Annotated in this window: 52 protein-coding genes (2 of these 52 cut by a window edge); 28 read left to right on the top strand and 24 right to left on the bottom strand. The window is 64.8% G+C overall.

All coding sequences use genetic code 11. The annotated features are described in order from the left end of the window. Both ABIA90_RS39775 and ABIA90_RS39770 read right to left on the bottom strand, forming a co-directional pair. Positions 1-1,082 carry the 5' portion of a glycosyltransferase gene (locus ABIA90_RS39775; RefSeq protein ID WP_354121621.1) on the bottom strand. 847 nt of this gene lie to the left of the window's left edge, so the window shows 1,082 of its 1,929 coding nt (coding positions 1-1,082); its start codon is at positions 1,080-1,082; the stop codon falls past the left edge of the window. Positions 1,083-1,089: 7 nt separating this feature from the next. Beyond that, on the bottom strand, positions 1,090-1,251 hold the full coding sequence (locus ABIA90_RS39770; protein ID WP_014495568.1) for a hypothetical protein: 162 nt from the start codon (positions 1,249-1,251) through the stop codon (positions 1,090-1,092). A gap of 126 nt (positions 1,252-1,377) precedes the next feature. On the opposite strand from ABIA90_RS39770, the gene ABIA90_RS39765 reads away from it, so the two are divergent. After that, positions 1,378-2,265 (top strand): DUF6502 family protein, encoded by an 888-nt coding sequence (locus ABIA90_RS39765; protein ID WP_354121622.1) that lies wholly within the window; start codon positions 1,378-1,380, stop codon positions 2,263-2,265. Then, on the top strand, positions 2,262-3,482 hold the full coding sequence (locus tag ABIA90_RS39760; RefSeq protein WP_354121623.1) for a DUF5666 domain-containing protein: 1,221 nt from the start codon (positions 2,262-2,264) through the stop codon (positions 3,480-3,482). The genes ABIA90_RS39765 and ABIA90_RS39760 overlap by 4 nt, the downstream gene beginning before the upstream one ends. 35 nt (positions 3,483-3,517) lie before the next feature. Here ABIA90_RS39760 and ABIA90_RS39755 read toward each other — a convergent pair whose 3' ends face one another. Further along, on the bottom strand, positions 3,518-4,885 hold the full coding sequence (locus ABIA90_RS39755; RefSeq protein ID WP_201266171.1) for a M23 family metallopeptidase: 1,368 nt from the start codon (positions 4,883-4,885) through the stop codon (positions 3,518-3,520). Between the two features lie 110 nt (positions 4,886-4,995). Next, complete coding sequence (locus tag ABIA90_RS39750) at positions 4,996-5,685, bottom strand: peroxiredoxin (protein WP_247310769.1); 690 nt, start codon at positions 5,683-5,685, stop codon at positions 4,996-4,998. Between the two features lie 202 nt (positions 5,686-5,887). Between ABIA90_RS39750 and ABIA90_RS39745 the strand changes: the two genes are divergently transcribed. Then, positions 5,888-9,688, top strand: coding sequence for a YhdP family protein (locus tag ABIA90_RS39745; protein ID WP_354121691.1), 3,801 nt, complete (start codon positions 5,888-5,890; stop codon positions 9,686-9,688). Positions 9,689-9,847: 159 nt separating this feature from the next. Here the strand turns inward: ABIA90_RS39745 and ABIA90_RS39740 are convergent, their stop codons facing one another. Beyond that, positions 9,848-11,542: a methyl-accepting chemotaxis protein gene (locus ABIA90_RS39740; RefSeq protein WP_354121624.1), complete on the bottom strand. Its 1,695-nt coding sequence runs from the start codon at positions 11,540-11,542 to the stop codon at positions 9,848-9,850. Between the two features lie 270 nt (positions 11,543-11,812). Continuing rightward, positions 11,813-13,504 (bottom strand): methyl-accepting chemotaxis protein, encoded by a 1,692-nt coding sequence (locus ABIA90_RS39735; RefSeq protein ID WP_085401071.1) that lies wholly within the window; start codon positions 13,502-13,504, stop codon positions 11,813-11,815. Positions 13,505-13,665: 161 nt separating this feature from the next. On the opposite strand from ABIA90_RS39735, the gene ABIA90_RS39730 reads away from it, so the two are divergent. Continuing rightward, a complete protein-coding gene (locus ABIA90_RS39730) occupies positions 13,666-13,809 on the top strand; it encodes a hypothetical protein (protein ID WP_354121625.1) in 144 nt (47 codons plus the stop codon). A gap of 55 nt (positions 13,810-13,864) precedes the next feature. On the opposite strand, the gene ABIA90_RS39725 is transcribed toward ABIA90_RS39730, so the two are convergent. The 3 genes from ABIA90_RS39725 to tyrS all read right to left on the bottom strand — a co-directional run bounded on the left by ABIA90_RS39725 (position 13,865) and on the right by tyrS (position 17,097). After that, entirely contained in the window at positions 13,865-14,308 is a 444-nt protein-coding gene (locus tag ABIA90_RS39725; RefSeq protein WP_135213500.1) for a DoxX family protein, read from the bottom strand. A 219-nt stretch (positions 14,309-14,527) separates the two neighbouring features. After that, the gene (locus tag ABIA90_RS39720) at positions 14,528-15,787 is read right to left on the bottom strand and encodes an MFS transporter (RefSeq protein WP_354121626.1); all 1,260 of its coding nucleotides are present in this window, start codon (positions 15,785-15,787) and stop codon (positions 14,528-14,530) included. 56 nt (positions 15,788-15,843) lie between these two features. Next, complete coding sequence (tyrS, locus tag ABIA90_RS39715; protein WP_354121627.1) at positions 15,844-17,097, bottom strand: tyrosine--tRNA ligase; 1,254 nt, start codon at positions 17,095-17,097, stop codon at positions 15,844-15,846. A gap of 164 nt (positions 17,098-17,261) precedes the next feature. Between tyrS and ABIA90_RS39710 the strand changes: the two genes are divergently transcribed. From ABIA90_RS39710 to ABIA90_RS39700, 3 genes are all read left to right on the top strand, one after another. Beyond that, positions 17,262-18,365, top strand: coding sequence for an anhydro-N-acetylmuramic acid kinase (locus ABIA90_RS39710; RefSeq protein WP_354121628.1), 1,104 nt, complete (start codon positions 17,262-17,264; stop codon positions 18,363-18,365). Positions 18,366-18,477: 112 nt separating this feature from the next. Beyond that, complete coding sequence (locus ABIA90_RS39705; protein ID WP_354121629.1) at positions 18,478-19,155, top strand: glutathione S-transferase family protein; 678 nt, start codon at positions 18,478-18,480, stop codon at positions 19,153-19,155. A 10-nt stretch (positions 19,156-19,165) separates the two neighbouring features. Beyond that, on the top strand, positions 19,166-19,489 hold the full coding sequence (locus ABIA90_RS39700; protein ID WP_028148768.1) for a DMT family transporter: 324 nt from the start codon (positions 19,166-19,168) through the stop codon (positions 19,487-19,489). Here the strand turns inward: ABIA90_RS39700 and ABIA90_RS39695 are convergent. After that, on the bottom strand, positions 19,486-19,998 hold the full coding sequence (locus ABIA90_RS39695; RefSeq protein ID WP_354121630.1) for a DUF1697 domain-containing protein: 513 nt from the start codon (positions 19,996-19,998) through the stop codon (positions 19,486-19,488). The genes ABIA90_RS39700 and ABIA90_RS39695 overlap by 4 nt on opposite strands. An 8-nt stretch (positions 19,999-20,006) precedes the next feature. Further along, a complete protein-coding gene (locus ABIA90_RS39690; protein WP_014495555.1) occupies positions 20,007-20,654 on the bottom strand; it encodes an alpha/beta hydrolase in 648 nt (215 codons plus the stop codon). Positions 20,655-21,000: 346 nt separating this feature from the next. On the opposite strand from ABIA90_RS39690, the gene ABIA90_RS39685 reads away from it, so the two are divergent. The 8 genes from ABIA90_RS39685 (at position 21,001) to ABIA90_RS39650 (ending at position 28,548) form a co-directional block, all read left to right on the top strand. Further along, on the top strand, positions 21,001-22,140 hold the full coding sequence (locus tag ABIA90_RS39685) for a cysteine desulfurase family protein (protein ID WP_354121631.1): 1,140 nt from the start codon (positions 21,001-21,003) through the stop codon (positions 22,138-22,140). 115 nt (positions 22,141-22,255) lie between these two features. Further along, a complete protein-coding gene (sufB, locus tag ABIA90_RS39680) occupies positions 22,256-23,752 on the top strand; it encodes a Fe-S cluster assembly protein SufB (protein WP_063983522.1) in 1,497 nt (498 codons plus the stop codon). 62 nt (positions 23,753-23,814) lie between these two features. Next, positions 23,815-24,567 carry a Fe-S cluster assembly ATPase SufC gene (sufC, locus tag ABIA90_RS39675; protein ID WP_028161255.1) on the top strand — a complete coding sequence of 251 codons (753 nt, stop codon included), beginning with the start codon at positions 23,815-23,817 and terminating at the stop codon, positions 24,565-24,567. 11 nt (positions 24,568-24,578) lie between these two features. Then, positions 24,579-25,883, top strand: coding sequence for a Fe-S cluster assembly protein SufD (gene sufD, locus ABIA90_RS39670; RefSeq protein WP_354121632.1), 1,305 nt, complete (start codon positions 24,579-24,581; stop codon positions 25,881-25,883). Further along, a complete protein-coding gene (locus ABIA90_RS39665; protein ID WP_354121633.1) occupies positions 25,880-27,127 on the top strand; it encodes a cysteine desulfurase in 1,248 nt (415 codons plus the stop codon). The genes sufD and ABIA90_RS39665 overlap by 4 nt, the downstream gene beginning before the upstream one ends. Next, positions 27,124-27,495, top strand: coding sequence for an SUF system Fe-S cluster assembly protein (locus ABIA90_RS39660; protein WP_014495549.1), 372 nt, complete (start codon positions 27,124-27,126; stop codon positions 27,493-27,495). The genes ABIA90_RS39665 and ABIA90_RS39660 overlap by 4 nt, the downstream gene beginning before the upstream one ends. A gap of 49 nt (positions 27,496-27,544) precedes the next feature. Further along, the gene (locus ABIA90_RS39655) at positions 27,545-27,943 is read left to right on the top strand and encodes a HesB/IscA family protein (RefSeq protein WP_080586712.1); all 399 of its coding nucleotides are present in this window, start codon (positions 27,545-27,547) and stop codon (positions 27,941-27,943) included. A 161-nt stretch (positions 27,944-28,104) separates the two neighbouring features. Further along, positions 28,105-28,548: a TfoX/Sxy family protein gene (locus ABIA90_RS39650; RefSeq protein WP_354121634.1), complete on the top strand. Its 444-nt coding sequence runs from the start codon at positions 28,105-28,107 to the stop codon at positions 28,546-28,548. A 67-nt stretch (positions 28,549-28,615) separates the two neighbouring features. Here the strand turns inward: ABIA90_RS39650 and fabA are convergent, their stop codons facing one another. From fabA to ABIA90_RS39630, 4 genes are all read right to left on the bottom strand, one after another. Next, complete coding sequence (gene fabA, locus ABIA90_RS39645; protein WP_354121635.1) at positions 28,616-29,146, bottom strand: bifunctional 3-hydroxydecanoyl-ACP dehydratase/trans-2-decenoyl-ACP isomerase; 531 nt, start codon at positions 29,144-29,146, stop codon at positions 28,616-28,618. Between the two features lie 104 nt (positions 29,147-29,250). Beyond that, positions 29,251-30,318 carry a GGDEF domain-containing protein gene (locus tag ABIA90_RS39640; protein ID WP_063983518.1) on the bottom strand — a complete coding sequence of 356 codons (1,068 nt, stop codon included), beginning with the start codon at positions 30,316-30,318 and terminating at the stop codon, positions 29,251-29,253. 165 nt (positions 30,319-30,483) lie between these two features. Next, a complete protein-coding gene (locus ABIA90_RS39635; RefSeq protein ID WP_063983517.1) occupies positions 30,484-32,022 on the bottom strand; it encodes a DEAD/DEAH box helicase in 1,539 nt (512 codons plus the stop codon). 300 nt (positions 32,023-32,322) lie between these two features. Continuing rightward, complete coding sequence (locus ABIA90_RS39630; protein WP_354121636.1) at positions 32,323-33,333, bottom strand: helix-turn-helix domain-containing protein; 1,011 nt, start codon at positions 33,331-33,333, stop codon at positions 32,323-32,325. A 203-nt stretch (positions 33,334-33,536) separates the two neighbouring features. Here ABIA90_RS39630 and ABIA90_RS39625 point away from each other — a divergent pair, with 203 nt between their 5' ends. Further along, positions 33,537-35,057 carry a caspase family protein gene (locus ABIA90_RS39625; protein WP_354121637.1) on the top strand — a complete coding sequence of 507 codons (1,521 nt, stop codon included), beginning with the start codon at positions 33,537-33,539 and terminating at the stop codon, positions 35,055-35,057. A 48-nt stretch (positions 35,058-35,105) separates the two neighbouring features. On the opposite strand, the gene ABIA90_RS39620 is transcribed toward ABIA90_RS39625, so the two are convergent. Further along, a complete protein-coding gene (locus ABIA90_RS39620) occupies positions 35,106-35,390 on the bottom strand; it encodes a hypothetical protein (RefSeq protein ID WP_028148780.1) in 285 nt (94 codons plus the stop codon). Positions 35,391-35,511: 121 nt separating this feature from the next. On the opposite strand from ABIA90_RS39620, the gene ABIA90_RS39615 reads away from it, so the two are divergent. After that, positions 35,512-36,771, top strand: a complete 1,260-nt coding sequence (locus ABIA90_RS39615) for an FAD-dependent oxidoreductase (RefSeq protein ID WP_354121638.1) — start codon at positions 35,512-35,514, stop codon at positions 36,769-36,771. A 179-nt stretch (positions 36,772-36,950) separates the two neighbouring features. Next, the gene (locus ABIA90_RS39610; protein WP_071914298.1) at positions 36,951-37,718 is read left to right on the top strand and encodes an outer membrane protein; all 768 of its coding nucleotides are present in this window, start codon (positions 36,951-36,953) and stop codon (positions 37,716-37,718) included. Positions 37,719-38,084: 366 nt separating this feature from the next. Here ABIA90_RS39610 and ABIA90_RS39605 read toward each other — a convergent pair whose 3' ends face one another. Together ABIA90_RS39605 and ABIA90_RS39600 are read right to left on the bottom strand one after the other, a co-directional pair. Further along, positions 38,085-38,855: an SDR family NAD(P)-dependent oxidoreductase gene (locus tag ABIA90_RS39605; RefSeq protein WP_063983511.1), complete on the bottom strand. Its 771-nt coding sequence runs from the start codon at positions 38,853-38,855 to the stop codon at positions 38,085-38,087. 21 nt (positions 38,856-38,876) lie between these two features. Next, the gene (locus tag ABIA90_RS39600) at positions 38,877-39,062 is read right to left on the bottom strand and encodes a hypothetical protein (RefSeq protein ID WP_007609848.1); all 186 of its coding nucleotides are present in this window, start codon (positions 39,060-39,062) and stop codon (positions 38,877-38,879) included. A gap of 139 nt (positions 39,063-39,201) precedes the next feature. Here ABIA90_RS39600 and ABIA90_RS39595 point away from each other — a divergent pair, with 139 nt between their 5' ends. Further along, complete coding sequence (locus ABIA90_RS39595) at positions 39,202-39,852, top strand: hypothetical protein (protein ID WP_354121639.1); 651 nt, start codon at positions 39,202-39,204, stop codon at positions 39,850-39,852. An 89-nt stretch (positions 39,853-39,941) separates the two neighbouring features. Here the strand turns inward: ABIA90_RS39595 and ABIA90_RS39590 are convergent, their stop codons facing one another. From ABIA90_RS39590 to parE, 3 genes are all read right to left on the bottom strand, one after another. Next, complete coding sequence (locus ABIA90_RS39590) at positions 39,942-40,766, bottom strand: outer membrane protein (RefSeq protein ID WP_063983510.1); 825 nt, start codon at positions 40,764-40,766, stop codon at positions 39,942-39,944. A 278-nt stretch (positions 40,767-41,044) separates the two neighbouring features. After that, positions 41,045-41,827 carry an outer membrane protein gene (locus ABIA90_RS39585; protein WP_167767882.1) on the bottom strand — a complete coding sequence of 261 codons (783 nt, stop codon included), beginning with the start codon at positions 41,825-41,827 and terminating at the stop codon, positions 41,045-41,047. Positions 41,828-42,253: 426 nt separating this feature from the next. Continuing rightward, positions 42,254-44,299, bottom strand: a complete 2,046-nt coding sequence (gene parE, locus ABIA90_RS39580) for a DNA topoisomerase IV subunit B (protein ID WP_071914292.1) — start codon at positions 44,297-44,299, stop codon at positions 42,254-42,256. A gap of 271 nt (positions 44,300-44,570) precedes the next feature. Between parE and ABIA90_RS39575 the strand changes: the two genes are divergently transcribed. Next, complete coding sequence (locus ABIA90_RS39575) at positions 44,571-45,101, top strand: DedA family protein (protein WP_041958275.1); 531 nt, start codon at positions 44,571-44,573, stop codon at positions 45,099-45,101. A 40-nt stretch (positions 45,102-45,141) separates the two neighbouring features. Here the strand turns inward: ABIA90_RS39575 and ABIA90_RS39570 are convergent, their stop codons facing one another. Further along, entirely contained in the window at positions 45,142-46,143 is a 1,002-nt protein-coding gene (locus tag ABIA90_RS39570; RefSeq protein ID WP_354121640.1) for an MBL fold metallo-hydrolase, read from the bottom strand. Between the two features lie 369 nt (positions 46,144-46,512). On the opposite strand from ABIA90_RS39570, the gene ABIA90_RS39565 reads away from it, so the two are divergent. The 4 genes from ABIA90_RS39565 (at position 46,513) to ABIA90_RS39550 (ending at position 49,909) form a co-directional block, all read left to right on the top strand. Continuing rightward, entirely contained in the window at positions 46,513-47,181 is a 669-nt protein-coding gene (locus ABIA90_RS39565) for an FMN-binding negative transcriptional regulator (RefSeq protein ID WP_208086635.1), read from the top strand. Beyond that, on the top strand, positions 47,178-48,164 hold the full coding sequence (gene argC, locus ABIA90_RS39560; protein WP_354121641.1) for an N-acetyl-gamma-glutamyl-phosphate reductase: 987 nt from the start codon (positions 47,178-47,180) through the stop codon (positions 48,162-48,164). Before ABIA90_RS39565 ends, argC (ABIA90_RS39560) begins: the two co-directional genes overlap by 4 nt. 96 nt (positions 48,165-48,260) lie before the next feature. Beyond that, entirely contained in the window at positions 48,261-49,307 is a 1,047-nt protein-coding gene (gene argC / locus ABIA90_RS39555) for an N-acetyl-gamma-glutamyl-phosphate reductase (protein ID WP_063983503.1), read from the top strand. 14 nt (positions 49,308-49,321) lie between these two features. Then, positions 49,322-49,909 (top strand): class I SAM-dependent methyltransferase, encoded by a 588-nt coding sequence (locus ABIA90_RS39550; RefSeq protein WP_354121642.1) that lies wholly within the window; start codon positions 49,322-49,324, stop codon positions 49,907-49,909. A 19-nt stretch (positions 49,910-49,928) separates the two neighbouring features. Here ABIA90_RS39550 and ABIA90_RS39545 read toward each other — a convergent pair whose 3' ends face one another. After that, positions 49,929-50,327, bottom strand: coding sequence for an MAPEG family protein (locus tag ABIA90_RS39545; protein WP_063983501.1), 399 nt, complete (start codon positions 50,325-50,327; stop codon positions 49,929-49,931). Positions 50,328-50,409: 82 nt separating this feature from the next. Continuing rightward, positions 50,410-52,218 carry a PHA/PHB synthase family protein gene (locus ABIA90_RS39540; RefSeq protein WP_354121643.1) on the bottom strand — a complete coding sequence of 603 codons (1,809 nt, stop codon included), beginning with the start codon at positions 52,216-52,218 and terminating at the stop codon, positions 50,410-50,412. Positions 52,219-52,471: 253 nt separating this feature from the next. On the opposite strand from ABIA90_RS39540, the gene ABIA90_RS39535 reads away from it, so the two are divergent. From ABIA90_RS39535 to glpX, 4 genes are all read left to right on the top strand, one after another. Further along, positions 52,472-52,747, top strand: coding sequence for a hypothetical protein (locus ABIA90_RS39535; protein WP_354121644.1), 276 nt, complete (start codon positions 52,472-52,474; stop codon positions 52,745-52,747). 209 nt (positions 52,748-52,956) lie between these two features. Next, on the top strand, positions 52,957-54,177 hold the full coding sequence (locus tag ABIA90_RS39530; RefSeq protein ID WP_282519440.1) for an LL-diaminopimelate aminotransferase: 1,221 nt from the start codon (positions 52,957-52,959) through the stop codon (positions 54,175-54,177). 30 nt (positions 54,178-54,207) lie between these two features. After that, positions 54,208-55,524 (top strand): homoserine dehydrogenase, encoded by a 1,317-nt coding sequence (locus ABIA90_RS39525; RefSeq protein ID WP_135213524.1) that lies wholly within the window; start codon positions 54,208-54,210, stop codon positions 55,522-55,524. A gap of 139 nt (positions 55,525-55,663) precedes the next feature. Further along, positions 55,664-56,464, top strand: partial view of a class II fructose-bisphosphatase gene (gene glpX, locus ABIA90_RS39520; protein WP_063983497.1) — the 5' portion only. Its footprint extends 201 nt past the window's final position; the window shows 801 of its 1,002 coding nt (coding positions 1-801); it begins with the start codon at positions 55,664-55,666; the stop codon falls past the right edge of the window.

Raw genomic sequence — 56,464 nt, 5'->3', positions numbered from 1 at the left:
GTGGAATAGCGGGTCAGGGCGCGCGTCCGGGCTGACAGTCCCATGCGGCGGCGGCGCTCGGGATCGCTGATTAGCGTGTCGATGGCATCGCCGAGCTTTTCGGCATCGCCCGGCGGCACCGTGATCGCCTCCATGCCGTGGCGGGCGACGCGCGGCACCGCGGTGTCGAGCGCCGTGTTCACGACAGGGCGGCCGGCGGCCATGGCCTCGAGCTGGACCAGGCCAAAGGTCTCGGCATTGGTCACCGACGGCATGACGAAGACGTCGGCCAGGCACATCAGCTTGATGCGCTCGCTGTCGTTCACCGAACCAAGCAGGCGGACGCGGTCACCGAGGCCGAGCTCGCGGATCAGCTGCTCGAGCCGCGGGCGCTCAGTGCCTTCGCCGATGATCCAGACCTCGAACTTGCGGTTGACCGCCGCGCGGATCAGGACGTCAAAGCCCTTGTAGGGCACGAGCCGGCCGCAGGCGAGCACGAGCCGGCCGCGATCGTTCACGTGGTGCGGCTCGATCTTCGACCAGTCGTAACCCGCGGTGTCGATGCCGAACGGCACGACGTGGCATTTGTCGACGAATTCCCGCAGCAACGGCGTGTTCTCGATCAGCGCGTGGTCCGAGACGATGATCGCTTTCGCCCGGCGCAGTGTCCGCCGCATCAACGGTTCGATGAACCAGCGCAGGCCGGCATGGGTGACGATGTCGGCATGCCAGTGCACCACCAGCGGCCGATTGGCACCGAAGCCGAAGGCGAAAACGAGGTCGGCGAGCGGGAAGGGGGCATGGAGCGCGAGCAAATCGTGCTCGGCGATCTTGCGCCAGAGCCGCCAGGGATAGGTAGGAGCGGCGGGAAGCGACAGGACATTGCCGAAGGAGCGGACGCGCTCGACCGGCACGTCGTTGACGACGATCTCGCGCCGTTCGGCCGATTGCGAGCAGACCAGCACGGCGGAGGCGAAGCTGTCCTTCAGGCTGGCGCAGATGTCGCGGATCACGGTCAGCGTGCCGCCGAACAGGTCAGGATAATAGATCTTGAAGATGTGCAGCACCGACGGACGGTGCGGAGTTTCGCTGGTGTGATGCATGATGGTGTCAGCCTGCGAGAAGGGCCGCGACGAACGGTGCGGCCAGCACCGAGATGAAGATCACGCCGCGCAACAGCGCCGGCAGCATAGGCTCGATTGCGCCGTGCCCCCAGTCAGGAGCCGGCACAGCACGCAGTGAGTTGGAATTGCGGACCAAGCGGTCAGCCATGGGTGTGAGTCCCTTTACGTCGCGCCCTCAGTGGCGTCTCGTGTACGTGGGAAAATTTACCACGTCAATCGGAAGGGAGAAAAAAGTGGGATTGTGTCCCACGTGGGGCGCGGGTACAATTCGGACATGAATGCCAAGTCCGGGTCCAAAGCAGCGGCTCCGCAGCCGACTGCCGCGAAGCTGCACGCGCCGCTGGCGCGGCTGCTGCGCCCGCTCGTGCGGCTCTGCATTCGCAGCGGCATGACTTTTCCGGCATTGGCGCAATTGCTTCGCGAACTGTTCGTCAACGTCGCCGAGCACGATTTTGCGCTGGAGGGGAAGGAGCAGACCGACAGCCGTGTCAGCCTGCTCACCGGGATCCATCGCAAAGAGGTGGCGCGGCTGCGCGGTGCCGGCGCGCCGGTGCACGAGGCGCCGGCCGCGTTGTCGCTGACGAGCGCCGTGATCGCGCGCTGGCTTGCTGCGCCCGAATTCACCGATACGAAGGGTGAGCCGCTGGCGTTGCCGCGCACGGCCGAGGGCGATGCGCCGTCGTTCGAGCAGCTGGTCGCCTCGGTCACCAAGGACGTGCGGCCGCGCGCGGTGCTCGACGAATGGGTCGACCGCAAGCTCGTCACCATCAACGATTCCGACGAGATCGAGCTGGTCGAGGCGGCCTTCGTCCCGAGCGGCGAGGACGACAGCAAGTGGCACTATCTCGGCCGCAATCTGCACGACCATATCGCGGCCGCCGCGCAGAACGTGTCAGGCGCGGCGCCGCGCTTCCTCGAGCGCGCGGTGCACTACAACAACATTTCGCCCAAGCTGGCGCGGCGCCTCGAGGCACGCTCGCGCGAGCTCGCGATGGACGCGCTGAAGACCGCCAACCGCGAGGCCAACCGCGCGCTCGGCAAGGACAAGGGCGGTGACGCCCGCTGGAATTTTGGCATCTACATCTACAGCGAAGATGCAGATGGCGAGGCAGAGGCCAAGGAAGGCGGCAAGGAAAGCGGCAAGGAGGGTGGTTCTTCATGAGCCTGCCGCCGCTGATCTCCCGCCGTCTGCTGCTGACAGGATTTTGGCTCGCCGGTACGGCGATGGCCCACGCGCAGGTCAAGCGCGGCACCGATCAGGGCATCGGCGGCACCGGAATCAGGCGCGGTGACGACCACGGCATCGGCGGCACCGGCATCGTCGGCGTGATCCAGCGGTTTGGCAGCATCTACGTCAACGGCGAGCGCGTCACTTATGCGAGCGACGTGCCGGTCCGGATCGACGGCGAGGCCGCGAGCCCCAAGGCTCTGCGCATCGGCCAGCTTGCGCGCGTGGTCGCGACCCGTCAGGCCAACGGCACGCTCGTGACGCGCAGCATCACGATCGCGAGCGAGGTCGCAGGTCCGATCGAAGCCGTGAAGGGCAACGAGCTGACGGTGCTCGGCCAGAAGATCGTCACAAGCGACAAGGAGAGCAAGCTTCGTGCGGGCACGCAGGTGGCCGTCTACGGCCTGCGCCGGACCGACGGCGTGATCGTCGCAAGCCTGATCGAGCCGCGGCGCGAGGCGACCGAGCGTGTCACCGGTCTCGTCGAGCGCGGGCCTGACGGCTTGCATATTGGCGGGCTGAGGCTGAGTGGGGTCGATCCGCTGCTGGTTGGCCAGCGCGCCCAGATCGAGGGCCGTTCGAGCCAGGGCACGATGCAGGCCGCGCGCACGCGCATCGACGACTTCTCGGATCTCGTCGGCGCAAGCCGCCTCTCGATCGAGGCCTATGTGCAGCGCTTGGGATCGAACCTCCAGCTCGGCTCCGGCTTCGTGGCTCGTGACGGTTCGCGCTTCGGCCCGGCCGCCGGCGAAGCCCGCATGGTGGTCAACGGCGTGTTCGATCGCTCGCGCGGCTTCCAGGTGGAGTCGGCTCAGGCCATAGGCCAGGGGCCGGGAGCCCCTCCATCCGGTGGCGGCAATCCCAATCGGTCGCCCGGCGGCTCGATCCTGCATCCGAACCGCAGCGCCACCACTCCGAGCGGCGGCCAGCCCGGCGCGCCCGGTGGTGGACCTGCGCCGGGATCTGGCCCTGGACCTGGCCCAGGACCTGGCCCAAGTGCGAATCCCGGCTCCGCGCCGACGGGCCCGAGCGGCCCGTCAGGCCCCGGCGGATTTGGTTCGCCCGGCGGCGGGCCCATGGGACCCGGCGGTGGAATGGGCGGTGGCGGCTTCGGAGGTCCCGGAGGCGGGATGGGCGGCGGCCGGCGGTAGGTGCGGCCACGCTGAAAGCGCGTGGCACGGGCTTACTAGCCCGCGCTGAGCCGCACGCCGGCGCGCAAAAACTTCTGCGGATCGACCGCTTCGCCGTCGATGCGGGTTTCGTAATGCAGGTGCGGGCCGGTGGAACGGCCGGTCGAGCCGACGAGGCCGATGACCTGGCCGAGCTTCACGATCTCGCCGACCTTGACGTTGATCTCGGAGAGATGGCCGTAGCGGGTCGACAGCCCGTTGCCGTGATCGACTTCGACCATGCGGCCGTAACCGCCGGACCAGCCGGCCGAGACCACCTTGCCGTTGGCGGTGACGCGGGCGGGATCGCCGGTCGCGGCACGGAAATCGAGACCGGTATGCATCGCGGGCCGGCCCAGGAACGGATCGCTGCGCACGCCAAAACCGGAGGTGAATTCGACCTCGCCGATGACGGGCTTGCGGTAGGGCACCAGCGCCAGCGTGCGATTGAGCCGATCCATCTCGGCGCGGGTGACATTGATGCGGTTGAGCTGCTTCTCGAACGGCCCGGCATTGGCCGTCAGCTTGACGGGTACGAAAGGACCGCCCATCGCGGAGCGCGGCACGGCGGCTTCGAGGCTGGCGAGATTGAGGCCGAGGTCGCTGACGACACCGCGCATCCGGCGCATGCGTGAATCCATGCCTTCCTCGACGGCGCTGAGCGTCGCCATCTGGCGACGCTCGACCTGGTCAAGCGAGGTCGTGAGCCGGACCAGGACGTTGTCGAACCCCTGGTTCTTGGCGAATTGGCTGGTCGGCGGTGCCGCGACGGTCGGCGCACGCGACTCAAGCCGCGCTTCGCGATCGGGCGGTGCCACGAAGATCACGGTGTCGCTGATCGGCGACGGCTTCGGCGTGCCCTGCGTCGCGCCCTGGCTCGAATCGCCGCGCTGCGGCGCCGTGCGGGGGATTGATCCAGTCACGTCGGGCATGGCCCCGAGCGCCGTGGCGCGGGACTCCAGCGCCGTCTGGCGCTTCATGATCTGGTCGAGCTTCTGGTCGAACTGTTCCTGGTCGAGCAGCTGCCGGCTGGTGGTGCGGTCGACCTTGGCACGGAGCTCGGCGATGCGATCCTCGTAGGCGTACTGCATCTCGGCCTGACGTGCGATCAGCCGGGTCAGGACGTCGTCGCGGAAGGCGAAATAGGTCGCGGTCGCGGCCGACCAGAGTCCGAGCAGCACGACGGTGCCGACCACGATCCAGAACACCACAGGTCCGAGGCGGACCTGCTTGCCGTGGTGCACGATGGTGTAGGCGTCGTCGGTCGAGGGAAGGGGGATCGCGGCTGCAGCCACGGCGGCGGCAGGACGGCGATGGAGGGGCCGTCCGTGGTCGTGCGCGTGATGTTGGGGGTACTGCGAATATTGGGCAGAACTTTTCGACATCGGCACTCCCGCGCCGGTCGGATGAGTCCGTACGGCCTAATTGCCGCAGCAATCTGGGCCAGTCATGGTTAATTTTCCGGAAATGGAACCACTCGAATTTAACGGATTGGTTAAAGGCCTCTTGCCGCTTCCAGCACCTCGTCGGCGTGGCCGTCGACGCGGACATTGCGCCAGACCCTGGCCACCTTGCCGTCGGCACCAAGCAGTATCGTGGTGCGAAGAACTCCGAGGAAGCTCTTGCCATACATGGATTTTTCGCCCCAGGCGCCGTACGCCTCCAGCATCTCGTGTTTCTCATCCGAGATGAGGGGCATGCCGAGGCTGTGCTTGTCGCGGAACTTCTCCTGGGCCCTTAACGGATCGGCGGAGATGCCGAGCAGGGCCGTGCCGGCAGCGCTGAAAGCGTCCGCCAGCCGCGTGAAATCGATCGCCTCCCGGGTGCAGCCGGGCGTGTCGGCGCGGGGGTAGAAGAACAGGACGAGCTTCCGACCGGCATAGTCGGCGAGCGAGACCACATCGCCGCCGTCGCGGGGCAGCCGGAAGGCGGGCGCCTTCTGGCCTTCGGTCAGGGCCGGCTTCGCCTTCGCGGGCGCGGAGGCCGATTTGGAGGAATTTAACTGTTTCGATGCGGCCTTATGTGATCCTGCTTTTGCTACGGTCCTGGTTGATTTGCTCGCCTGCGTCCGCTGTGTTTTCGCGGACTTTGTTTGAGTCGTTGCCCGCTTGGTCGGGGTCTTCTTTTTAGCCGTTGCGATGCCGGAGGGCGTTTTGGACGATTTCTTTCGGGATTTCTTGGACATACGCCTTCCTTTCGTCGCTTTCGGCGGGTCAACCAAAGCGGTATTGCAGCTCTCGTCCGGTGTGCCGGAATCGCCCTCGTCTGGGCAAGTCTGGCGACGCCGGGGTATGGTTACAAGGAATTCCACGCACCACCCCACTGCTCGTTGAACGCGCGCCCGGGGCGAAATGACGAACAGCAGGAACATTCGAGGTATGGCGGCAATGCCGGCGCGGGGAGCTTCGCTTCCCGCGGACGGCTGCGGTCCCGGCGGTGCTCAATCCTACGATGGGCGCCTGTATCGAGAGGCAATGGCAAGGAATACGTCGCCCCAGGATTACAATCGGGATTTCGATCGGCGCGGCGGTCAACAGCAGCCGCAGGAATGGGACGACGCCGACTGGGATCCGGATCAGGAAGCAGCGGCGGGCTATCGGGCGCGCCGGCTGTTGTCGCGTTCCAATTCAGGCTTCCATCGTTTCGGTGACGGCTTTGCGTCAATGCGCCGCTGGCTGGCGGCTGATCGCTGGCTGAAGCGGCTGGCCATCGTGGTCGGGGCCCTCGCCGTTATTTTCGTCGGCTGCTTCGGCGCGCTGTGGTGGCGGCTTGGTGCGGGTCCCATCAATCTCGACATCGCGACGCCCTGGCTCGCTGCTGCCATCGAGGACAATATCGGCCACGGCAACACCGTGGAGGTCGGCGGCACCCAGATCGAGCGGGCCGGGCGGATCCGCATCGCCGTGCGCATCCGCGACATCGTCGTCCGCGACCACGACCACGCCATCGTCGCCACCGCGCCGAAGGCCGAGGTGAAGCTGTCGGGGGCAGGTCTCCTGATGGGGCACCTGCGCGCGGAAAGCCTCAACCTCGTCGATGCCGAGCTCGCGATCCGCATCGCGCCCGACGGCACCGTCACCGTATCCGCCGGCGACACCGCCAAGCCGCTGGCAACCGGCGTCGCATCCAAGAAGGAAGCGGGCCTGCCGCCGACATTCCCGCGCAACGGTGTCCCGCCGCCGCCATTCGCCACCGGACCTGCAAGCCCCGACGCATCGCAGGCCGCTCCCCAGGCCGCTGCCCCGAGCGGCATTCTTCAGGGCCTCGACTGGCTCGACAGTCTGAGTATGACCGGCCTCGACGGCCAGAACCTCAACGAGATCGGTCTGAAGAACGGCAATCTGATCGTCGACGATCAGCAGCGCGGCAGCAAATGGAGCTTTGAGAACATCACGCTCAGCCTGCGCCGGCCGAGCCATGGCGGCGTCGCGCTCAGCCTAGGCGAGGAGGGCGCGCGCCCGTGGTCGCTGCGCGCCACGATCGGCCCTGCCGAGAATGGTGTGCGTTCGGTCGACATCCGCGCCGATAAGCTTTCCACCGCCAACATCCTGCTGGCGCTCCGGGTGAAGGACTTCACCTACACCGCCGACCTGCCGCTGACCGGCGAGCTCAAGGGCGAGCTCGGCCGCGACGGCGTGCCGACCTTCTTGCGCGGCAAGATCGCGGTCGGCGCGGGCAATATCATCGACACCGACACGCCTGACTATCCGATGGCGATCGACTCGGCCGAGATCAACGTCGAGTGGGATTCGAACCGGCGGGTATTGGTCGCTCCGTTCAAGATTCTCTCGGGCGCGAACCGCCTGACGCTTCTGGCCCATCTCGAGCCGCCCAACGGCACCATCAACGACTGGCAGCTTGGCTTCAGCGGCGGCTCGATCCTGCTGGGCGGCATCGACAACGAGCCCCCGCTGGTCTTCAACCGCATCGCGATCGGCTTCCGCTTCGATACCGACCACAAGCGCATGCTGCTGACGCAAGCCGATATCAGCAATGGCGAGATCGGCGTCGCCGGCACCGGTGCCATCGACTATTCGGGCGAGCCGCGGTTGACGCTGGGCTTTGCGGGAACGCCGATGTCGGCCTCCGCGCTCAAGCGGATGTGGCCGACGCTCGTCGTTCCCGAGTTGCGCGAATGGGTGATCGAGCGGATCGAGCGCGGCACGCTCCAGCGCATCGAGATCGGCGTCAATTCGCCGACGAAGAACCTCCCGCGCAAGGGCCCGCCCATTCCCGACGATGGCCTGTCGGTCAACATCGTCGCGAGTGGCGTCGCGGTCCGCCCCGTGGATGGCATGCCGGTGGTGCACGATGCCGATTTGAAGGCGCGTGTGACCGGGCGCACCGCGACCGTGAATATCGGGCAGGGCATTGCCGATACGCCGGCGGGCCGCAAGGTCACGATCTCCGACTTCGTCTTCGAGGTGCCGGATATGGCGCCCAAGCCGTCGCCATCGCGGACCAGGTTCCGCGCCGACGGCCCCGTGGCGGCAGCCGCCGAAATCCTTTCCAATGATCGGCTCAGCGATCTGTCGGCGACGTTCGTCGATCCCAACACCAGCAAGGGAACGTTCTCGGCGAACATCCAGCTCGGCTTGCCGGTCAAGGGCGCGCTGACCAAGGGCGACACCAGCTACGCCGTCAGCGCCGACCTCAACGGCTTTGCCGCCGACAAGCTGGTGATGAACCAGAAGCTGGAGGCCAACAACCTCAAGATATCAGCCAACAACCAGGGCTATCAGGTCAAGGGCGACGTCAAGATCAACGGGCAGGCGGCCTCGCTGGACTACCGCAAGCCGACCGAGGGCGACGCTGACGTCAAATTGCAGGCCACGCTCGACGATGCGAGCCGCGCGCGTCTCGGATTCGACCTCAGCCCTGCCGTGAGCGGATCGCTGCCGATCAAGCTGTCGGGCAAGATCGCCGGAGGTCCCGACCAGACGACGAAGCTCGGTGTCGAGGCGGACCTGACCTCGGTCAAGCTCGACAACATCCTGCCCGGCTGGGTCAAGCTGCCGGGCAAGTCGGCCAAGGCCAGCTTCAAGGTGGTGCCGACGGCGCAATCAACGCGTCTGGAGGACATCGTCGTCGAAGGCGGCGGCGCCTCGATCAAGGGCTCGCTCGAGGTCGATCCGAACGGCGACCTCATGAACGCGAACTTCCCGACCTACGCTCCGTCCGACGGCGACAAGGCCTCGTTGAAGGTGGAGCGTGGCCAGGACGGGGTGGTGCGGGGCACGATGCGCGGGGATGTGTTCGACGGCCGCGGTTTCCTGAAGTCGGCGATCTCGGGCAATTCCAAGGACGACGCCAAGAACAAGATGAAGAACGTCGATTTCGACATCGACGTGAAGCTCGGTGCCGTCGCGGGCTTCAACGGCGAGGCGATGCGCAGCGTCGACGGCAAGATGTCGCGGCGCAACGGCACCGTCAAAGCCTTCACGCTGAACGGCAAGATCGGCCGCGACACGCCGGTGGCAGCCGATTTGCGCGGCGGCCGCGCCCAGGGCAATCGCGAGGTGATCTACCTCCAGACCAACGATGCCGGCGCGTTGCTGCGCTTCACCGACACCTACACCAAGGCGATCGGCGGCCAGATGGTGGTGGCGATGGAGCCGCCGACGTCGGAGCCGAACACCACGCGCGAGGGCCTCATCAACGTCCGCGACTTCACGGTGAAGGGCGAGGCGCAGCTCGAACGCGTTGCCGCCGGCGCGCCCAACGGCACCGGGAACGGCGTCTCCTTCAGCGCGCTGCGCGCCGAGTTCACGCGCCAGAACGGCGCGCTGACGATCCGCGATGGCGTCGTCAAGGGCCCGATGATCGGCGCCACCATCGAGGGCTCGATCGACTATCCCGGCAACCAGGTCTGCATGAGCGGCACCTTCGTGCCGATGTACGGCTTGAACAACATGTTCGGACAGATTCCCGTGCTCGGGTTGTTCCTGGGCGGTGGCGACAAGGAAGGCCTGATCGGCGTGACCTACGAGGTCGTCGGCACGCCGGCCGCGCCGGTGATGCGCGTCAATCCGGTTTCGGCCATGGTGCCGGGTGTGTTCCGCAAGATCTTCGAATTCAACACCGGCAAGCAGAACACGCCGTTCGAGGAATTCCCGTCGCAGTCGAACGACGGCTCGACCGGATCGACGCGCCAGCTCTCGAGCGGCTGCACCCTCGCGCGGCGATAACCCACTAAGATTCGCAGGTGCTCGTCCCGGCTGCGCGGCCGAAGCCGCTTCGGCGCGGCGAAGGCCTGGGTATCCACGTCCTTCGTGCCGCGCGGCAAAACGTGAATGGCCGGGACAAGCCCGGCCATGACGCATGTGGAGGGATTGGCGTCGGGAAGCTTACGCCGCGCGCACGCCCGCCAGGAAGGTGCCGACTTCGCCTGAGAGCTGCTCGGCCTGCTTGGAGAGATTGCTGGCCGCAGCGAGCACCATGCCGGCGGCGTTGCCGGTCTCGTTCGCTGCGGTGCTGACACCGCCGATATTGGTGGTGACTTCCTTGGTCGCCTCAGCGGTCTGCGAGACGCTGCGGGCGATCTCGGCGGTGGCGGCACCTTGCTCCTCGATGGCCGCGCCGATCGAGGTGGCGATGCGGCTGACTTCCTCGATGGTGGCGGTGATGCCACCGATGGCGTCCACGGCCTCCTTGGTCGCGCCCTGGATCTGGGCGATCTTGTCGCCGATCTCGCGGGTGGCTTCCGCGGTCTGGCTCGCCAGCGACTTCACCTCGGAGGCGACGACGGCAAAGCCGCGGCCGGCTTCACCGGCGCGTGCGGCCTCGATGGTGGCATTCAGCGCGAGCAGATTGGTCTGCGCCGCGATGCTGGAGATCAGCTCGGCGACGTGCTCGATCTGCTGGGCGCCGTCCGAGAGCGCACGGACGATGGTGTCGGTGCGGCGTGCGCTGTCGACGGCGCGCCCCGTCACCTCGGCGGACTGCGCGACCTGACGGCTGATCTCGGTGATGGAGGAGGAGAGCTCCTCGGCCGCGGCGGCAACGGTCTGAACGCGCTGGCTGGCTTCGGTGGCGGCCGAGCCGACCACGGCGGCGCGGCGGTTGGTGCCCTCGGCCGTGGACGACATCGACTTGGCGGTGGTCTCGAGCTCGCCGGAGCCCGAGGCCATCAGGCCGACGAGCTGGCCGACCGAGGCATCGAAGCGGTCGGCGAGCGAGATCAGGGCGTCGCGTTTCTCCTGCTCATTGCGGGTCTTGGCGGCAACCTGCTCGGCCTCCAGCGTGCGCGCCGTCAAAGCGGTCTGCCTGAGCACTTCGAGCGTCTCGGCCATGCGGCCGATCTCGTCGCCGCGATCGGTCTCCTCGACCGGCCTGTCGATAGCGCCTTCGGAAATCTCCTGCATGCGGGTCTTCTGGCGGTTGAGCGCGCCGAGCACGTCGCGCGCGATCAGCCACGACAACGTCGCCATCAGCAGCATCAGGCCGACACCGATCGCGGCAAGCTCGAGCGTCAGCGCGCGTACGTCGGCGTCGATGTCGTCGACATAGAGGCCGTAGGCAATCGCGACGTTCCAGGGCGCGAACTGGCGAGCGAACACCATTTTGCCGACCGGAACGGTCTCGCCCGGACGCGGGAAGAGATAGGACAGGATACTGCCTTCCGGTGTCTGCTTGCCTGCGGCCACCGTGGCATCGCCGATCACGATGCCATTGGCATCCTTGATGCCGTTGTTCTTGCCCTCGAGCTGAGGCGCGCCGCCATTCATCATCACTGTTGAATCGGCGGTATAGACGACGGGGTAGCCTTGGCCGCCGTTGAACTTCATTCGCCGGCCGCGCAGCTTGAACTGGTCTTGCGCATCGGCGAGCGTCATCTTGCCGGCGGCGACCTCGTCCTGGAGCGATTGCGCGAAGCCGTGCAGCAGATCGACTGCCGTCTGCATCTGGCGCGCGCGATCTTCGAGCATGCGCGTCTTGCTGAGATAGGCTGACGCGACGATGAGGGCGGTGACGGTGAGCGCCGCAAGACAGACCATGCTGGCAAGCTTGGTGCGGATTTTCAGGTGACTGAGCAGCGTCATAACGGCCTCGCGAACGGTTGCAAAATGCTAATTCTCGCGCAGCGGTATCAGGAAGTTCTTACCATTCCTGAACGCAGGGCACGGCGTGTTCAGACGCGGCGCAATCTGCGCAGCCATGGACACGCATGTGCAGGGAAGACGCCGATGCCTGCGGCGACGTGTCCAGAAAAATGCATCGTGATCGTGTTCGTGCGATCGCGTGCCGGTTCGATCGATGCATCGATTCGCCGATGCTTCGTCGCGTTCAGAACCAGCGTAGCGTTGCGCGGCTTAAGCCGCGCGCACGCCCGCGAGGAACGTCCCGACTTCGCCGGAGAGCTGTTCGGCCTGCTTGGAGAGATTGCTGGCGGCAGCGAGCACCATGCCGGCGGCATTGCCGGTCTCGTTCGCCGCCGTGCTGACGCCGCCGATATTGGTGGTGACTTCCTTGGTCGCTTCAGCGGTCTGCGAGACGCTGCGGGCGATCTCGGCGGTGGCGGCGCCTTGCTCCTCGATGGCCGCGCCGATCGAGGTGGCGATCCGGCTGACTTCCTCGATGGTGGCGGTGATGCCGCCGATGGCGTCCACGGCCTCCTTGGTCGCGCCCTGGATCTGCGCAATCTTGTCGCCGATCTCGCGGGTGGCTTCCGCTGTCTGGCTGGCGAGCGATTTCACCTCGGAGGCGACGACGGCAAAGCCGCGGCCGGCTTCACCGGCGCGCGCGGCCTCGATGGTGGCGTTGAGCGCGAGCAGATTGGTCTGTGCCGCGATGCTGGAGATCAGCTCGGCCACATGCTCGATCTGCTGGGCGCCGTCCGAGAGCGCGCGGACGATGGTATCGGTGCGGCGTGCGCTGTCCACGGCGCGCCCCGTCACCTCGGCGGATTGCGCGACCTGGCGGCTGATCTCGGTGATGGAGGAGGAGAGCTCTTCGGCGGCAGCCGCGACTGTCTGGACGCGCTGGCTGGCTTCGGTGGCGGCCGAGCCGACCACGGCGGCGCGGCGATTGGTGCCCTCGGCCGTGGACGACATCGACTTGGCGGTGGTCTCGAGCTCGCCGGAGCCCGAGGCCATCAGGCCGACGAGCTGGCCGACCGAGGCATCGAAGCGGTCGGCGAGCGAGATCAGCGCGTCACGCTTCTCCTGCTCGCTGCGGCTCTTGGCGGCGACCTGTTCGGACTCCAGCGTGCGCGCCGTCAAAGCGGTCTGCCTGAGCATTTCGAGGGTCTCGGCCATGCGGCCGATCTCGTCACCGCGGCCGGTCTCCTCGACCGGCTTGTCGATGGCACCGTCGGCAATCTCCTGCATGCGGGTCTTCTGGCGATCGAGTGCGCCGAGCACGTCGCGCGCGATCAGCCACGACAACGTCGCCATCAGCAGCATCAGGCCGAAGCCGACCGCGGCAAGCTCGAGCGTCAGCGCGCGCACATCGGCGTCGATGTCGTCGACATAGAGGCCGTAGCTGATCGTCGCGTTCCAGGGGGCGAACTTGCGCGCGAACACGGTCTTGCGCACCGCTTCGGTCTGGCCGGGGCGGGGATAGAGATAGGAGGCTACGCCGCCGCCATTCTGTTCGCCGGCCTTGAGGATCGCGTCGGCAATGAGGACGCCGTTGGCGTCGATCGCGCCGGTGATCTTGCCTTCGAGCTGCTGGTTGGCGCCGTTGACGAGGAGGGACGTGTCGGCGTTGTAGACGACCGGATAGCCCTGGTTGCCGTTGAAGGTCATGCGCCGTCCGCGCATGTGGAACTGGGCCTTGGCCTCGGCCTGCGTCAGCTTGCCGGCGGTGACGTCGTCCTGGACCGACTGGGCGAGATTGTAGAGCATGTCGACCGCGGTCTTCATCTGCTGGACCCGGTCCTCCATCATGCGGCTCTTGCTGAGGAAGGCCGATACCGCGATGATGGCTGTGACTGTGAGAGCCGCAAGACAGACCATGCTGGTAAGCTTGGTGCGGATCTTCAGATGGCTCAGCAGCTTCATCGCAGCCTCTACGAAATGGTTGTTATTGCTCGCATCGGTAGCATGAAGTTCTTACCAATCATGAACATAGGCATGCGGCCGCCGGCCGCGCGCGTGACCGTTCGCAGCCTGATGCGCAACCGTGCAGGCAAAGCGACATGCGTCGGCGCACGTCAGCGCGTATGCTGGAGAAGATCGATCCTGGACTTCGGTGGTCATCGAGCCTGGCGGGAGCGGCAATGAACCGATTCGTTCACCGCCTCATCATGTCCGCGCTGCTCGTCGCGGCCCTCGTCCTGATCTGGAACGTGCTGGGCTCGCGGTAGATGACACCGGCAAAGCTGCCGGTGCCATCCGTGACTTGAGCGTCAATTGCGCGCGTCAGCGTCGGGCAAATGCGCCGCCGGTCGAGGCGCGTTCGTTGCCCAGCGCCGCATCGACGCTGATCGGGCCACCGCCGGCCGCCGAGAGATAGAGGCAAGCGAAGCAGAACAGGATGGCAAGCGTGCCGTTGTTGAGCAGCGGCAGGAGCACCGGCGTCTCGCCCTTGAGCATATGTCCCATGAAGTAGGCGAAGGCCATTTCACCGGAGAGGATGAAAGCGGCGAGGCGGGTGAACAGGCCGAGGATCAACAGCGCGCCAAGCACCAGTTCAAGCGTCCCGGCCGCGCCGTAAAGCGACATCAGTTCGACTTTCGCGAACATCGGCAAAGGCGGAAACTTGAAAAGCTTGGCCACGCCGAATTGAAACAGCAGCAGGCCGGTGATGAAGCGGAACAGGCTCAGGAGAACCGGTTCAAAGCGAGTGAGATAGGGAAAGTTCATTGGTTTGTGCCCTCCATCCAATGGGCGACTTGGACCGTATTCAGTTCGGCCTCGCAAGCCACCCGGGGTCAATTCGGCGCTGACATTTTTGTCATGTGGACAAAATATCGCAGTTCGTCCCTTAACTCCGGTTGCGCCCGACGGTTTCGCACGCGGTGCAGCGTGTGTCGCCCGTAATTTCCCGGTGACGCGGAGGGGTGCAGGTTACGTCGGGGAGACCTACTCCCGCAAGGCAGGGACAATCAGAAATGGAATCATTCCGAGGATCACGCTCGCAAGTGCGAAGACGAGCAGGAGATTGTAGCCGTGCGTGAAGTCGTGGATGAGGCCGCCGCTCCATGAGCCGAACGCCGAACCCAATCCGCTGCCGATCGAGATGGTGCCGAAGATCGTGCCGACGCGCTTGCCGCGAAAAATCTTCATGGCGGTCGCTGTGATCAGCGGGCCGCGCGAGCCCATCATGCTGCCGAAACAGACGACGAAGCCGGTGAGCAGGATGATGTTCGGATAATACTGCAAGAGCCAGAGCAGGACGATGCCGATGATCGAGATCGCGTAGCTGAGCAGTACCGAGGGCCGGCGCCCGATCAGCCCGTCGAGCGCGGATACGCCGAGCATGCCGAACACCAGCACCACGCCCGAAAAACCCCAGGCGGTCGCGGCCTGGAGCGGCGGAAAGCCGGCGTCGATGAGATAGGCCACGATCTGCGCGGCGATCGAATACATGCCGACCGCGGTGAAGAAGAAGGTCGAGAACAGCGCCCAGAAGGCGTGGTGGCGCATCGCGCTCGCAAGCGTCCAGCCGTTGTCGATGAAATCAGGATCGGTCTTCTTGCTGACACGCGGCGAGCCGAGCGCGAACATGCGCCAGGGCAGAAGCAGCAGCGGCACGAGCAAACCGAGCGCGGCGAAGCCGTATACCTGATAGGCTTCACGCCAGCCGAGATGATCGATCAAAAGCTGCGAGGTCGGGAGCAGCGCTAGCACGCCGCCACCCATTGCCGAATAGACCACCGCCATCGCGGTCGGCAGCCGTGGCCCGAACCAGCGGCCGAGCAGGATCGAGTTCGGCACAATGCCGATGAAGGCGACGCCAATGCCGACGCAGAGGCCGATCGAGAGCTGAAATTGCCAGAGCGCCTGCGCGTGCGCCGCGATCAGGAAGGCCGAGCCGAGCAGGAAAAGCCCGAGTGCGTAGACGATGCGCGGTCCGGAATGGTCGAACAGGCGCCCGACCAGTGGCGCGGTCAGCCCGCTGATCAGCCAGGTCAGTGAGTAGATCGAGACGACCTGCGCACGGTCCCAGCCAAAGTTTTCGGAGATCGGCTTGAGGAAGACAGTGAAGCTCTCGCTGAGGCCGCGGCCGAGGACGGCGAGCGTGAAGCACAGTCCGAGCACGATGAGTGCGGTGCGCACCGCATCTCGCTGCGTGCGTCCGTCTTGTTCCCTCGACGCTTCCCTGGGCGTGTTCTGATCCATTGCAGGTCAGGGAGCGCGCTTCGGCGCGCCCTGACAAGCATCAAAAGCTCATGAGCCTATGCAGGCCGGATGAGGACGTGCTTCTTCTTGCCGAAGGACAGCTTGATCACGCCCTCAGGCGTCAGATTGGCCGCCGACAGCGCCATCTTCTCGTCGGTGACGGACTCGTCGTTGATGCGCAGGCCGCCGCCCTTGATCTGGCGCCGTGCCTCGCCATTGGAGGCAACCAAGCCTGCCTTGACGAAGGCGTTGAGCACGCCGAGGCCGGCGTCCAGCTCGCCGCGCGGAATTTCCACCGTCGGCAGGCTTTCGGCGAGCGCGCCTTCCTCGAAGGTGCGGCGCGCGGTTTCGGCGGCCTCGTTGGCAGCGTCGCGGCCGTGCAAGAGCGCGGTCGCCTCGGTCGCAAGCACCTTCTTGGCCTCGTTGATCTCGGAGCCGCCGAGCGCCTCGAGCTTCCTGATCTCGCTCATCGGCAGCGTCGTGAACAGTTTCAGGAATTTGCCGACGTCGGCGTCCTCGGTGTTGCGCCAATATTGCCAGAAGTCATACGGTGAGAATTGGTCGGCGTTGAGCCAGACCGCGCCTTGCGCGGTCTTGCCCATCTTGGCGCCCGATGCCGTCGTCAGCAGCGGCGTCGTCAGCGCGAACAGCTGATGGGTGCCCATGCGGCGGCCGAGATCGACGCCCATGATGATGTTGCCCCACTGGTCCGAGCCGCCCATCTGCAATTTGCAGCCGGTGCGCTTGGCGAGCTCGACGAAATCGTAGGCCTGGCAGACCATGTAGTTGAACTCGATGAAGCTCATCTCCTGCTCGCGCTCGAGGCGCAAACGCACCGAGTCCATCGTCAGCATGCGGTTGACCGAGAAATGCCGGCCGACGTCGCGCAGCATCTCGATCCAGTTGAGCTTGGTCAGCCACTCCGCATTGTCGAGCATGATGGCGTCGCTCTTGCCGTCGCCGTAGCTCAGCACCTTTGCGAACACGCCACGGATCGATTCCTTGTTCGCTTCGATCTCGGCGACGGTGCGCATCGCGCGCGTCTCGTCCTTGCCGGAGGGATCGCCGACCATGGTGGTGCCGCCGCCCATCAGCGTGATCGGCTTGTTGCCGGACTGCTGGAGCCAGTGCAGCATCATCATGGTCAGGTAGTTGCCGATGTGCAGCGAGCGGGCGGTGCAATCGTAGCCGACATAGGTGGTCGCTTCGCCCTTGGCGGCGAGCGCGTCCAGCCCCTCGAAATCGGAGCACTGGTGGATGAAACCACGTTCCTGCAGGGTATTGAGGAAATCCGATTTAAATGCAGTCATCTGTCGGCGAGCCTGACAATTCTTGGTTTACTGTTTCGGGTGCAATTTAAGGGTCTCCCGTGGGAACTCGATTGCCACCCGCCACTTTGCCTGTGGCATTATAAGATGTGTCCCTCTGGCACAAGATCGGCATGCCGGAGGGGGGCTCTTGAGGACGCTGATCCATGATGTTGACGGCACTCGGTTTGATGAGCGGCACCTCGCTGGACGGGGTGGATGTCGCGCTGATCGAAACCGACGGAAAGCAAGTGAAGGCGTTCGGGCCGTCCGGCTACCGGGCCTACAGCCCGGCGGAGCGCAATCTGCTGCGCCAGGCGCTGAGCGAGGCCGTGCACCTGCCGCGACGCGACGCCCGCCCGGGCGTTCTGGCCGAGGCCGAGCGCGCGGTGACGCTGGCCCATGCCGAGGCTGTGGCCGCCTTCATCGCCCAGAACCGGATGAAGCCGGAGGACATCGACATCGTCGGCTTCCACGGCCAGACGGTGCTGCATCGCCCCGAGAAGCGGCTGACGGTCCAGATCGGCGATGCGCCGGCGCTCGCCAGGGCGATCCATATCCCCGTGATGCACGACTTCCGCGCCGCCGACGTCGAGGCCGGCGGGCAGGGCGCGCCGTTCGTGCCGGTCTACCACCGGGCGCTCGTCCATTCGCTGGAGCGTGAAGGGCCGATCGTCGTCGTCAATATCGGCGGCGTCTCCAACATCACCTATATCGACGGCAACGATACGCTGATCGCCTGCGACACCGGACCCGGCAACGCGCTGCTTGACGATTTCATGTACCGCACCATGAACCAGTCCTTCGATGCGGAAGGAAAGTTCGCAGCGCTCGGCAAGGCGGACGAAGCCTGGATCGCGCGGGCACTGGAACTGCCGTTCTTTACGGCTCCGCCGCCGAAATCGCTCGACCGCAACGACTTTGCCGCGCTGAAGCTCGGCGATGTCCCGCCGGCCGACGGCGCCGCGACCCTGACCGCCTTCACCGCGGCCGCGATCGCCCGGATCATCTCGCTCCTGCCGCGCCGGCCGCGGAGCTGGATCGTCTGCGGCGGCGGCGCTCGCAACCTCACCATGCTGCGGATGCTGCGGGAGCGGGTGGGCTCGGCCACCGTCGAAGCCGCCGAGACGCTCGGCTGGGCCTCCGACGCCATCGAGGCGCAGGCCTTCGGCTTCCTTGCCGCCCGCGGCCTCAAGGGCCTGCCGCTGTCCTACCCGGCCACCACCGGCGTGCCGATGCCGATGACGGGGGGCGTGATGGCGCGGCCCTGAGGTCCGGGCCTTAAGATCCAAGGACGGCTGATGCAAATGCATCGATCTTGACGAGTGAATGCAATTGCATCTATATTGGATGCAGTTGCATCAAACCGCCGGGATCATTGCCATGACCGCTTCACTGAAACTCATCAGCCACAAGCTCTGCCCCTATGTGCAGCGTGCCGTGATCGCGCTCAACGAGAAGGGCGTGCCGTTCGAACGGATCGACATCGATCTCGCCAACAAGCCCGACTGGTTTCTGAAACTCTCGCCGCTCGGCAAAGTGCCGGTCCTGGTGGTGACGACGGAGAAGGGCAAGGTCGCGCTGTTCGAGAGCAACGTGATCTGCGAATACATCGAGGAGACGCAGGCAGGCCTCAAGCTGCATCCGGCGGATCCGTTGAAGCGCGCCGAGCATCGCGCCTGGATGGAGTTCGGCTCGGCGATCCTCGGTGACCTCTGGGGTCTGGAGACCACGACCGATCCGGCGACGTTCGAAGGCAAGCGCCAGGCGGTTGCGGCGAAATTCGCGCGCGTGGAGGCCGCGCTCGGTGCGGGGCCTTACTTCGCAGGTGATGCGTTCAGCCTCGTGGATGCGGTCTTCGCCCCGATCTTCCGCTATTTCGACCTGTTCGACGAACTGACCGAGCACGGCATCTTCAGCGATTTGCCGAAAGTCCGCGCATGGCGCGCGGAGCTTGCGAAACGTCCGAGCGTGCGCACCGCGGTCGGCGCGGACTATCCGCAATTGCTGCGTGCCTTCCTGGTGCGCCACGACGCGCATCTGCTGAAGCTTGCGGCCTGAGCGCACGCCAATGTCGCAATCGATGGCCTGGCTGATGCTGGTGATCGCCGGTGCGCTCGATGTCGGCTGGGCGATCTCGATGAAATATGCCGAAGGCTACACACGGGCAGGCTGGAGCATCGCCTCGCTGGTGCTGCTCGCCGCCTTCGTCTTCCTGCTCGGACGCGCTTTGCAGGTGCTGGAGGTCGGCGTCGCCTATTCGGTGTGGACCGGCATCGGCGCGGCCGGCACCTTCCTGCTGGGCGTCGTGCTGTTCGGCGAGACCTTGAGTGCGATGAAGCTTGCCGGCATCGCGCTCGTGCTGATGGGGATCGCCGCGCTCAAGCTGGCCTAGATCTCCGCGGCCATCTTCGCGAGCGTTGCGACGGTATTCATGTTGCGCGCGGTGCCGGTCTTGGCGGCGGGGATGACGAGCTTCGATGTCCCCATGCCGTCGCCATAGTGCACGTAAATCTCGCGGCGGCCGAGGCTGAGCTCTTCGTTGTTCTGGCCGCGGATGCTGGCAAGCGCGTCTTCAGGTGGCGCCCTGTCGAGGAAGATCGCGACGGTGCGATTGGGCGCTGCCTTTGGAAAAGGATTGTCGGCCGAGACTTGCGCCATCTCGGCGGCGCTACGCACGAGCACCCCGACCGGCGCGCCGGCGTAGGCGTGCAGGCGCTTTTCGAGGGCGGTCTTGATTGCAGCTTCCGACTTGCGGCTCGTGAAGACGACGTTGCCGCTCGCGATATAGGTGCGCACGGCGGCGAAGCCGAGCTCCTCGCACATGGCCTTGAGCTCGCTCATCGGCAGCTTGCCGGTGCCGCCGACATTGACGGCACGCAGCAAGGCGACGAAGGAGCCCATTTGAGGCCTTAGCGCACGTTGGCGAGGCGCATGTCGAGATAGGCCGTGATGGTTTCCATCAGCGGCTCGAGCTTGGCGTCGAAGAAGTGGTTGGCGCCGGGGATGACCTGCTGGTCGATCACGATGCCCTTCTGCGTCTTCAGCTTCTCGACCAGCGTGTTGACGTCCTTGGGCGGCACCACCGCATCCTTCTCGCCATGCACGATCAGGCCCGACGAGGGGCAGGGCGCGAGGAACGAGAAGTCGTAGAGATTGGCCGGCGGCGCGATCGAGATGAAGCCCTCGACCTCGGGACGGCGCATCAAAAGCTGCATGCCGATCCAGGCGCCGAAGGAGAAGCCGGCGACCCAGCAGGCGCGTGCTTCGGGATTGATGGTCTGCGCCCAGTCGAGCGCTGCGGCCGCATCCGACAATTCGCCGGTGCCGTGGTCGAACGAGCCCTGGCTGCGGCCGACGCCGCGGAAGTTGAAGCGCAGCACCGAGAAGCCGCGATGCGCGAAGGCGTAGTAGCACTGGTACACGATCTGATGGTTCATCGTGCCGTGAAACTGCGGATGCGGATGCAGGATCATCGCGATCGGCGCGTTCTTCTGCTTGGCCGGGTGATAGCGGCCTTCGAGACGGCCAGCAGGGCCGGTGAAAATGACTTCAGGCATGATGATCTCTTGATTGATCCCTTGAAGACGCTCTTCAGCAATCAACCGATTGTGCGGACTTCATCGACTGCTGTGCCGATCAAACCGCGAATGGAAGAGTGGAGCGGCGCCCTCGGATGGTGCGCGAGCGGCGCGCGGTGAACTGACGCGGGCGTTCTAACATGAGGCGAGGGTCAAAAAGCAAGCATCTTGAACATCCCGCAATGGGCTCAAGATGTTAGCGTGTCATGGCGGCGTCATTGCGCGACGGGGGATTCGGAATCGAGTTGCCAAGTGCTCCACGGGGGCCCATGTCGGGCTCCAGGACGGGCACACCAACCCGATCCGCGGAGTAATATATTACCTTATGCCGAGCCGCGTCTATCTCGACTGGAATGCGACCACGCCGCTGCGTGCTGAAGCGCGGACCGCGATGCTTGCAGCGTGGGAGCTGATCGGCAATCCGTCCTCGGTCCATGCCGAAGGGCGCGAGGCGCGCCGGCTGGTCGAGGAGGCCCGTGCCACACTTGCAGCGGCCGTAGGCGCGCTGCCGCGGAACGTCATCTTCACCTCAGCCGGAACCGAGGCCAATGCGCTGGCGCTGTCGCCCGGTCTGCGAGGGCCGTCCGGTAGCCCTGTCGGGCGCCTTTTGGTCTCGGCCGTCGAGCATGCCTCGGTGCTGTCAGGCGGCCGGTTCCCAGCGGACAACGTCAGCCAGATCCCGGTCACACGCTCCGGCGTCATCGACCTCGACCGCCTGAAGGCGTTGCTCGGCGGCGGCCCGCCGGCGCTGGTTTCCATCATGGTTGCGAACAACGAGACCGGCGCGATTCAGCCGATCGCAGGGGCTGCCGGGATCGTCCACGAGGCGGGGGGGCTCCTGCACGTCGACGCGATCCAGGCGCTGGGGAAAATCCCGTTCGATATCAAGACTGTGGGCGCAGACCTTGCGACCTTTTCCGCGCACAAGATCGGCGGCCCCAAGGGCGTCGGGGCGCTGGTCCTGGCGGAGGGAATCACTGGACTGGAACCCGTGCTGCGGGGCGGCGGACAGGAGCTGAGCCGCCGCGCGGGAACCGAGAATGTCGCCGGCATCGCCGGCTTCGGGGCAGCGGTGCGAGCGGCCCTTCAGACTCTGCCGGAGGATGCGGAGCGGATGGCAACCCTCAGAGATTTCTTGGAAAATGCTATCCGCGGGATCGCCGGCGCGGTGGTCTTCTCGGATGACGTCAAGCGGTTGCCGAATACCATCCTTTTCACTGCCCCCGGCCTGAAGGCCGAAACCGCCGTAATCGGCTTCGATCTCGAAGGCGTGGCTGTGTCCTCAGGCTCAGCCTGTTCATCAGGCAAAGTGCAGCCGTCTCACGTGTTGTCGGCGATGGGGTATGATGCCACCGTTGCCCAGGGAGCGGTGCGTCTCAGTCTGGGCTGGTCCACGGAACCAGATGACATCAACAGGGCGTTAGAGGCTTGGCGAAAGCTTGGTAATACCCTACTTAGAGCCTAAGCGACGAAACACGGCTTGAACGGTTCTAAGCGCGTGCTTTCTGCGGAAAAACATCGTAATACTCGTCCAAGTTTGTGATCCACCGCGGTCCTTGAAACCGCGAGCGGAGGATAGAATGCCAGCCGTGCAAGAGACGGTCGAGCGCGTGAAGCGCATCGACGTCGATCAGTATCGTTATGGGTTTGAGACCCTGATCGAGTCCGACAAGGCCCCCAAGGGACTGTCGGAAGAGACCGTCAAGTTCATCTCCGAGAAGAAGAACGAACCCGCCTGGATGCTCCAGTGGCGGCTCGAGGCCTATCGGCGCTGGCTGACCATGACCGAGCCGACCTGGGCGCGCGTCGACTATCCCAAGATCGACTTCCAGGACCTCTATTATTACGCGGCGCCGAAGCCGAAGAAGACGGTCACCTCGCTCGACGAGATCGACCCCGAAATTCTGAAGACCTACGAGAAGCTCGGCATTCCCCTGCGGGAAGTCGCGATGCTCGAGGGCGTCGAGCCGAAGCCCGGCGATCAGGATCCCGCCCGGCGCAAGATCGCGGTCGACGCGGTCTTCGATTCGGTCTCGGTTGCGACGACCTTCAAGGCGGAGTTGAAGAAGGCCGGCGTGATCTTCATGCCGATCTCGGAGGCGATCCGCGAGCATCCCGAGCTGGTACAGAAATATCTCGGCTCGGTGGTTCCGACCTCGGACAATTTCTACGCGACACTGAACTCGGCGGTGTTCTCCGACGGCTCGTTCGTCTACGTGCCGCCGGGCGTGCGCTGCCCGATGGAGCTGTCGACCTATTTCCGCATCAACGAGCGCAACACCGGCCAGTTCGAGCGCACGCTGATCATCGCCGACAAGGGCTCCTACGTCTCCTATCTCGAAGGCTGCACCGCGCCGCAGCGCGACGAGAACCAGCTGCACGCCGCCGTGGTCGAGCTCGTTGCGCACGATGATGCCGAGATCAAATACTCGACGGTGCAGAACTGGTATCCCGGCAATTCGGAAGGCAAGGGCGGCATCTACAATTTCGTCACCAAGCGTGGCGACTGCCGTGGCGACCGGTCCAAGATTTCCTGGACCCAGGTCGAGACTGGCTCCGCCATCACCTGGAAGTACCCGAGCTGCATCCTGCGTGGCGACAATTCCAGCGGTGAGTTCTACTCGATCGCGATCTCGAACGGTTTCCAGCAGGTCGATTCGGGCACCAAGATGATCCACCTCGGCAAGAACACGTCGAGCCGGATCATCTCGAAGGGCATCGCCGCCGGCAAGTCGCAGAACACCTATCGCGGGCTCGTCACCGCGCACCGGAAAGCGACCGGCGCGCGCAACTTCACGGCGTGCGATTCCCTGTTGATCGGCGACAAATGCGGCGCGCACACCGTGCCGTACATCGAGGCCAAGAACTCCTCGGCGACGTTCGAGCACGAGGCGACGACCTCGAAAATCTCCGAGGACGTGCTGTTCTATTGCATCCAGCGCGGCCTCAGCCAGGAAGAAGCCGTCGGCCTCGTCGTCAACGGTTTCGTCAAGGACGTGCTTCAGCAGCTGCCGATGGAATTCGCGGTGGAAGCGCAGAAGCTGATCTCGATCTCGCTTGAAGGGTCGGTCGGCTAATCGCCGACCCTCGCGGTGCGCTACGGCGCTCCATGCATCATTTGAATAGACTGGACACCAAGATGGCTTTGCTTGAAGTGAAGGATTTGAAGGTTCGTGTCGAGGAGCGTGAGATCCTCCACGGGCTGACGCTGACCGTGAACGAGGGCGAGGTTCACGCGATCATGGGGCCGAACGGCTCCGGCAAATCGACGCTCTCCCACGTCATCGCCGGCAAGCCCGGCTATGAGGTCACCGACGGCCAGATCCTGTTCAAGGGCGAGGACCTACTGGAGATGGACCCTAACGAGCGCGCCGCGAAGGGCGTGTTCCTGGCGTTCCAGTATCCGGTCGAGATTCCCGGCGTCGCCACCATGACCTTCCTGCGCACCGCACTGAACGCACAGCGCAAGGCGCGCGGTGAGAGCGAATATTCGACCCCGGACTTCCTGAGGAAGGTCCGCGAGGTCTCGAAGTCGCTGAACATCCCGCAGGACATGCTCAAGCGCGGCGTCAATGTCGGCTTCTCCGGCGGTGAGAAGAAGCGCAACGAGGTGCTGCAGATGGCGTTGTTCGAGCCGAGCCTGTGCATCCTCGACGAGATGGATTCCGGCCTCGACATCGACGCGCTGCGCATTGCGGCCGACGGCGTCAACGCGCTTCGCTCGCCCAAGCGCGCGATGGTCGTCATCACCCATTATCAGCGGCTGCTGAACTACATCGTGCCCGACGTCGTGCACGTGATGTCGAAGGGCCGTGTCGTGAAGAGCGGCGGCAAGGACTTGGCGCTGGAGCTGGAAGCGTCCGGCTACGCCCAGTTCGAGGATGCCGCGTAAGGAATTTTAGGATGAACGTTGCTGTGGCAAAGACCGGAAACGGCCGTGCGGTGAGCGATCTCTTCGCCAGCGCCGAAGGCCGCCTGCCGGGTTCGCCTTCTGTGATCGCGGTACGCCGCGAGGCGTTCGAGACCTATGAGCGTCTCGGCCTGCCGCATCGCCGGATCGAGGAATGGAAATACACCGACCTGCGTGCACTGGTCGGCGAGGTGCTGCCGCTTGCAGCCAGCCCCGATGCGGCCGCGTTGAAGCGTGCCGCGGATGCCGTCAAGGCGCATGCGATCGAAGGCGCCCGCAAGCTGGTGCTGGTCGACGGCGTGTTCGCGGCCGATCTCTCTGACGTCAAGGCGCCTGCCTCTGAGGCGGGCCTCAAGACGCTGCGGGAAACGCTGGAGAAGGACGCAGGTCTCCTGAAGACCGCGGCCACCGATGCCGTGATCGCGCTGAATGCGGCGCTGGCGACCGACGGCGTCGTGTTGTCGATCGCCGACGGTGCGCAGCTGTCCGCGCCGATCCAGATCATCCACATCGCGACCGCTTCGTCCGCGTCGGCTTTCAGCCGTTCGCGGATCGCGGTCGGGAACGGCGCTCGCGCCACCATCATCGAGAGCTTTGTGGCGGCCGGCGCCAAGGCCTACCAGGTCAACGACGCCGTCATCCTCTCGGTCGGCGACAATGCCGACGTCGCGCATATCCGCCTGTTGGACGATGCGCCCGACGCGGTGAACGTGACCTCGCAGTTCGTCACGGTCGGCGCGAACACGAAGCTCAATTTCTTCAACATGACGACTGGCGCTGCCGTCAGCCGCCTCCAGGGCTTCATCACGATGGCGGGCGAGGGCAGCGACCTCTCCGTCAACGGCGTGAACCTGCTCCAGAAGACCGAGCACGGCGACACCACGCTGGTGGTCGATCATGCCGTGCCGAACTGCGTCAGCCGCGAGGTCTTCCGCGCGGTGATCGACGATCGCGCCCATTCGGTGTTCCAGGGCCGCATCATCGTCCGTCCCGACGCGCAGAAGACCGACGGCAAGATGATGACCCGCGCGCTGCTGCTTTCGGACGAAGCCGAGGCCGACAACAAGCCGGAGCTCGAGATCTTCGCCGATGACGTCTCCTGCGGCCACGGCGCCACTGCCGGCGCGCTCGACGACAGCCTGCTGTTCTACCTGAAGGCGCGCGGCCTCCCGGAGAAGCAGGCCCAGGCGCTGCTGATCCAGGCTTTCGTGGGTGAGGCGATCGAGCAGATCGCCGATGACGGTTTGCGCGAGCACGTGATCGGTATCGCCGAGCGTTGGCTGGAGCGGCGCCAATGAGCACGCATCCCGCAGTCAAGAACGGTGCCTACGACGTCGCACGCGTGCGCCAGGATTTTCCGGCGCTCGCCATGCAGGTCTACGGCAAGCCGCTGGTCTATCTCGACAACGCCGCCTCGGCGCAGAAGCCGAGCGCCGTGCTCGACCGCATGACGCAGGCCTATACGTCCGAATACGCCAACGTGCATCGCGGCCTGCATTACCTCGCCAATGCCGCCACCGAGGCCTATGAGGGCGGTCGCAGCAAGGTTGCGCAGTTCATCAACGCGCCGCGGACCGAAGAGGTCATCTTCACCCGCAACGCGACGGAGGCGATCAACCTCGTCGCGTCGTCCTGGGGCGAACCGAACATCAAAGAGGGCGACGAGATCGTCATCTCGATCATGGAGCACCACTCCAACATCGTGCCGTGGCATTTCCTCAGGGAACGCCATGGCGCCGTGATCAAGTGGGCGCCGGTCGACGACGAGGGTAACTTCCTCATCGACGAGTTCGAGAAGCTGCTGACCGCGAATACCAAGCTGGTGGCGATCACGCAGATGTCGAACGCGCTCGGCACCATTGTCCCGATCAAGGACGTTGTGAAGATCGCGCATGCGCGCGGCATTCCCGTGCTGGTCGACGGCAGCCAGGGGGCGGTGCATCTGCCTGTCGACGTCCAGGATCTCGGCTGCGATTTCTACGTCTTTACCGGCCACAAGGTCTACGGGCCGACCGGCATCGGCATCCTCTGGGCCAAGTACGACCACCTCGTCGCGATGCGTCCCTATAACGGCGGCGGCGAGATGATCCGCGAGGTCTCGCGCGACATCGTCACCTATGGCGATCCCCCGCACAAGTTCGAGGCCGGCACGCCCGCGATCGTCGAGGCCGTGGGCCTTGGCGCGGCCATCGACTACGTCAATTCGATTGGCAAGGAGCGCATCGCCGCCCACGAGCACGATCTCACCACCTATGCCCAGGACCGGCTGCGCGAGATCAATTCGCTGCGGCTGATCGGCACCGCCCGGGGCAAGGGCCCGGTGATCTCCTTTGAGCTCAAGGGCGCCCACGCCCACGACGTCGCCACCGTGATCGACCGCCAGGGCATCGCCGTGCGCGCCGGCACCCATTGCGTGATGCCGCTTTTAGAGCGGTTCAATGTAACCGCCACCTGCCGGGCGTCGTTCGGCATGTATAATACGCGGGAAGAAGTCGATCATCTGGCACAGGCGCTGTTGAAGGCGCGGGATTTGTTCGCATGAGTGACACGGCCGAAGTCAAAGCCAATCCGATGGAGACCCAGTCGGCGCTGCCGCCTGAGGAGACCGAGCGTCTCACCACCGAGATCATCGCGGGCCTCAAGACCGTGTTCGATCCGGAGATCCCGGCCGACATCTACGAACTCGGCTTGATCTACAAGGTCGAGATCAAGGACGACCGCTCGGTCGACGTCCAGATGACGCTGACGACGCCGAACTGCCCGGCTGCCGGTGAGCTCCCGACCATGGTCGAGAACGCGGTCGCCAGCGTCCCCGGCGTCGGCGTGGTCGACGTCAAGGTCGTCTGGGAGCCGCCGTGGTCGCCGGAACGCATGAGCGACGAGGCCCGACTCGTGCTCAACATGTGGTGACGGTCTCAGCTCGCATTGAATTCGCTCCGCAACGGACCACATAGATAACATGACCCAGGCAACACCAGCTTCGACACCAAAGCCCCGGCGGCCACGCCCGCAGGTGATGCGGCTGACGGATGCCGCGGCCCAGCGCATCAGCGAGCTGACGAGCCGCGCCGATTCCGAGATTGTGGGCCTGCGCGTCGGCGTGAAGAACGGCGGCTGTGCCGGTCAGTCCTACACGGTCGAATACGCCCATGATGTCCGCCCGACCGACGAGGTGGTCGAGGACAAGGGCGTCAAGATCCTGGTCGATCCCAAGGCCGTGCTGTTCCTGCTCGGCACCGAGATGGACTACAAGGCGGACAAGATGCAGGCCCAGTTCGTCTTCAACAACCCCAACCAGGTCTCCGCCTGCGGCTGCGGCGAGTCGGTCGAGCTGCGGCCCGCGAAGATCGACGGGTAAGTCGCTGTCGTCCCCGCGAACGCGGGACCCATACCGCGTGATCTGGCGATGACGCTCGGTATCAGTACCAAGCTTTCCTGGCTGGTAGTCTTCGCTAAACTCCTCCCTGTGGTTATGGGTCCCCGCGTTCGCGGGGACGACCGTGGGGAGACAGCTTGGCCATGGACCGCGAATTCCTGATCGACCTGTTCGCCGATTTCGGCCCCGTCACCATCCGAAAAATGTTCTCCGGCTACGGCATCTCCGCCGACGGCATCAACTTCGCGCTCGCCTTGCGCGCGGGCCTGTTCTTCCGCGCCGACGAGGTCACCATCCCGGACTTTGAAGCGGAAGGCTCGAAGCCGTTTCAGTATTCGACCCGCGCCAAAACCGTGCTGGTGAATTCCTATTGGGAATTGCCGGCGCGCCTGTTCGACGATTCCGAGGAGCTTGCGCAATGGGCGAGGGCAGCGCTCGCCGCCGCCCAGCGCGCCAAGGTGAAGAAGCGGCCGAAGGGGAAGAAGGCGGTGGCGCCGAAGAAGGTCGTGAAGAAGCCGCCGGCGAAGAAACAGGCAGCCAAGAAGGCGGTTCGTAGGGTGGGCAAAGCGAAGCGTGCCCACCGGTGAGGTCGTGGCGCGGAGAGATGGTGGGCACGGCGCTATGCGCCTTTGCCCACCCTACAAGACCGCACGCTCAGTCCACCGCCTTGGTCAGTCCGACCCTCATGTCCTTGGCCATGAAGACACCGACGCCGTCGGCAAGCACACGACCGTCGGCAATTCCGAGCACCAGCTTGCCGCGGCGGACCATGCGCATGGCGACCTCGTAGCGCACGCGTCGCGTCTCCGGTGTGACCAATCCCGTAGCTTCGACCTCGCCGACGCCAATGGCGCGGCCCTTGCCTGGTGAGCCCGACCAGCCGAGCCAGTAGCCGATCATCTGCCACATCGCATCCAGGCCGAGGCTTCCCGGCATCATCGCGTCACCGCGATAGTGGCAATCGAAGAACCAGTGGCCGGGCACAATATCGAGCTCGCCGACGATGTGGCCCTTGCCGAACTCGCCGCCGTCCAGGCTGATCTCGGTGATGCGATCCATCATGAGCATCGGCGGGGCCGGCAATTGCGCGTTGCCCGGGCCGAAATAGCCGCCGTCGCTCGATCTCAGCAGTTCGTCCCTGGAGTAGGACGGTTGCGGTGTGTGAAAGTCATGGGGATTGGGCAAGACGACAAGTCCTCTCGACGCTCGCAGTCGGGCGGCGGGGAAGATGTCGTTCGGCGGGTTGGAATGTCAAGCGCCGGCCGTCTCTTCGGCGCGCTGCTTCGGCGTCAGGCCACCCGGCTGTGCGACTCGATCGCGAATTCCGGATCGGCCTCGCAGATCACGCGGTTGCGCCCGTTGCGCTTGGCGGCATAGAGGCAGGCATCCGCACGCTCGATCAACGCGTCGGGGTCGTCGCCCTGCTTGAGCATGGAGACGCCGACGGAGATGGTGACGCGGCCGAGGATCTCGCCGGTCGATTTCTTCTTCAATTCCTTCGCCATCACGGCGCGGCGGATGTGATCTGCAACGGTGAGGGCCTGGCGCAGCGCCGTGTTGGGCAGCAGGACCGCGAATTCCTCGCCGCCATAGCGCGCGGTGATGTCCTGTCCTTTGATGGTCTGCTTCATGGACAGGCCGACCAGCCGCAACACCTGGTCGCCGGTGAGATGGCCGTAGGAATCGTTGAACGATTTGAAATGATCGATGTCGAACAGCAGCAGCGACAGCGGCTCGCCCGAGGCGAGCGCGCTCTGCACGGCCATGCCGATCATGCGATCGAAATATTTGCGATTGCCCAACCCCGTCAGCGGATCGGTCAGGCTCTCGGCGCGGATCGCCTCCAGGCTCTGCTGGAGATTGCTGATCTCGTTCTTGGACAGGGTCAGCCGGTCTTCCAGCGCCTTGTTGGTCTCACGCATCTCGCTGGTCGAACGCAGCAGCGTCTCGACGACCGACTTGATCTGGTCGCGGCTCTTGGCCGACGACAGTTTCTCGGTCGCGCCCGACAGGCTGGCATCGTAGGAGCCGGTCATCCCGAGCGCTTCGCTCAGCACCTTCATCACGTCGTCGATCTCGCCGATGACGCGTGCGCCGACCTTGTCGATGCGGTCGGTGGTCTTGATGTGGGAAAGATAGGTCTCGTAGATCTGCTCGAGATCGCCTTCGGTCAGCTTGCCGTGGCGCGCCAGCGTCTCGTTGATGATCTTGTTGAGCGGCGCGTTATAGCCGGTGGCGTAGACGTACCAGATCTCGTAATTGCGGGGAATTGCAGTCTGTCGAAGCGAGCGGATCTGACCGAGAGCCACTTCGGCGAACGCCATCGTGCGTTCGTGTTCGTCGAGCACCTTGACCACTGAACATACCCCACAGCGGTCGGTGCGCCATCGACCGCAGCAATACTTAAATTATGTTCGCAGGCTAACGGACGATCGTGAACGCTCTGTAAACAGACGTTCGCGAATGCATCAGAATAAGTGTGAAGCGGCTCTGCTCAACCGAACCTGAGTCGCGCCGGCGCGTCAGGCGCCGGCGGGAGAACGCACTGGCCGGAGCAGAAACGCCGGAAGGTGCGAGTGATCGCCGGGCTCGGTATCGGCCTCGCGCTGGCGGCGCGGCTCGGGGCGGCCGATCGACGGCACATGCGATGGATTGGCTTGCTGGCGCGATCCACCGCGCGGCTCGGATGATTGCTTCGCTTCACGCGGAGGCCTCGCCTCCCGTGCGGGCCTCGGCTCACGTGCAGGTCTCGCTTCAGGAGCGGGCTGTGTCTCTGCGGAAGGCCTCGCCTCGCCGCGCGGTTCGCGGGGCTCGTGGCTGCGCTCACGATCGCGGCCACGCTGCGGCTTGCCGCGTCCGCCGCGGGAACGTTCACGGTCGCGCCCGCGCGGTTCGCGCGAACGTGCGCTCTGCTCGCCTGCGTCCGCGGGCACTTCGAAATCGCCCTCGGCGCGCGGAATGCTCTGGCCGATCAGCTTCTCGATCGCCACCATCGACTTCTGGTCGAGCGGCGTCACGAGCGAGATCGCCATGCCGGACCGGCCGGCGCGGCCGGTGCGGCCGACGCGGTGAACATAGTCGTCGGGGTGGTGGGGGACGTCGAAATTGAAGACGTGGCTGACCTCAGGGATGTCGAGGCCGCGGGCGGCAACATCGGAGGCGACCAGCAGCGGCAGTTCGCCCTTGCGGAACTGTTCGAGCGCCGCCGTGCGGGCCGACTGGTCCATGTCGCCATGCAGGGCGCCGACGCTGAAACCATGCTTTTGCAGTGATTTGTGAACGACGGCGACCTCGCGCTTGCGATTGCAGAAGATGATCGCGTTCTGGAGATCCTTGGCCTCGCGCAGCAGGCGTCGCAGCAATTCACGCTTCTCATGCGCCTCGCGCCCGGCCGGGACCTGACACTGCGTGACGGTCACGGCGGTGGTGGCGGGCTTGGAGACCTCGACCTTCTGCGGATTATGCAGGAAGGTCTCGGTGATGCGCCGGATTTCCGGCGGCATGGTCGCGGTGAAGAACAGGGTTTGCCGCGTGAACGGGACGAGCTTGCAGACGCGCTCGATGTCAGGAATGAAGCCCATGTCCAGCATGCGGTCGGCTTCGTCGATGACGAGCAGCTCCACGCCGGTGAGCAGGAGCCCGCCGCGCTCGGTGTGGTCGAGCAGGCGGCCGGGGGTGGCGATCAGCACGTCGACGCCGCGCGTCAGCTTGGCATCCTGGTCGCCGAAGGAAACGCCGCCGATCAGCAGGGCGACGTTGAGCTTCTGGCCGGCGCCGTAGCGGTCGAAGTTTTCCTTCACCTGCGCCGCGAGTTCGCGGGTCGGCTCCAGGATCAGCGTGCGCGGCATGCGCGCGCGGGCGCGACCCTTTTCGAGGATGGTGAGCATCGGCAGCACGAAGGCCGCGGTCTTGCCGGTGCCGGTCTGGGCGATGCCGAGCACATCCTTGCGTGCGAGGACGTGGGGGATCGCCTGTTCCTGAATGGGGGTGGGGGTGGTGTAACCGGTGGCCGCCACTGCGGCGAGGACTTTTTCGGACAGTCCGAGATTTGAAAAGGACATTGAGCCTCTGGTCGAAACCGCCGTTCGGAATCGAGGGTAATTAAGGCTGTCGCGTTCCACCCCGAAACGGCGCGCTCTCAAAGAAGCTGGGGGTGCTGACTCACGCGAACAAAGCGCAAGGCTCAAGAATCGGTCTTCGATCTGAGCCGCGTCGCCCCGGAACATAGGCGGGAATCGGCCAAAGTCAATGGAGCGGGCGCGGGAAGACCCTAAAAAACCTGAGGTTTTTGCCCAAATACCGGGCCCGGTTGGGCTTTTCCGCCTCCACCGTTAACCTGGCGATAGCTGCCGGAGGGACGACTAACGCCCTTCAGGCCCCCGGGCCCGGAAATCGCCGGGGGCCATTCCGTAGGCGGCGTTGAAGACCCGGTAATAGGTCGCCAGGCTCTCGAAGCCGCAGGAGGTCGCGATATCGGCGATCAGCCGGTCCGGCGCCTCGCGCATCAGGCGGCGGCTCTGTTTCAGGCGTTCGTCCGTCACGGTCTGCGAAAAGCTCTTCGCCGCGGTTTCGAACAGCATGTGCAGGTGACGCACGGACACGCCGAGCTGGTCGGCCACCATCGCCGGCGCCAGATCGGGGTCTTGCAGATGGCGCGCGATCAGGCGACGCGCCTGTGAGAGCCGGGCGGTCCGCAGCGCGGCCTGCCCACGGCGGCTGCCGGGCCGCACGATGCCGCGCTCGATCAGGGCCAGATGGGCCAAGGCCTGGACGAGCGAGGCTTGATCCAAGGAGGCTTGATCCAAGGAGGTCTGGGCGACTGAGGTCGCATCAGTGGCGCCGTTATCGCCCGCGGCGGCTTCATCGAGGTCTGCGAAGCAGGCGCCGAGCAGGGGCGCCAGGCCGGGATCGTTGAACGTCCGGGGCGCAAGCTCCCGCATGCGCCTGTCCTGCGTGGAGAGCCTGCTCACGGGGATCTTCAGGATGCGCAGGTGGAAGCCGCCTGCGCCGAGCGGCGCGGTGCGATAGGGCTGGTCGGTATGGCTGGTGGCGAAGCTGCCGTTGGCGATCGCAAAGTCGCCGGTGCGCATGCCGCCGAACCAGCCGCCGCTGCCGAGCTGCTGATAGACGCAGATGCTGTCGCCGGGCGCGTAGGCGATGTCGGAGTTGCTGCGCTCGACCGTGTAGTGCGACGCCTTCAGCTCGACGAGGCCACCGCCGCCGAGCTGGCGCAGCGAGAATTCGCCGTAGAAGTCCGCGCGGCGCTCGCGCTCGAGTTCGGCGGTGACGCCGAACAGGCCCTTGGACCGGACCTCGCGCCAATAGTCGAACCGGTCATGCGGCTCGACCTCGTCAGTACACCATCGATACACGGCAGCCCCCGCTTGCAGCGCGCAGCTGCCTAGAAAAAGCAGATTCCGGAGGAATCTGCCATAGTCCTGATGACGGAACCCGTGGGGCTCTGCGCGTTGAACCGTCGATATGGCTGGACCGACTATCATCAACGGCAGAGGGTTCCAATGAATCGCTGTTCGAGGGGGCCGGCGGAGCGCCGTTCTGCAACGGGAATTTTACGATGACGCGTCGGCTTTTCAGAATTCTGGCGGCCCTTGGCCTTGCGGTGAGCCTGAGCGGCTTCGCGCTGCCCGCACAAGCCGAGAAGCGCGTTGCGCTCGTCGTCGGCAACAACGACTACAGGAACGTCCCCAAGCTCCTCAAGGCGGTCAACGACGCCCGCACCATGGGCGATACGCTGAAGCAGCTCGGCTTCTCGGTGATGGTCGCCGAGAACCAGAGCCGGCAGCAATTCTCCGAGACGCTGCTCGCGTTCGACAGGACGATCGAGCCCGGCGACACCGCATTCTTCTTCTACGCCGGCCACGGCTTCGAGATCGCGGGGCAGAACTACCTGCTGCCGACTGACGTACCGCCGGCGACCGAAGGGCAGGAAGAGCTGGTGCGCGACGCCTCCATTCTGGCCGACCGCATCGTCGAGCGCCTTCAGAACAAGAAGGCGCGGACGTCGATCCTGGTGTTCGACGCCTGCCGCAACAACCCGTTCGAGCGCAAGGGCACCCGCGCGGTCGCCGGCGGCGGCGGCCTCGCGCCGATGGTGCAACTGCCCGAAGGCGTGTTCTCGGTGTTCTCCGCAGGTCCCCGCCAGACCGCACTCGATCGTCTCTCCAACGACGACGCCAATCCCAATTCGGTGTTCACGCGCACCTTCGCCAAGGAGCTGCTCCAGCCCGGCGAGAATCTGGTGCAGGTGGCGCAGCGGACCCGCCGTCTCGTCAGCGAGATGGCCGACACCGTCAAGCACAGGCAGGTGCCGGTCTATTTCGACCAGATGGTCGACGACGTCTTCCTCAGCGGTGTTGCCAAGGACGCCACCGCCGCTGCGCGCCCGGCCGATCCGGCGCCGCAGAAGCTCGCGGCTCTTCCGCCGGTGTCGGTACCGCGCGTGCCGAAGGAAGAAACCACCAACGCGCCGATCGCCAGCTTCTCGCGGCACAATGGCGGCTGGAGCGTGGTGTTCTCCTTCGCCGACCCGACGCTCGGCATTTCCTGGCGCATGGCCGGCAATGGCGATTTCCGCGAGACCGGCTTCATCGACACGCTCGATCCGCGCACGCGCAAGCGGATGCCGAACCCGTCGATCGAATTGCCGCCGGATGCGCAGGCCGGCACCATCGAGGTCCGCTATGTCGATCAGTCCGGCGACATGCAGGGGCCATTCCCGATCAGGTTCGATCCCGAGGCCGCGCTGATCCGCGACCAGCGCAAGATCCTCGACATGACCGCGACGAGCTGGCTGTCGTTCCGCGAGTTCAATGGGCTGCTCGTCTATTACACGCACCTCGTGTCGTACCGCTGCGCCATCCGCGAGGTGCGCATCGGCATCGACACCGCCGTTCCGAACCAGGTGTTGAAGATGCCGGGCTGCGACATGCGCGATCCCAGCGCGATCAGCGCCGGCATGCCGCTCTACATGAAGCTTGCTCCGGCTACGCAGTTCGTCTCGGTGGAACTGACCTACCGCGATGGCAGCGTGTCGGAGATCAAGAGTTTTCGGGCCGCGAACCGCAGCAACAACTGAGCGTCTGCGGTTCCATTGTTGGGCGGCGAGCGCAGTTGGCGCACGGACCTAGCCGCGACGCTTCCCGATGTAGCGCTTGATGGAGTCGATTGCTTCCATCAAGGGCGGCGCAAGCGAGAAGAACGTCCCCATGGCGATCGAGATGACCACATGGCGAAGCAGGACCTTCTCCTGTTCCTCGAACGGATAGCCGTTCTGGTCGATCCGTGCCGGCGCGAGCGTGCCCGCCTCCTGAGGATCCGGCTTCCGCGGCTTGCGCGGCGGCAGCATGATCACGACGAAAAGCACGTTGATCAGCAGCCAGATGCCAAGCACTATCAGTATGGTGCGCAACGCGGGATCATCCTGAAATCAATCGAAATTATCAGCAACGCTACCGGCCATTCGGCATTGCGGCAAACCAATTCCGGCTTGTTGCACCGCACAGAGTACTAAAGTTGTAAGCGAGGAGTTGATGACGGAATCTGATACCCCAGAGCACACCGTGCGTCACTCCGTGAGAACCCGATGTTGCATCGTCGGCGGCGGGCCGGCCGGCATGATGCTCGGCTATCTCCTGGGACGCGCCGGCATCGACGTCGTGGTGCTGGAGAAGCATGCGGATTTCTTCCGCGACTTTCGCGGCGACACCGTGCATCCCTCGACGCTCCAGGTGATGGACGAGCTCGGCCTGATCGATGGGTTCCTGAAGCTGCCGCACCAGCGCCTGCAGATGATGGACGGCCTGTTTGGCGGCACGCCCGTGCGGATCGCCGATCTCCGCCGGCTCCGCACCAAGTACCCGTTCATTGCCTTCATGCCGCAATGGGACTTCCTGAATTTCCTGCGCGAGGCCGGCCAGCGCTTCGCCTCGCTCAAGGTGATGATGAATACGGAAGCCGTCGATCTGATCCGCCGCGGCGAGACCGTCGCCGGCGTGCGCGCGGTGACACCGGATGGGCCGATCGACATCGAAGCCGATCTCACCATTGCCTGCGATGGCCGGCATTCGACGGTGCGCGAGCGTGCGGGGCTCCGCGTCGAGGAGATCGGCGCGCCGATGGACGTGCTGTGGTTCCGCGTCGGCCGCAAGGCGGACGAGACCGAGAACCTGTTCGCGCGTGTCGAGCCCGGAAAGATGATGGTCACGTTCGACCGCGGCGACTATTGGCAGTGCGCCTATGTCATCGCGAAGGGACAATACGAGGCGGTGAAGGCGAGGGGATTGCAGGCGCTGCTCGACGACGTCGTGCGCATGGCGCCGATCCTTCGATCCGGCATGGCCGATGTGAAGGGCTTTGACGACGTCAAGCTGCTCACCGTCGCGATCAACCGCTTGGCGCGCTGGACGCGGCCGGGCCTGCTTCTCATTGGCGATGCCGCGCATGCGATGTCGCCGGTCGGCGGCGTCGGCGTCAATCTCGCCGTGCAGGATGCAGTTGCGACCGCCAATTTGCTGGCGGACAAGCTTCGGCACGGCTGCCCAACCGAGAATGAACTCGATGCCGTGCGCCGACGCCGCGAATTCCCGGTGAGGATGACGCAGCGCATGCAGGTGATCGTGCAGAACAACATCATCAGCGGCGCCCTGCAGGGCGGCGATCGGCCGCTGAAGGTGCCGCTGGTCGTGCGCCTGATCACTGCGCTGCCATGGCTCCAGGGTATTCCGGCGCGCCTGATTGCGCTCGGCGTGCGGCCCGAGCACGTGCAATCCAAGGTCGCGCCGGCGTCGTAGTGCAGGAGGTCGGTAGGGATAACGCGGCGTTAAATCGCGCGCCGCGCGTTGCGTGCGCGCAACAGCGCAAACGGATTCACGTCGCGCCGCTTGCCAATCCGGCGTCTTAACTTTCTTGATTCAAATTTGAGTAAGACCTGCGTGTGACCGTGCACCCATCAAAGGACACGGGGTGTACCATGCGTAACAAATTGATTGCCGCCTTCGCCTGCACGACCGCTCTGGTTTCGACCGGCGCCGCTTCAGCCGCCGATCTCGGTGCGCGCTACATGAAGGCGCCCGCCTATGCGGAGCCGCTGTTCAACTGGACCGGTTTCTATGTCGGCGGCCACATCGGTGGCGCATGGACCAACGAGCAGTTCATCAACAACGGGACCGGCGCGCCGTTCGGCGATCTCGTTCCGGGCCAGGGCTATCGCCAGCGTGGCGCCGGCATCATGGGCGGCGCCCAGATCGGCTACAACTGGCAGGCCAACAACTACGTGTTCGGCATGGAAGGCACGATCTCCGGCCTCGACAACAAGGGTACGGTCGTCAACACCGCCTTCGGCGCCGCTGACGACATCTTCACCTGGCGCGCCAACGTGCTCGCGACCGTCGTCGGCCGCGCCGGCTTCGCCGTGCAGAACAATTTGTTCTACATCAAGGGCGGCTATGCCGGCGTGAACAACCGTCTCAACGTCAGCGACACCGTTGCGCCCTCGACCGGCTCGGGCGGTCAGACCCACTGGGCCAACGGCTGGACCGTCGGCGCCGGCTGGGAATACGGCATCACCCGCAACTGGATCGTCGGCCTCGAGTACAATTACGCGGCCTTCGGCAGCCAGACCTATCAACTCGGCGGCACCTCGGGTAACTACACCTTCGATGCCAAGCCGCGCGACATCCAGTGGGCCGTCGTGCGCGCGAGCTACAAGTTCGACGCACCGGTCATCGCGCGCTACTGAGCACGTCAACGAACGACCGAAGCTAAAAAAGTACTGCCAACAACTGAAAGCCCCGGCTCCGTCCGGGGCTTTTTTCTGCCGATTCGCGTGTAGGTGCCGCCACGGGCGGGTCGGCCTGGCGGATGATCATCTCTGGAAACTGGCCGTGACGGTGCATAAGGGCGCAGTAGGTAAATAGCGCTTGCCTATTTCTGCCCCACGGACTCAGCGACGTATCGTTCAGCCATGTCGTTGATGCGGTGCGCGTCGGCGTGAACTACCGCTTCGGTCCCTCGGCCGTCGTCGCAAGGTACTGATCTCTCCGAACGTGAGAGCTTTCAAAGCCCCGGCATCTGCCGGGGCTTTTTCGTCGACCGCGGGGCAAGCTTACGCCATCACGGAGAATCCACCGTCGACGGGGATCGCGGTGCCCGTGACGAAGTTCGAGGCGGGCGAGGCGAGGAACACGGCGATGCCGGCGAAGTCGTCGATATCGCCCCAGCGTCCCGCGGGCGTGCGCGCCAGCACGCGCTCATGCAGTCCCGAGACCTGCTGCCGCGCGCCGCGGGTGAGGTCGGTGTCGATCCAGCCCGGCAGGATGGCGTTGACCTGGATGTTGTCGGGCGCCCACGCATTGGCGCACGCGCGCGTGTACTGCACGATGCCGCCCTTGCTTGCCGCATAGGCGGTGGCGAAGCTCGCGCCGAAGATCGACATCATCGAGCCGATATTGATCACCTTGCCGTTGCCCGACGCCTTCAGCGCCGGATAGGCCAGCTTCGAGCACACGAAAGCGCTGGTGAGGTTGGTGTCGATCACCTTGTTCCACTCGTCGAGCTCGAGCTCGTGCGGCGGCTTGCGGATGCTCATGCCGGCATTGTTGATGAGGATGTCGATCCGGCCGAGCTCCTTGACGACGCGGTCGATCATGGCCGCGACCGCCGCCTTGTCGGTGACGTCGGTGGTGACGGCAATCGCCTTCACGCCGCGCTCTCTGAGATCGGCAACGGCAGCGGCCGACTTGGTTTCGTTACGTGCGACCACGGCGATATCGGCGCCGGCATCGGCGAGTCCGTGGGCGAGGCCAAGACCGATGCCGCCATTGCCCCCTGTGACGATCGCGACTTTGCCGCGGAGATCGAACCGGTTGGATGTCATATTTGTATTCCCTGGTTTCTTCTATTGGTTGCTCTGCCAGATCAGGACCAGTCCGAAGCCGGCCATGGCTGCGCCATAGCCGGCCCATTGCAACTGGTTGACCATGAAGCTCGACCGCGGCCAGGCGACGGTGCCCGTTCCCTGTCCGATCCAGAGCAGCCCGACGGCGAGGGCAAACAGGCCTGCGATTAGCAGAAATCTGCGCATGCATTCCTCCCCGTTGGTTTGCTTCTGTCGTGGCCTACGGCATCAACGATCGCCGCTTGTCACGAAAACTTCCCGCCAGACTAGCCGTAGCTTCGGTTTGGATACAATGGCTGCGGATGCAGGGCCGCTGGGAGGATCCATGTCCGTGCGGAAGATGATCCTTGGTAGCACCCTTGGCATCGCGGCTGCGGCCGCACTGGTGGCGGCCTATGCCGTCATTCCACGGCGTGCGGATCTGCGGGCGTTCGATCCGGCCGAGATGGCGCGGCTCGAGACCGCGATGTGGCGCGACTATTACGACAAGCGCTATGCCGCGCTGTTCTATCATCTCTACGAATCGACGCGGACGCAGTTCGGCTTTTCGCCGCTAAGAAGCTTGCAGATCGCGCTCGGCGCCGCCGGGGCCGCCAGGACGTTCCAGCCGACGCGGTCACGACCGGAGGCCGATGCGGCCCTGCCAGCGCTCGTTGGATACTACCGGGATTTTGCATCGGCCGCGCCTGTGGCATTCGACGCGCACGAGGCCGCCCGTCTCGAGCTTGACTGGTGGCAGGCGCGGCGCGAGGCGGCGGACCCGCGCGACTATGGCCTCACCATCGCACGCGTGACGGCGCTGACCTACGGCAGGAGCGCGGACGATTCCGGCATCAGGCAGTTCGGCATCGCGCGGGCAGAGGCCATGGCGTTTCGCGATGCGCGGGGCGAGGCGATCACCGAGGCCGACTGGGCGGGGATCGAGAACCGGCTTGGAGAGGCGTACCGATCTCTGAAGGCGAGCGTCGGCCGCTGACGATCCGGCAACGAAAAAGCCCCGGACGATGCCGGGGCTTTGACGTCTAACCAGACTGGATCAGGACCTGTCTCAGGAGTTGGGGCGCTTCAGTTGAAGCGGTAGACCAGCGACGTGCTGATGGTCTGGACCCAGGGCTTGAAGGTAATTGCCGTGCCCGTCAGACCCACCGCCGGCGCGCCGAAATTATTGCCCGGAGCAAACGTCGTGGGCCGGGAAATGCGGTCATAGTACGCCGAACGGTATTCGGTTTTCATGAACCAGCCGGGCGCAGCAATTCCGAAAATGTCGAGGTTGTTCTCGACGCCACCGCCAACGAAAAAGCCATCGCGGTGGAAGGAGCCAGTGGTCGTCTGCGTCGCGGTACTGGCGCCCGGTCCCACACCCAGAAACGTCTGAGACGTGCCTGACCATTCCGAACCCGAGTAACCGGCGTTGACGTAAGACAGGACATTGGGCGCAACGAGATAGCCTAACCGCGCGCCGGCCGTGTAGCTGGTGCGAAGCTTTTGGCGGCCTTCCGTTTGCCAGAAGGCGGGGTCGGTCAGCGAGCCACTGATGTCACCGAACTGTCCGTCAGCAAAGACGCCGGCCACCCAACGGCCGTTGAATTGCCAATCGTAACCGGCGCCGACGGTTCCAAACCAGCCGCTGCCGCCCAGGCGCGTATCGCGGGTTATAGCGGTGCCCGCCGGTCCGAAGGCACCGAACCCTCCAGCAACACCAGTGCTCTGGATGTTGCTGTCAGCGGACCACAGACCGCCGCCGCCGCCGCCGAAGATGTAGAAGCCGGTCCAGCTTTGGACGGGCGCGGGCGCCAGAGCCTTCACATAGGGGCGGGCCCCAAGGTCAGCCGCCGCGGCCGAACCGGTCATCGCCGCCAATGCCGTCAGAGCGAGCAAAAACTTCTTCATGATTAAATCCCAACCTTGGTCTGTTCGGCGCGCGCGCTGAACTTCGAGTCATCGGATGACCAAGCTATAGGCGGTTCCAGCCAAAAAGCTGTTGCCGGTCAGGTACATATGAATTGGGAACGCAGAGTTTGAGGCGACGCCTCCGGACTGGCACGACCCGCTGGGGCACCGCGCACCGGAGCTCTCGATGTATCGAGCCTTGAACTCCGCAAAACAGAAGCCGCAACGAAAAAGCCCCGGACAATGCCGGGGCTTTGACGTCTGAATTTCAGATCAGATCAGTACTTCGCGACGACCGGACCGGTCCAGTTGAAGCGGTAGACCAGCGAGGTCGAGATCGTCTGGTTCCAGCTGTTGGCGCGGATGCTGTTGCCGGTCGGGAGGTTGGTGCCGTCGATCAGTTCGTCCTGGGTCTTGGCGTTGTAGAAGGCCGAACGATATTCGGTCTTCATGAACCAGCCGGGCGAAGAGATGCCGAAGATGTTCAGGCTGTTCTCGACGCCGCCGCCAACGAACCAACCATTGCGGTTGTAGCTGTTGAGGTGGGCACCAGCGGGAACGCCGGCCAGCGTCAGGAAGTTGGTCTGGCCGAAGTGAGCGCCGGAATAACCGCCGTTGACGTAGGAGAGAACGTTCGGAGCAACCAGATAGCCGAGGCGCACACCAGCGGCCCAGGAGTCTTCCAGCTTCTGCGAGCCGGTGATGCCGAAGAAGGGATCCTGAACCGTGCCACGGATGCTGCCGAACTGACCGTCAGCGAACACGCCGGCGACCCAGGTGCTGCTGACCTGCCAGTCATAGCCGAGACCGACGGTGCCGAACCAGCCCGAGCCACCCTGGCGCTGGCCGATCGTCAGCGGAACCGCGCCGACCGTGGTCTGGACGGACTGATCGGAGTTCGAGAGGCCACCACCACCACCGCCGAAGATGTAGAAGCCGGTCCAGTTGGCGACGGGCGCCGGAAGCGGGGCCTTCACGTAGGGACGGGCAGCCAGATCGGCCGCCGACGCCGAGCCAGTCATCGCGGCAACCGCGGTGAGTGCGAGCAAAATCTTCTTCATTTCAAAATCCCCAAGCTTTGGTCTGTCCGGCAGGCGCGAGCGCACTGAAGTCCGATTGATCTGATGCCCGGACTATAGCTGCTTTCCGCCGAAATGCTGTTGCCGGACAGGCACAGTCGCCGGGAAACGCCGCCTGGCAGCGATTTCGGGCGCGATCTCCGAAATCAGAAATAGCTATATGATTCCAATGTTTTGCGTCATTTTCCGAAGATCGAATTCCGGTAACTTCTCGTTAGCAAATCCGGCTCTGTCCGAAATGGTAGCAATCCTGCCTCAGCCTTGATGCCGGTGAGTCGTTGACCGAGTCGTTCCGCCCCAAGATGAGTCGGGCAGCGGAGGCGGTCTGGTCGGCGCCTCCGCGAGCAGCCGCAAACAAAAAAGCCCCGGTGTCGGCCGGGGCTTTTTGCGTGACGGCGGAAGACTGCCTCAGACGTCCAGCAGCTCCTCGCTCGCGAACTCCGCCTTGTCCGAGATGAACGCGAAGCGCGCCTCGGCCTTGGTGCCCATCAGCCGCTCCACCGAATCCGCCGTGGTGTCGCGGTCGTCGGCGAGCAGCACCACCTTGAGCAGCGTCCGCTTGCGCGGATCCATGGTGGTTTCCTTGAGCTGCGCTGGCATCATCTCACCAAGGCCTTTGAAGCGGTTCACCTCGACCTTGGCGTTGGCGTTGAACTCGCTCTTGAGCAGCGTCTCCTTGTGCTTGTCGTCGCGTGCGTAGACGGACTTCGAGCCATGGGTCAGCTTGTAGAGCGGCGGCACTGCGAGGAAGAGGTGGCCCTCGTCGATCAGCCGCGGCATCTGCCGGTAGAAGAAGGTGATCAGGAGCGAGGCGATGTGGGCGCCGTCGACGTCGGCGTCGGTCATGATGATGATGCGCTGATAGCGCAGATCCTCTTCGCGATATTGCAAAAGCTGGCCGCAGCCGATCGCCTGCACGAGGTCGGAGAGCTGCGCGTTCGCCGTCAGCTTGTCCTTGCCGGCCGAGGCGACGTTGAGGATCTTGCCGCGCAGCGGCAGCACCGCTTGCGTCTTGCGATCACGGGCCTGCTTGGCGCTGCCGCCTGCCGAGTCACCCTCGACGATGAAGAGCTCGGAGCCCTCGGTGCCGGCATCGGTGCAGTCGGCGAGCTTGCCGGGCAGGCGCAGCTTCTTGCCGGCGGTCTTGCGTGCCGTTTCCTTTTCCTGGCGGCGGCGCAGCCGCTCCTCGGCGCGGTCGATCACGAAGTCGAGCAGCCGGTTGGCCATGTTCGGATTGCCCGACAGCCAGTGGTCGAACGGATCCTTCATCGCCTGTTCGACGATGCGCTGCGCTTCGGCGGTGGCGAGACGATCCTTGGTCTGGCCCTGGAATTCAGGCTCGCGCACGAACACCGACAGCATCACGGCCGCGCCCACCATGACGTCTTCCGACGTAATGGATGACGCGCGCTTGCCCTGACCGACGCGCTCGGCGTGATCCTTCAGGCCGCGCAGCAGCGCGCTGCGCAGGCCGGATTCGTGCGTGCCGCCATCGGGCGTCGGCACGGTGTTGGTGTAGGACGACAGGAAGCCGTCGGCATCCGCGGTCCAGGCGACAGCCCATTCGCAGGCGCCATGCGCGCCGTTGCGGCCCGATTTGCCGGAGAAGATGTCGGGATGCACCAGCGTGTCGGCGTGGATGGCGGCTGCGAGATAATCCTTGAGGCCGCCGGGGAAATGGAACGTTGCTTCCGCCGGCACGTCCTCGACGCCCTTCAGGAGCTCAGGCGCGCAGTTCCAGCGGATCTCGACGCCGCCGAACAGATACGCCTTCGAGCGCGTCATCTTGAACAGGCGCTGCGGCTTGAATGCGGCCTTGGCGCCGAAGATGTCGGTGTCGGGCTTGAAGCGCACGCGGGTGCCGCGGCGGTTGTTGATCTTGCCGAGATCCTCGAGCTTGCCCTTCGGGTGCCCGCGCTCGAACGTCATGCGGTAGAGTTTCTGGCTGCGTGCGACCTCGACCTCGAGCAGCGAGGAGAGGGCGTTCACCACGGAGATGCCGACACCGTGCAGACCGCCGGAAGTCTCGTAGACCTTGGAGTCGAACTTGCCGCCCGAATGCAGCGTGCACATGATGACTTCGAGCGCCGACTTCTTCGGAAACTTTGGATGCGGATCGATCGGGATGCCGCGGCCGTTGTCGGTGACGGTCAGGAACCCGTCGGCGCTGAGCTCGACTCCGATGAAGGTCGCGTGCCCGGCCAGCGCCTCGTCCATCGAGTTGTCGATGACTTCGGCGAAGAGGTGATGCAGCGCCTTCTCGTCGGTGCCGCCGATATACATGCCGGGCCGGCGGCGCACCGGTTCCAGGCCTTCGAGCACCTCGATATCGGCCGCAGTGTAGTCGGCTTCGCCGCCGGTCCCGCGCGAGGCCGCCTTGGCGGGCGCGCGCGACTTCGGCTCATCGCCGCCGAAAAAATCGTCTTTTGCTTTTGGCTTCAACTGCTTGGACATATATTTTGATGCACTTTGATGGCCGCGATGGCGGCGAATCGATTGGGCCGACTATGCCACGGCTGGCCTGCAAAGGTCACCGCAGGTCCGCCCGACGGGTGTGGGTGGGAGCCAATCCCGGCGATTTTACGCCGCAGGCCCCACCAATTCCCGGCAATTTGACACCTGGGCCCGGCTCAGGCCCGGCTTTGTGACTTGATGTCACACAAGTCCTTGGCTTACCAGTCCTTTTATCTGACAGGACCGTGACGGGGCGGGAAGGCAATCTGGAATGGAGCAGTACGCGCACGCGCTGGCCGATTTCGTGCGCGCTCACCAGGCTTGGGCGGCCCCGATCGTGTTCCTGCTCGCCTTCGGGGAGTCGCTGGCCTTCATCTCGCTGCTGATCCCGGCCTGGGGGGCGCTGGTTGCGATCGGCGCGCTGATCGGAGCCAGCGGCATCAGCTTCTATCCGGTCTGGATCGCCGGCGGCATCGGTGCTGCGCTCGGCGACTGGGTCTCCTACTGGTTCGGCTATCGCTACAAGGAGCAGGTCGCGCAGATGTGGCCGCTCTCGCGCTATCCGGAGCTGCTGCCCAGGGGCGAAGCCTTCGTGCGGAGTTGGGGCGTGCCCAGCATCTTCATCGGCCGCTTTTTCGGCCCTTTGCGCGCCTCGGTGCCGCTCGCAGCCGGCATTTTCGAGATGCCGTATTGGAGTTTTCAGGCCGCCAATTTCATCTCGGCGCTGGTCTGGTCCGCGGCGCTGTTGCTGTTCGGCGACGTGATCGCGACGATCATGGAATGGATCTGGCGCGTGATCTGACCGGGCAGCTCGGCCGCCCGGTCAGCGCATACGGCAGAGCCTAAAGCGAGGCGTTCCAGATCGACGGAATCCAGCGATAGCCCGAACCATCCTTCTCCTTCTCGACGCGGACGAGACCGGGGAAGGCGGCATGGAAGGCCTGGATCGGCATCTTCTCTGCAATCGCCATGTCGTAGAGCTTCCGCCGCGTCTCTTGCGCCAGCGGCTTGTCGACGTCGGAGGCGATGTTCCATTCGGGGTGCTTCACGAACAGGAACGCTGCGCCTGCGGTGATGTCGACCTGCACAAGTACCTTTTCCGCGCCTGACGCGACGATGAAGGAGTTGTGTCCCGGCGTGTGGCCCGGGCTCGCCACCGACGTGATGCCGGGCGCGACTTCCTTGCCGGACTCGTATTGCGTGACCTTGCGGCCGAGCGCATCGAACACGCGGCGGATGTTCTTGAAGTTGCCTTCGAGGATCGGATTGCCGGTCCCCTTGCTCATCTCGCCGTCGTCCATCCAGAACTTCCATTCCACTGCCGGAACCATGATCTCGGCGTTGGGGAAGGCCGGCTTGTTCTCGGCCGCGAGCAGGCCGTTGATGTGGTCACCGTGGAAGTGCGAGATAATGACGGTGTCGACTGCCGCGCGGTCGATGCTGGCCGCCGCAAGGTTGTTGTGGAACTGGCCGACCTTGCCCTTGGTCTGCGTGAACTGGTCGGGCCCGAGACCGGTATCGATCACGACGAGCTTCGGCCCGGTGTTGACGACGACCGGATTGAAGGTGTGGGTGACCTTGTCGGTCGGCAGATGGTTCTCGGCGAAGATCTTGTTGATGTCGTCCTTGCTGGCGCCGGCCGCGTAATTGTCCGTCAGGTTGACGGTCGCGACGCCGTCGCAGACCACGGTGATCTGGTGGGTGCCGACATTGTAGCGGTAGAAGCTCGCGTTCTGGGTCGCGGCCGGGGGCGCGGCGGCGCTCGCGGGCGAGGTCTTCACGAAGGGCAGGAGCGCCGAGGCGGCGGCGCCGGCTAGCGTTGCGCGACGGGTGATCTCGGTCATGGCGATGTCCTGGGGCTGGGTTGCGAACGAAAGGCACGGACCGGCGGGGTTGTGGCGCCTTTCTTTCTCGGGAACCCCCAAACTTAGGGGAAATTCCGCTGCGACCCGATGACATCCGTGCGGCATCCTGCCGTCACGCCCCATCGATTTGGACTTGACCCTGGAACCCTCTGGCCTTATAGCCGCGCGCCATGATCAACGCCGCGACCATCCTGTTCGCCCGTCGCCGCCGCCGCTCTTTAGCGGTTTGGGCGGTCGATCGCGTTTGAGATCATCGTCTTTGCCGCTGGATCCGATCCGCGGCATTCTCTCTCCTGTCAGCGCGATCTGATCCGGCGGCCCCCCGAGGAGGCCCAGCAGGAGACCACGATGTACACGCCACCCTTTTTCAAGCAGGACCGCGCCGCGAGCCTGAAATTCGCCGAGGAGCGCGGCTTCGGCACGATGTGCGCCTTCGACGGCCACAAGCCGGTCGCCTCGCCACTGCCGTTCTACCTGACTTACGCCGCTGACGGCACGCCGCAGGCCGCCTTTCATGTCGCCCGTCACAATCCGCTGCTAAAGCTGGCGGACGGCGCGACCTCCTGGCTGCTCGCGGTCAACGGCCCCGATGCCTATGTATCGCCCGACTGGTACGTCTCGCCGGATCAGGTGCCGACCTGGCTCTACCAGTCGGTGCATCTGAGCGGGCCGGTGCGCCTCTTGTCGGACGATCAGCTGGCGGTGCAGATCGACACGCTGAGCGACAAGTTCGAGAGCTGGCTGTTGCCGAAAGCGCCGTGGACATCGGCGAAGATGACGGCAGGCCGGCTGGAAGCGTTGAAGAAGGGGATCGTGGGTCTGGTCATGACGGTTGAAGAGGTCGAAGGCAGCTTCAAGCTCAACCAGCACAAATCGGACGCCGACTACACCGCGATCGCCAACGCGCTCGGTGCGCAACCCGAAGCCGACGCCAGAGAGATTGCACAATTGATGCAGGACGTGAGGCCGGAGGCCTTCGCGAACGAAACCAACATGCTCGAAAGGAGCGCGCCATGAGCCTCACCGAAACCACCAAGGCCCCGACCACCGGCGCGGCCAAGAAGCCCGCCACCGTCTTCGTCGACGGCGGCTCCGGCACCACCGGGCTCGGCATCAATGAGCGGCTGAAGCTCCAGAGCGACGTCACGGTGAAGACGATCGCCGACGACAAGCGCAAGGACCCCGCGGCTAAGAAGGCGCTGATGGAGGAGGTCGATCTCGTGATCCTCTGCCTGCCTGACGATGCCGCGAAGGAAACAGTCGCGCTGGTCGACAGCATGGGCGCTTCAGCGCCGAAGGTGCTGGACGCTTCCACCGCCTACCGGGTCGCGCCCGACTGGGCCTACGGCTTTCCGGAGCTGACGCCGGACCAGGCCGCAAAGATCAAGGCCGCGAAGAAGGTCTCCAATCCCGGCTGCTATCCGACCGGTGCGATCGCGCTGCTGCGGCCGATCGTCGATGCCGGTCTGTTGCCGCCCGATTATCCCGTCGCCGTCAACGCGGTGAGCGGCTATTCCGGCGGCGGCAAGTCGATGATCGCGAGCTTTGAAGACGGCAGCGCGCCGTCCTTCGAGCTCTACGGCCTCGGCTTCGAGCACAAGCATCTGCCGGAGATGCAGCTCTATTCGAAACTGACGCGGCGGCCGATCTTCATTCCCTCGGTCGCCAACTACCGGCAGGGCATGCTGGTCTCGGTGCCGCTCCAGCTCGACGCGCTGCCCGGCAAGCCCAGCGGTGCGGACCTTCAGGCCGCGCTGGCCAAGCGTTACGCCGGCTCGAAATATGTCTCGGTGATGCCGCTCCAGAACGAGGCGACCAAGGGCGGCAAGCTCGAGCCGGAGGCGCTCAACGAGACCAACACGCTCGAGCTCCACGTCTTCGCCAGCGACAAATATCACCAGGCGGTACTGGTCGCCCGGCTCGACAATCTCGGCAAGGGCGCCTCGGGTGCGGCCGTGCAGAACATGCGGCTGATGTTGGGCCTTGCCGACAATAGCTGATCGAACGTTGCTCGGGAGGCCAGCCCGGTGGACGAAGCGACGATGCGACTTTCGACCCCGGCAAGACGATCAAATGACGCCTGAAAGGTACGCGTGATGAGCTCGAAGAAGATCGGCATTCTCGGCGCCTCCGGTTACACCGGGGCCGATGCGGTGCGCCTGTTGGCCCGGCATCCGAATGCCGAGATCGTCGCGCTCACCGCCAACACCCATGCCGGCAAGTCGATGGGCGACGTGTTTCCGCATTTTTTCATGCTGGACCTGCCGAAACTCGTGGAATGGGAAAAGGTCGACTGGAGCAAGCTCGATGCGGTGTTCTGCGGACTGCCGCACGGCACCACGCAGGAAATCATCGCCGCGGTCCTCAAGGCAAATCCCAAAATCAAGGTCCTCGACATGTCCGCCGATTTCAGGCTGCGGGACAAGAGCACCTATGCGCAATGGTACGGCCATGAGCACCGGGCGCTCGAACTGCAGGGCGAAGCGGTCTACGGTCTCACCGAATTCTATCGCGAGAAGATCACGTCGGCGCGGTTGGTCGCCTGTCCCGGCTGCTATCCCACGGCGGCGCTGCTCGCGCTGGTGCCGCTTGCGAAAGCCAAGCTGATCGACGTCGACGACATCGTCATCGACGCGAAATCGGGCGTCACCGGTGCCGGCCGCGGGCTGAAACAGAACACGTTGTTCAGCGAGGCGGGCGAGGGGCTGTCGCCCTATTCGGTCGGCACCCACCGGCACGCGCCCGAGATCGAGCAGGAGATCGGCGTCGCCGCCGGTTCCGCAGTGACGATCAACTTCACGCCGCATCTTATTCCGATGGCGCGCGGCGAACTCTGCACCTCCTACGTCAAGCTCAACGGCGCGACGCCGGACGATCTGCGAAGCGCGCTGGAGCAGGCTTATGCCAACGAGCCCTTCGTGCATGTCGCCAGGAAGGGCGTGCTGCCGCAGACCCAGAATGTGCGCGGCTCCAACTATGTGCAGATCGGCGTCGTCGCCGACCGCATCAAGAACCGGGCGATCGTGATTTCCACGCTCGACAATCTGGTGAAAGGTTCGGCCGGGCAGGCGATCCAGAACATGAACCTGATGTTCGGGCTGCCCGAGACGGCGGGGTTGGAGCAGATCGCGCTGTTTCCATGACACGAGGTACTGCGGTGGACGAAGCGACCTTGCAATTCTACCGGCAGAACGCCGAGGCCTATGCCGGCTGGGCGAAGGCCGCATCGACGCGGTTGCGGGGCTTTCTCGCCCTGCTGCCGCCGGGAGGCGCGATCCTCGAGCTCGGTTGCGGTGCCGGCAATCATTCCGCAGTGATGCTCGCCGAAGGTTTTTCAGTGCGTGCGACCGATGGCTCGCCCGAAATGGCCGAGATCGCCTCGCGCCGGCTTGGTCATCCCGTCGAGGCGATGCGGTTCGACCAGCTGGATGCGCACGAGGCCTATGACGGCGTCTGGGCGAGCGCCTGTCTGCTGCATGTGCTACGCGACGAACTCGCCGGCATCCTTGGAAAGATCCACCGTGCGCTCAAGCCATCAGGCGTGTTCTACGCCAGCTACAAGATGGGTGAGGACGATGGCCGCGACAGCCTCGGGCGCTACTACAGCTACGTCTCGCGGGAGTGGCTCGAGATGACTTACGCCAGCGCAGGTTCGTGGATCACGCTGTCGTCGGACACCAACGTGATCCAGAGTTTCGACGAGACGCCAGCCAACATGCTGAACCTCGTCGTACGCAGGGCCTGATCCCTAAGAGACCCGATTTCTAGAGCACCTTGAAGATCGCCAGTGCCAGCACGGCCTGGGCAAGGAAGCCGACGGTGAAGGCCAGCGTGCGGAACACCGGGATGCCGAGCGCGTAGACGATCAGATGTGCGACGCGCGACCAGAAATAGACCGCGCAGGCGAGCACGGTCCATTTCGAGGAATAGTCGATCGCGTTCAGGATCAGCACCAGCGGCGCGAAGAGCACGAGGTTCTCGACCGCGTTGTCATGCGCGAACATCAGGCGGTTCGCCCACTCCGCTTGTGGCTTGTCGGCGCGCGAGGGATTGGCCAAGGCGCCACTGAGCCCCCGAACCTGGCAGCGGTTGATGGTGTAGGGAATCCAGAGGATCCCGGTCAGGATCACCGTCAGTGTCAGCCAGAACAATTCGCGCGTCATAACCCGGTCCCCTCTGTCGTCGCTGTGTTGAACGCGAGATTATACAAGCGCGCAGGATTGCGCCATGCGCAAAGAAATCCCGCTAGGCGCGAACCCTGACATAGCTGCCGGGCGCGTCCTCGATCGCGGGCAGGGCCTCGCTGCCGACCACGCGCGCCGGGACTTCCTCGGGATCGAGCCCGCCCAGCCATTCGCGCCAGTCCGGCCACCACGAGCCCTTGTGCTCCACCGCGCCCTTCATCCATTCGGCGACGTTGACGTCCTTGACGTTGTCGTTGGTCCAGTACTGGTACTTGTTCGAGGCGGGCGGGTTGACCACGCCGGCGATGTGGCCCGAGCCGGACAGCACATATTTCACCGGACCGCCGAAGAACTGCGAGCCGTACAGCACCGATTCGGCCGGCGCGATGTGGTCCTCACGGGTGGCGAGGTTGTAGACCGGCACCTTGACCTTGGAGAGGTCGAGCAGCGTGTTGTCGAGCACCATCGTGCCGGTGGAGAGCCGGTTCTCCAGGTAGCAATTGCGCAGGTAATAGGAATGGTTCGACGCGGTCATGCGCGTCGCATCCGAATTCCAGTGCAAGAGGTCGAACGCGCTCGGCTGCTGGCCCTTCAGATAGTTGCTGACGACATAGGACCAGATCAGATCGTTCGAGCGCAGCATGTTGAAGGCCATCGCCATCTTCGAGCCTTCGAGCACGCCGGCCGCCTTCATGTCCTGCTCGAGGGCTGCGATCTGGTCTTCGTCGACGAACACGAGGAGATCGCCGGCATGGGTGAAGTCGACCTGCGCTGCGAAGAACGTCGCCGACGCCACGCGCTGGCGGCGCTTCTCGGCGAGCCAGGCCAGCGTGGTCGCGAGCATGGTACCGCCGACGCAATAGCCGGCGGTGTGCACCTTCAACTCGCCGGTGACCTTCTCGATCACGTCCATCGCCGTGAGCGGGCCTTCCTTCATGTAGTCTTCCCAGCTCTTGTTGCCGAGCCGCTTGTCGGGATTGACCCATGAGATCACGAACACGGTGATGCCCTGGTCGACGCACCACTTGATGTAGGATTTCTCCGGCTTGAGATCGAGGATGTAGAACTTGTTGATCCAGGGCGGCACGATCAGGAGCGGCGTGCGCAGCACGTTCTCCGTGGTCGGCGAATACTGGATCAGCTGCATCATCTCGTTCTGGTAGATCACCTTGCCCGGCGTCGTCGCCATGTTGACGCCGACGACGAGATTGTCCGGATTGGACTGGCGGATCTTCAGCATGCCCTTGCCGGCCGCGATGTCCTCGGCCAGCATCTTCAGGCCGCGCGCCAGGTTCTCGCCGCTGCTCGCCACCGTCTCGCGCAGCACTTCCGGATTGGTCAGCACGAAGTTGGACGGCGAGATCGCGTTGGTGATCTGCTGGATGTAGAACTCCGCCTTGCGGCGGGTCTGCGGGTCGAGCCCGTCGGCGTCGCGCACCAACTCCTGCGCCCATTTGGTCGTGAGCAGATAGAGCTGCATCATGAAATCAAAGAACTGGTTCGACTTCCATTCCGGATCGGCAAAGCGCTTGTCGCGCGGCGAGGGCGCGATCGCGGGCGGGGCGTCCTGGCCGGCCATGCGGCGCGCCGCCGAGCCCCAGAGGTCGAGATAATCCTTGGCGAGCTTGGTCTGCAGATCGGACGCGCGGGATGTATCCGACATCCAGTATTGGGCGACCGACGTGAAGGCCTTGACCGCTTCCGTAAGCTCGGCCGGCGGGCGATCCTGCACGTCGCCGCTCTCGCGTGGTTTCAGATACGCGGCGAGCGCCTTGCCGCCGCTCTCCATCGCCCGCGCGACATTCATCGCGAAGGCTTCCGCATCGAACTTCGTCTCGGGTTTGGGCGTGTCGGTCGTGGCGGTACTCATGAGCAGAACAGTAACGATTCATTCTGTATTCGTCACCGCGAAGCTCGCATGTTTGGCGTTAAACAAGCTCCAACATGTGCTGCACTGCGACAAAGCCCCTTGGTTTTGTCACAATCAGCGTGCACCTCTTCCGCAGTGGGCCTTGGAAGTATTCTCGCTCGTACCATTTGTGGGCAGCAATGGTTTGAGCTTGGGCAGGTTGTCGGGTTAAGCTCCGGCAGCCTTGCGTTGGGACGAGTAGGGGATTTCCCAAGTGTTGGCGTTGAGGGACCTGCAAAAGTCGCTGCCGATCTGTGGCGCGCTGCTGATGGCGGCGCTTGCCTTGGGCGGCTGCTCGAGTCAGCTGGCTGACTATACCCCCACCGACGCGCAGGCCCATCCCAAGGAGCCCGGCTCGTACCTTCCGGTGCACGATCTGCCACCGGATCGTGATCAGGCAATCATCCCGCCGGACCAGCGCGCCAAGATCGAAGCCGAGCTGGCCGCCGCGCGCGACCGCCAATCGGTTGCCGCAAAAGACGCCAAGTAACGCGGCGTAATCGCTGGCGCCCCCGCCATGCCGTGCTAAAAGACCTCAGTTCAGCCAAGAGTCAGGGCGAACGTCTTCAGCTCCTGCCGTCGAATATTACTCTAAGCGTTTGATTTTGAGTGATTTTCGCGAAGGGGCGAGAGCTTTCCCGAGCGGCTGTCATGGCCGGTCGATTCTGTCCTGACCGGTTGCCCGGAGCCCAGAGAGCCATGGAAGAGTTTTACCGCATCCGCCGCCTTCCGCCTTACGTGTTCGAGCAGGTCAACCGGGCCAAGGCAGCCGCGCGGAATGCCGGCGCCGACATCATCGACCTCGGCATGGGCAATCCGGACCTGCCGGCGCCAGCGCATGTGCTGGAGAAGCTGAAGGAGACGCTGGGCAAGCCGCGCACCGACCGCTACTCGGCCTCCCGCGGCATCCCCGGGCTGCGCCGCGCCCAGGCCGCTTATTACGCCCGCCGCTTCGGCGTGAAGCTCAACCCCGACACCCAGGTCGTGGCGACACTCGGTTCGAAGGAGGGCTTTGCCAATGTGGCGCAGGCGATCACCGCGCCCGGCGACGTCATCCTCTGCCCGAACCCGAGCTACCCGATTCACGCCTTCGGATTCCTGATGGCGGGCGGCGTGATCCGCTCGGTGCCCTCGGAGCCGACGCCGCAATTCTTCGAGGCGGTGGAACGGGCGATCGTGCATTCGATCCCGAAGCCGCTCGCGCTCGTCGTCTGCTACCCCTCGAACCCGACCGCCTATGTCGCGAGCCTCGACTTCTACAAGGACCTCGTCGCGTTCGCGAAGAAGCACGAGATCCTGATCCTGTCCGATCTCGCCTATGCCGAAGTCTATTTCGACGAGAACAACCCGCCGCCCTCGGTGCTCCAGGTGCCCGGCGCGATCGACGTCACCGTCGAGTTCACCTCGATGTCGAAGACCTATTCGATGGCCGGCTGGCGCATGGGCTTTGCGGTCGGCAATGAGCGCGTGATCGCGGCGCTCGCCCGCGTCAAATCCTACCTCGACTACGGCGCCTTCACGCCGGTGCAGGTCGCCGCGACCGCCGCGCTGAACGGCCCTGACGATTGCATCAAGGAGATGCGCGACACCTACCGCAAGCGCCGCGACGCGCTCGTGGAGTCATTCGGCCGCGCCGGCTGGGAGATCCCGCCGCCGGAAGCGTCGATGTTCGCCTGGGTGCCGCTGCCGGAGGCCTTCCGCAGCGTCGGCAGCATGCAGTTCGCAACCCTGATGGTGGAGAAATCCGGCGTCGCGGTCTCGCCCGGCGTCGGCTTCGGCGAGCACGGTGAAGGATATGTCCGCATCGCCATGGTGGAAAACGAGCAACGGATCAGACAAGCCGCGCGCGGCGTGCGCCGCTTCCTTGAAAGCGGCATCGAAACGTTGCACAACGTCGTTCCGCTCGCCAATCGGCGTTAAGTTTCTCTTCGGCAGGTTTTCTAAAGCATCATGGTTGCACCCCTGAAAGTGGGCATAGCGGGGCTCGGCACCGTGGGCGCCGAAGTTGTCCGTTTGATCGAGACCCAGGCCCGCGTGCTCGCGGGCCGCAGCGGCCGCGGCATTCGCGTCGTCGCCGTCACCGCGCGCTCGAAGGCGAAGAAGCGCGGCGTCGATCTGCGCGGCGTCGAGTGGGTCAGGGACCCCATGGCACTGGCCACGCATCCCGGCATCGACTGCTTCGTCGAGCTGATGGGCGGCGCCGGTGATCCCGCTCTCTCTGCGGTCGAAGCGGCACTGAATGCGGGCAAGTCGGTCGTCACCGCCAACAAGGCGCTGCTCGCCAAGCACGGCCTGAAGCTTGCCAAGGCCGCCGAAAAGCACGGCGGCGCGCTGAATTTCGAGGCAGCGGTCGGCGCCGCGATCCCTGTCATCAAAACGTTACGCGAAGGGCTTGCCGGAACCGGCGTCACCCGCGTCTACGGCATCCTCAACGGCACCTGCAATTACATCCTGACGCGGATGGAGCAGGAGGGCCTGTCCTTTGCCGAATGCCTCAAGGATGCGCAGCGGCTCGGCTACGCCGAGGCCAATCCGTCCTTCGACGTCGATGGCCACGACACCGCGCAAAAACTTGCCATTCTCGCCAGCCTCGCTTTCGGCACGAAAGTTGCTCAAAGCGCGGTGTATGTCGAAGGTATCTCATCCATCGCGCCGGAAGATCTGCGCGCGGCCGACGATCTCGGTTACCGGCTCAAGCTGCTCGGTGTTGCCGTTCGCACCGCCAAGGGCATCGAGCAGCGCGTGCATCCGACCATGGTTCCAAAATCCTCCTCGATCGCGCAGGTGATGGGCGTCACCAATGCGGTCACGATCGATGGCGAGGGCATCCCTCCGATCACGCTGGTCGGCCCCGGTGCCGGCGGTGCTGCGACCGCATCCGCCGTCGTCGCCGACATCGCCGACGTTGCGCGCGGCATCCGCGCCAATCCGTTCGGCCGGCCGATCTCGCATCTGCGCGATACCAAGAAAGCGCCGATGGAGCGGCACGAGGGCGGCTACTATATCCGCCTGCTGGCGCGCGATTTCCCGGGCACTGCGGCCGCGATCGCGACCCGGCTCGCGGAGCAGAAGATTTCGATCGAGTCGATCGTGCAGCGTCATCCCAATGGCGGCGCTGCGCCGGCGAACGGCAAGGCGGTGCCCGTGCCCGTCATCCTGATCACCTATGCAACTCACGAGGACGCCGTGCGACGCGCGCTCGCGGCCGTACAGAAGGACAAGGTGATCAGCGGACGGCCACAGGTGATCCGGATCGAGAAGAACTGAGCATGACCCGGAAAAGTGTGAAGAGGTTTTCCGGAAAGGTCATGCTCAAACAATAGGACACGGTTCGAACGAACTGTGGGTGTTACGAGTTGATGCGGACGGAGATCTCCGTCCAAAACTGTTCCGAAGGAGTTAGCCGATGTCGACCCATATTTCAGTCCCGCCGCACGCGTTGCTCGAGCGCATCCTCACGCTGGAGATCGTGCGGGTGACGGAGCGGGCGGCGGTGTCTTCGGCGCGGCTGCGCGGGCACGGCAACGAGAAGGCGGCCGACCAGGCCGCGGTGGACGCCATGCGGCGCGAGCTCAACAAGCTGCCGATCGAGGGCACCATCGTGATCGGCGAGGGCGAGCGCGACGAGGCGCCGATGCTGTTCATCGGCGAGAAGGTTGGCATGAACGCCGGCCCGCAGGTCGACATCGCGGTCGATCCGCTCGAAGGCACCACGCTGTGCGCCAAGAACATGCCGGGCTCGATTGCCACCATGGCGATGGCCGACGGCGGCACGCTGCTGCACGCTCCTGACGTCTACATGGAGAAGCTCGCGATCGGTCCCGGCTACGACAAGGGTGTTGTCGAAATTGATGCCTCGCCCGCCGACAACGTCCGCCGCCTCGCCAAGGCCAAGGGTGTCCAGCCGGAAGGCATCACCGTTCTCGTGCTCGACCGCCCGCGCCATGCCAGCATCATCGAGAGCGTGCGCTCGACCGGCGCCGCCGTCCGCCTCATCACCGACGGCGACGTGGCCGGCGTGATCCACTGCGCCGATCCTGATAACACCGGCGTCGACATGTATCTCGGCACCGGCGGCGCGCCGGAAGGCGTGCTCGCGGCCGTGGCGCTGCGCTGCATCGGTGGCCAGATGCAGTGCCGCCTGATCCTGGATTCCGACGAGAAGCGCGAGCGCGCCGCCAAGATGGGCGTCAACGATCCCAAGATG

It is taken from the genome of Bradyrhizobium sp. LA6.8 (assembly GCF_040547935.1).
GTDB lineage: Bacteria > Pseudomonadota > Alphaproteobacteria > Rhizobiales > Xanthobacteraceae > Bradyrhizobium > Bradyrhizobium barranii.
The sequence above is the reverse complement of the archived record's forward strand: the minus strand, read 5'-3'. Positions and strand labels throughout refer to the sequence as shown.

Coding starts and splice junctions, on each gene's coding strand:
- ABIA90_RS39770 (WP_014495568.1), bottom strand. CDS start 1,251: ATGGCTGACCGCTTGGTCCGCAATTCCAACTCACTGCGTGCTGTGCCG.
- ABIA90_RS39765 (WP_354121622.1), top strand. CDS start 1,378: ATGAATGCCAAGTCCGGGTCCAAAGCAGCGGCTCCGCAGCCGACTGCC.
- ABIA90_RS39760 (WP_354121623.1), top strand. CDS start 2,262: ATGAGCCTGCCGCCGCTGATCTCCCGCCGTCTGCTGCTGACAGGATTT.
- ABIA90_RS39755 (WP_201266171.1), bottom strand. CDS start 4,885: ATGTCGAAAAGTTCTGCCCAATATTCGCAGTACCCCCAACATCACGCG.
- ABIA90_RS39750 (WP_247310769.1), bottom strand. CDS start 5,685: ATGTCCAAGAAATCCCGAAAGAAATCGTCCAAAACGCCCTCCGGCATC.
- ABIA90_RS39745 (WP_354121691.1), top strand. CDS start 5,888: ATGCCGGCGCGGGGAGCTTCGCTTCCCGCGGACGGCTGCGGTCCCGGC.
- ABIA90_RS39740 (WP_354121624.1), bottom strand. CDS start 11,542: ATGACGCTGCTCAGTCACCTGAAAATCCGCACCAAGCTTGCCAGCATG.
- ABIA90_RS39735 (WP_085401071.1), bottom strand. CDS start 13,504: ATGAAGCTGCTGAGCCATCTGAAGATCCGCACCAAGCTTACCAGCATG.
- ABIA90_RS39730 (WP_354121625.1), top strand. CDS start 13,666: ATGCTGGAGAAGATCGATCCTGGACTTCGGTGGTCATCGAGCCTGGCG.
- ABIA90_RS39725 (WP_135213500.1), bottom strand. CDS start 14,308: ATGAACTTTCCCTATCTCACTCGCTTTGAACCGGTTCTCCTGAGCCTG.
- ABIA90_RS39720 (WP_354121626.1), bottom strand. CDS start 15,787: ATGGATCAGAACACGCCCAGGGAAGCGTCGAGGGAACAAGACGGACGC.
- tyrS (WP_354121627.1), bottom strand. CDS start 17,097: ATGACTGCATTTAAATCGGATTTCCTCAATACCCTGCAGGAACGTGGT.
- ABIA90_RS39710 (WP_354121628.1), top strand. CDS start 17,262: ATGATGTTGACGGCACTCGGTTTGATGAGCGGCACCTCGCTGGACGGG.
- ABIA90_RS39705 (WP_354121629.1), top strand. CDS start 18,478: ATGACCGCTTCACTGAAACTCATCAGCCACAAGCTCTGCCCCTATGTG.
- ABIA90_RS39700 (WP_028148768.1), top strand. CDS start 19,166: ATGTCGCAATCGATGGCCTGGCTGATGCTGGTGATCGCCGGTGCGCTC.
- ABIA90_RS39695 (WP_354121630.1), bottom strand. CDS start 19,998: ATGGGCTCCTTCGTCGCCTTGCTGCGTGCCGTCAATGTCGGCGGCACC.
- ABIA90_RS39690 (WP_014495555.1), bottom strand. CDS start 20,654: ATGCCTGAAGTCATTTTCACCGGCCCTGCTGGCCGTCTCGAAGGCCGC.
- ABIA90_RS39685 (WP_354121631.1), top strand. CDS start 21,001: ATGCCGAGCCGCGTCTATCTCGACTGGAATGCGACCACGCCGCTGCGT.
- sufB (WP_063983522.1), top strand. CDS start 22,256: ATGCCAGCCGTGCAAGAGACGGTCGAGCGCGTGAAGCGCATCGACGTC.
- sufC (WP_028161255.1), top strand. CDS start 23,815: ATGGCTTTGCTTGAAGTGAAGGATTTGAAGGTTCGTGTCGAGGAGCGT.
- sufD (WP_354121632.1), top strand. CDS start 24,579: ATGAACGTTGCTGTGGCAAAGACCGGAAACGGCCGTGCGGTGAGCGAT.
- ABIA90_RS39665 (WP_354121633.1), top strand. CDS start 25,880: ATGAGCACGCATCCCGCAGTCAAGAACGGTGCCTACGACGTCGCACGC.
- ABIA90_RS39660 (WP_014495549.1), top strand. CDS start 27,124: ATGAGTGACACGGCCGAAGTCAAAGCCAATCCGATGGAGACCCAGTCG.
- ABIA90_RS39655 (WP_080586712.1), top strand. CDS start 27,545: ATGACCCAGGCAACACCAGCTTCGACACCAAAGCCCCGGCGGCCACGC.
- ABIA90_RS39650 (WP_354121634.1), top strand. CDS start 28,105: ATGGACCGCGAATTCCTGATCGACCTGTTCGCCGATTTCGGCCCCGTC.
- ABIA90_RS39635 (WP_063983517.1), bottom strand. CDS start 32,022: ATGTCCTTTTCAAATCTCGGACTGTCCGAAAAAGTCCTCGCCGCAGTG.
- ABIA90_RS39625 (WP_354121637.1), top strand. CDS start 33,537: ATGACGCGTCGGCTTTTCAGAATTCTGGCGGCCCTTGGCCTTGCGGTG.
- ABIA90_RS39615 (WP_354121638.1), top strand. CDS start 35,512: ATGACGGAATCTGATACCCCAGAGCACACCGTGCGTCACTCCGTGAGA.
- ABIA90_RS39610 (WP_071914298.1), top strand. CDS start 36,951: ATGCGTAACAAATTGATTGCCGCCTTCGCCTGCACGACCGCTCTGGTT.
- ABIA90_RS39605 (WP_063983511.1), bottom strand. CDS start 38,855: ATGACATCCAACCGGTTCGATCTCCGCGGCAAAGTCGCGATCGTCACA.
- ABIA90_RS39600 (WP_007609848.1), bottom strand. CDS start 39,062: ATGCGCAGATTTCTGCTAATCGCAGGCCTGTTTGCCCTCGCCGTCGGG.
- ABIA90_RS39595 (WP_354121639.1), top strand. CDS start 39,202: ATGTCCGTGCGGAAGATGATCCTTGGTAGCACCCTTGGCATCGCGGCT.
- ABIA90_RS39590 (WP_063983510.1), bottom strand. CDS start 40,766: ATGAAGAAGTTTTTGCTCGCTCTGACGGCATTGGCGGCGATGACCGGT.
- ABIA90_RS39585 (WP_167767882.1), bottom strand. CDS start 41,827: ATGAAGAAGATTTTGCTCGCACTCACCGCGGTTGCCGCGATGACTGGC.
- parE (WP_071914292.1), bottom strand. CDS start 44,299: ATGTCCAAGCAGTTGAAGCCAAAAGCAAAAGACGATTTTTTCGGCGGC.
- ABIA90_RS39575 (WP_041958275.1), top strand. CDS start 44,571: ATGGAGCAGTACGCGCACGCGCTGGCCGATTTCGTGCGCGCTCACCAG.
- ABIA90_RS39570 (WP_354121640.1), bottom strand. CDS start 46,143: ATGACCGAGATCACCCGTCGCGCAACGCTAGCCGGCGCCGCCGCCTCG.
- ABIA90_RS39565 (WP_208086635.1), top strand. CDS start 46,513: ATGTACACGCCACCCTTTTTCAAGCAGGACCGCGCCGCGAGCCTGAAA.
- argC (WP_354121641.1), top strand. CDS start 47,178: ATGAGCCTCACCGAAACCACCAAGGCCCCGACCACCGGCGCGGCCAAG.
- argC (WP_063983503.1), top strand. CDS start 48,261: ATGAGCTCGAAGAAGATCGGCATTCTCGGCGCCTCCGGTTACACCGGG.
- ABIA90_RS39545 (WP_063983501.1), bottom strand. CDS start 50,327: ATGACGCGCGAATTGTTCTGGCTGACACTGACGGTGATCCTGACCGGG.
- ABIA90_RS39540 (WP_354121643.1), bottom strand. CDS start 52,218: ATGAGTACCGCCACGACCGACACGCCCAAACCCGAGACGAAGTTCGAT.
- ABIA90_RS39530 (WP_282519440.1), top strand. CDS start 52,957: ATGGAAGAGTTTTACCGCATCCGCCGCCTTCCGCCTTACGTGTTCGAG.
- ABIA90_RS39525 (WP_135213524.1), top strand. CDS start 54,208: ATGGTTGCACCCCTGAAAGTGGGCATAGCGGGGCTCGGCACCGTGGGC.